The organism is Kluyvera chengduensis (genome assembly GCF_044197065.1).
GTDB lineage: Bacteria > Pseudomonadota > Gammaproteobacteria > Enterobacterales > Enterobacteriaceae > Kluyvera > Kluyvera ascorbata_C.
Genome location: NZ_JBIQOI010000005.1, coordinates 1 through 56279 on the forward strand (window position 1 = coordinate 1; position 56279 = coordinate 56279).

Here is a 56279-nt window from a genome sequence, read left to right on the forward strand (position 1 = left end):
ATCGCCGACTACTGGTTCAAATACGTGGGCCTGAACGGTGCTATCGTTGGCATGACCACCTTCGGTGAGTCTGCGCCAGCGGATCTGCTGTTCAAAGAGTTTGGCTTCACCGTAGAAAACGTGCTCGCGAAAGCGAAATCCCTGCTGTAATCTGCGTTTTCTCTGAAATGAAAGGGTCGCCTCGGCGGCCCTTTTTATTATCCACTGGAATTTCTTTGCACATTATTCCAATCAAAATGTGATGCATGTCAGATATTAGGCGTCTCTGTCTGGACAATCATTCCTTTTATTCCTGGTTTCGCTTATTCTAGCTGAAGCGTTTCAGTCGATAAATCGTTCGACATTTAACCAATCAGTCACTGTTTGTGGCGGGTGAGGTTTCCCAAAGCGTTTGGCTGCATTACTCTGTTGCCACTTTGCATCGGGACAACCTTGCAGGAGACCTATGACCGTACGCGTAGCGATTAATGGCTTCGGTCGCATTGGACGTAACGTGGTTCGTGCTTTGTATGAATCCGGACGCCGTGCGGAAATCACCGTGGTGGCAATCAACGAACTGGCAGATGCTGCGGGCATCGCGCACTTGTTGAAATATGACACCAGCCACGGGCGCTTTGCCTGGGATGTTCGCCAGGAGCGTGAACAGCTTTTCGTCGGCGATGACGCCATCCGTCTTCTGCATGAGCGCTCTATTGAGGCGCTGCCCTGGAAAGAGCTATCGGTTGATGTCGTGCTAGACTGTACCGGCGTATACGGCAGTCGTCATGACGGCGAAGCCCATATTGCCGCTGGCGCGAAGAAGGTGCTCTTTTCACATCCTGGCAGCAACGATCTCGACGCTACCGTTGTGTTTGGCGTTAACGAACATGAACTGTGCGCCGAACACCGTATCGTGTCCAACGCCTCCTGTACCACGAATTGCATAATCCCCGTCATCAAATTGTTGGATGATGCCTATGGCATTGAATCGGGCACGGTCACGACCATCCACTCCGCGATGCATGACCAGCAGGTGATTGACGCCTACCATCCTGATTTACGCCGTACGCGCGCCGCAAGCCAGTCGATTATTCCGGTAGATACTAAACTTGCGGCGGGCATTGCCCGTATTTTTCCGCAGTTTGGCGACCGTTTCGAGGCGATTGCGGTGCGAGTACCGACCATTAACGTGACGGCAATTGACCTGAGCGTGACGGTGAAAAAGCCAGTAAAAGCAAATGAAGTCAACCAGTTGCTGCAAAAATCAGCACAGGGTGCATTTCATGGTATAGTTGACTATACGGAATTACCGTTGGTCTCAACTGATTTTAACCACGATCCGCACAGCGCCATTGTCGATGGCACGCAGACGCGGGTGAGTGGAGCACATCTGATCAAAACGCTGGTCTGGTGTGATAACGAATGGGGCTTTGCTAACCGAATGCTCGACACCACGTTAGCAATGGCCGCTATTGGTTTCAGGCTCGACGCTTGAGCGTCGACAAAACTTTAAGTATCAACGAGAGGATTCACCATGTCTGTAATTAAGATGACCGATCTGGATCTGGCTGGTAAACGCGTTTTCATCCGTGCGGACCTGAACGTACCAGTTAAAGAAGGGAAAGTAACCAGCGACGCGCGTATCCGTGCTTCACTGCCAACTATCGAGCTGGCGCTGAAACAGGGTGCGAAAGTGATGGTGACTTCTCACCTGGGTCGTCCGACCGAAGGCGAGTACAACGAAGAATTCTCTCTGCTGCCGGTTGTTAATTACCTGAAAGACAAACTGTCTGCTCCGGTTCGTCTGGTTAAAGATTACCTGGACGGCGTTGAAGTTGCTGCCGGTGAGCTGGTTGTTCTGGAAAACGTTCGCTTCAACAAAGGCGAGAAGAAAGACGACGAAGCGCTGTCCAAAAAATACGCTGCGCTGTGCGACGTATTCGTGATGGACGCATTCGGTACTGCACACCGTGCACAGGCTTCCACCCACGGTATCGGCAAATTTGCTGACGTTGCGTGCGCAGGCCCACTGCTGGCAGCAGAACTGGACGCGCTGGGTAAAGCACTGAAAGAACCAGCTCGCCCAATGGTGGCTATCGTTGGTGGTTCTAAAGTTTCTACCAAACTGACCGTTCTGGACTCCCTGTCTAAAATCGCTGACCAGCTGATCGTTGGTGGTGGTATCGCGAACACCTTCGTTGCCGCTCAAGGCCACAACGTCGGTAAATCACTGTATGAAGCTGACCTGGTTGATGAAGCTAAACGTCTGCTGACCACCTGCGATATCCCAGTCCCAACTGACGTGCGCGTAGCAACCGAGTTCTCTGAAACGGCGACTGCTACCCTGAAATCTGTAAACGACATCAAAGATGAAGAGCAGATTCTGGACCTGGGCGACGTTTCTGCTGAGAAACTGGCAGGCATCCTGAAAAACGCAAAAACCATCCTGTGGAACGGCCCAGTTGGCGTGTTCGAATTCCCGAACTTCCGCAAAGGTACTGAAATTGTTGCTAACGCTATCGCAGACAGCGACGCGTTCTCCATCGCAGGCGGCGGCGACACTCTGGCAGCTATCGACCTGTTCGGTATTTCCGACAAAATTTCCTACATCTCCACTGGTGGCGGCGCATTCCTCGAATTCGTGGAAGGCAAAGTACTGCCAGCAGTAGCAATGCTCGAAGAGCGCGCTAAGAAGTAAGCCATTCAAGGGCAGGGAAACCTGCCCAATTTTCAGCGCGCTTTATAGAGCTCGCACCTTTTCTAACGGCCGAAGATACAGGACTACGTAACATGTCTAAAATTTTTGATTTCGTAAAACCAGGTGTTATCACCGGTGATGACGTACAGAAAGTTTTCCAGGTAGCAAAAGAAAACAATTTCGCTCTGCCAGCAGTTAACTGCGTTGGTACTGACTCCATCAACGCCGTTCTGGAAACCGCTGCAAAAGTTAAAGCACCGGTTATCGTTCAGTTCTCCAACGGTGGCGCTGCGTTCATCGCAGGTAAAGGCGTGAAAACTGACGTTCCTCAGGGCGCTGCAATCCTGGGTGCTATCTCTGGTGCGCATCACGTACACCAGATGGCTGAACACTACGGTGTTCCAGTCATCCTGCACACTGACCACTGCGCTAAGAAACTGCTGCCGTGGATCGACGGTCTGCTGGACGCGGGTGAAAAACACTTCGCTGCTACCGGTAAACCACTGTTCTCTTCCCACATGATCGACCTGTCCGAAGAGTCTCTGCACGAAAACATCGAAATCTGCTCCAAATATCTGGCGCGTATGTCCAAAATGGGCATGACTCTGGAAATCGAACTGGGTTGCACCGGCGGTGAAGAAGACGGCGTGGACAACAGCCACATGGACGCTTCTGCACTGTACACTCAGCCAGAAGACGTTGATTACGCGTACACCGAACTGAGCAAAATCAGCCCACGTTTCACCATCGCAGCTTCCTTCGGTAACGTACACGGCGTGTACAAACCAGGTAACGTGGTTCTGACCCCAACCATCCTGCGTGATTCTCAGGAATACGTTTCTAAGAAACACAACCTGCCGCACAACAGCCTGAACTTCGTCTTCCACGGCGGTTCCGGTTCTTCTGCTCAGGAAATCAAAGATTCCGTAAGCTACGGCGTAGTGAAAATGAACATCGATACCGACACCCAATGGGCAACCTGGGACGGTATCCTGCAGTACTACAAAACCAACGAAGCTTACCTGCAGGGCCAGCTGGGCAACCCGAAAGGCGAAGACCAGCCGAACAAGAAATACTACGATCCACGCGTATGGCTGCGTGCAGCTCAGGCGTCCATGATCGCACGTCTGGAACAGGCTTTCGCTGAACTGAACGCGAAAGACGTTCTGTAAGAAAAAACCTGATTTTGACCAAAAGCCCGCTGTATAGCGGGCTTTTTTATTGCCTTTTCAATATGATGGACCGGTATAAAACTGTGATCTATTTGGCAAAAAGCTGATTTTTTGCTTACCCTTTATATCTGCCTGTGCTTTTGCAGGCCGTTTTTAGTTTCCCATCCGGGCATCCATAAGGAATATTGAATGGAAGATTTAAACGTTGTCGATAGCATAAACGACGCTGGCTCCTGGCTGGTGCGCAACCAGGAACTCCTGCTGAGCTACGCCGTCAATATCGTGGCGGCGATTGCCATCCTCATCGTCGGGATGATTGTGGCGAGAATTGTATCGGGTACCGTCAACCGCCTGATGCTGGCGCGTAAAATTGATGCCACCGTAGCGGACTTTCTCTCCGCGCTGGTGCGTTACGCGATTATTGCCTTTACGCTGATTGCCGCACTGGGCCGCGTTGGCGTGCAGACCGCCTCGGTGATTGCCGTACTCGGTGCCGCCGGTTTAGCCGTGGGTCTGGCGTTACAGGGCTCTCTCTCCAACCTGGCAGCGGGCGTACTGCTGGTGATGTTCCGTCCGTTCCGTGCGGGCGAATACGTTGATCTCGGCGGCGTCGCCGGTACCGTGCTGAACGTGCAGATTTTCTCGACTACCATGCGTACCGTTGATGGCAAAATTATCGTTATTCCAAACGGTAAAATTATTGCGGGTAATATTATCAACTTCTCCCGCGAACCTGCGCGTCGTAATGAATTCATTATTGGCGTCTCTTACGATGCAGATATTGATAAGGTTAAGCAGATCCTGACCCGCATTCTTGAAGCGGATAACCGTATCCTCAAAGACCGCGATATGACTGTGCGTTTAAATGAACTGGCGCCGTCTTCAGTGAATTTTGTCGTGCGTGCCTGGAGTCTCAGCGGCGACCTGCAAAACGTCTACTGGGACGTGCTGGAGCAAATTAAGCGCGAGTTCGATGCTAACGGCATCAGCTTTCCTTACCCGCAGCTAGACGTGCATATGCAGCCGGGCGCTTCTGCCCAGCAGTAACCGCTTCTAAGTAGTAATAAGGCCGGGCTGATGCCCGGTTTTTTTATGGGCGACCAAGCACGGTGGGCCTGATAAGCGTAGCGCCATCAGGTTCTGACTGAGCCCAGGGATGCCGGATGGCGACGTAAACGCCTTATCCGGCCTGCACCGATGCGCGTATTGTTAATTTATAATTAGCTAAACTTATTACTGATTAAAAATATCAATTTCCGCTAATGATTTTATCGCGTTATAGTCAGCGCCATTCCTGAACTACCTGAAGAAAACTAACGTGATATCTTACTACTTTCAAGGGCTTATGCTTGGTGCGGCGATGATCCTACCGCTGGGGCCGCAAAATGCCTTCGTGATGAACCAGGGGATCCGTCGTCAATATCACCTGATGATCGCCTTACTCTGCGCGATTAGCGATCTGCTGCTGATTTGTGCGGGCATCTTTGGCGGCAGCGCTTTGTTGAATGCCTCGCCGTGGCTGCTGGCGCTGGTCACCTGGGGCGGTGTGGCGTTCCTGCTGTGGTATGGCTTTGGTGCGTTGAAAACTGCTATGGGTAGCAACATAGAACTGGCGAATGCGGAAGTGATGAAGCAGGGGCGCTGGAAAATTATTGCGACCATGCTGGCGGTGACCTGGCTTAACCCACACGTTTATCTGGATACCTTTGTGGTGCTGGGCAGTCTCGGCGGCCAGTTGGCGGATGAGCCAAAACGCTGGTTTGCGCTGGGTACCGTCAGCGCTTCCTTCCTGTGGTTCTTCGCGCTGGCGTTGCTGGCAGCCTGGCTCGCTCCTCGTTTACGAACGGCTAAAGCGCAGCGTATTATTAACCTCGTTGTTGGCGTAGTGATGTGGTTTATTGCATTTCAGCTGGCAAAAGAGGGCGTTGAACACCTGCACGCGTTGCTGAACTAGGTCTCATCTGATGGACTTTCCCCTGGCAACGGCTAAGCTTGCAGGCAAGACCCCGTTGTCGGGTGATAACCAAGGAGATACAACAGTGAAGTTTAAAGTGATGGCTCTGGCTGCAGTAGTTGGGTTTAGCGCAATGGCGGTGCAGGCAAATGAATTGCCGGATAGCCCGCATATCGTGACATCGGGTACGGCGAGCGTGGATGCGGTTCCGGATATCGCGACGCTTGCCATTGAAGTCAACATTGCCGCCAAGGATGCCGCAAGCGCGAAAAAACAGGCCGACCAGCGTGTTGCGCAATATCTCTCCTTCCTTGAGCAGAACGGCGTAGCAAAAAAAGATATCAGCTCCGCGAACCTGCGTACTCAGCCGGATTACGACTATCAGAACGGGAAAAGCGTGCTGAAAGGCTATCGCGCGGTGCGCACCGTGGAGGTGACGTTGCGCCAATTGGATAAACTGAACTCGCTGCTGGATGGCGCGCTGAAAGCCGGATTGAACGAAATCCGTTCCGTGTCGCTGGGCGTGGCGCAGCCGGATGCCTACAAAGACAAGGCGCGTAAAGCGGCGATTGAAGATGCGATTCATCAGGCGCAGTCGTTAGCGGCGGGCTTCCATAGCAAGCTGGGGCCGGTATATAGCGTGCGCTATCATGTTTCTAACTATCAGCCGAGCCCGATGGTGCGGATGATGAAGGCGGATGCGGCACCGGTTTCGGCGCAGGAAACTTACGAGCAGGCGACTATTCAGTTTGACGATCAGGTGGATGTGGTGTTCCAGCTTCAGCCTGAGCAGGCAGCAGCTCCTGCTGCTTCAGAGGCAACTCCGGCACCCGCGGCGAAATAAGCGGTTAAAGGGGGCGGCGGCGATTAGCCGCCCCTTGCTCACTCTCTGTGTTAGCACGGGTTAATCCTGACGCAACACCTTGTGCCCATAAGCCAACAACGCATCCGTCACCTTGCGCATCATCCGGCTCTCTGGCGCAAACCGGTGCCAGTACAGCATCCGGCGCTGGAACAGGCCCGGCGTCAAGTCAATCAGCTCACCGCTCGCTAACTCTTTCTCAATTTGCAGATGCGGGATCATACAGCAGGTCGTCCCCTGACGAGCCAACTGCACAAACGCCTCCGATGAGTTAACGATATGGCACGGCACGCTGCCCGGCGGTAGATCGAAGTTCTGCTGCAAAAAAGCCTGGTGCATATCGTCCAGGTGATCGAAGGCCACCGCTGGCGCTTTTAACAGCGCAGAGCGAGTGACTCCGTTAGGGAAATAGCGCTCAGCAAACGCTTTTGAGCCGACAAACAGATAGTCGAGCGCACCAAGCTGATCGACCAGGCAGCTCGGCAGCGCCTGAGGCTGAATACTCACTGCCCCAACCACTTCGCCACGACGCAGTCGCTCCTGGGTGCGAGTTTCATCTTCGACCTGCAAATTCAAACGGATAGGCGAGTTGGCCAGCACGTCGGCTAGCGCCGGCAGCAGCCAAGTTGCCAGACTGTCGGCGTTGACCGCCAGCGACAGCAGCAGCGGCGTAGAACCGGTTTGCTCATCGCCCAGCCACTCCTCTTCCAGCAGTTCAACCTGACGCAGCAGCGCCAGCAGCTTCTGTCCCTGTTCCGTTGGGCGCGGCGGCACGGTACGCACCAGCAGCGGCTGGCCGAACATGTTTTCCAGCTGTTTAATTCGCTGGGAAACGGCGGACTGAGTAATACACAGTTTCTGCGCGGCGCGTTCAAATCCACGTTCTCTGATAACGGCATCCAGCGCCTGTAGTGTTCTGTAGTCCGGACGTTTCATTGCTCTGAGGTACTCCCCTGTAGGTGTTATCTGCACTATGACATAAATTTACCGGAGATACAGACGAAAATGGTTTGCAGTTTACTGTGATGGCGCTCACGAGTTGAGTGCCTGCTTCATCGCACTCAGCCTGAGGTTTCCCGGCGGCTCGAATTATTCCAGCGTTATGTTCTATAATGCGCGGCAGTTGATGACACCACAGGCGAAACGATCATGACGCAGGATGAACTGAAAAAAGCAGTAGGCTGGGCGGCACTTCAATACGTACAGCCGGGTACGATTGTGGGTGTAGGCACGGGTTCTACCGCAGCGCACTTTATTGACGCGCTGGGCACGATGAAAGGACAAATCGAAGGGGCGGTCTCAAGCTCTGATGCCTCTACCGAGAAGCTGAAAAGCCTCGGCATCACCGTTTTCGACCTGAATGAAGTCGACCGTTTAGGCATCTACGTGGACGGCGCGGATGAAATTAACGGCCACATGCAGATGATCAAGGGCGGCGGCGCTGCGCTGACCCGCGAAAAAATCATCGCCTCCGTCGCGGATAAATTTATCTGTATCGCCGATTCGTCCAAGCAGGTTGATATTCTAGGCAACTTCCCGCTGCCGGTTGAAGTTATCCCAATGGCCCGTAGCGCTGTCGCGCGTGAGCTGGTGAAACTGGGTGGTCGTCCGGAATACCGTCAGGGCGTAGTGACCGATAACGGCAACGTTATCCTCGACGTTCATGGCCTGGAAATTCTCGACGCCATCGCGCTGGAAAACGCCATTAACGGCATTCCGGGCGTGGTGACCGTAGGGCTTTTCGCTAATCGTGGCGCGGATGTGGCGCTGATCGGTACTGCCGACGGCGTGAAAACCATCGTGAAATGATCTGACGGGGGAAATTGAAATTTCCCCCATTTTTTTTATGTGGGCTAAATTTGGTGACTTGTGTCACATTTCAACCTCACGCCTTATTAACATCCCATCTTTATCTTCTCACTCAGCATTTTATGCTGGCATTTCTCGCTGCATGACGCTTCCTCATATCCCCGACGCAAACGTTCATATTGCCGCAATAATTTTTTTTGATATGTTGCTTAGATGAACTTTCGTTCATCACAACATCAGTAAAACAAAGACAGGACGGGGAAATGGCTAAGGTATCACTGGAAAAAGAGAAAATTAAATTTCTGCTGGTTGAAGGCGTGCACCAGAAGGCGGTGGATAGTCTGCGTGCAGCAGGTTACACCAATATCGAGTTTCACAAGGGTGCGCTGGACACTGAACAGCTGAAAGAGTCGATCCGTGATGCGCATTTCATCGGCCTGCGATCCCGTACTCACCTGACGGAAGACGTTTTTGCTGCCGCGGAGAAGCTGGTGGCGGTGGGCTGTTTCTGTATCGGGACTAACCAGGTTGATCTGGTGGCGGCGGCTAAACGCGGCGTGCCGGTATTTAACGCCCCGTTCTCTAACACCCGTTCCGTCGCGGAGCTGGTGATCGGCGAGCTGCTATTGCTGCTACGCGGCATTCCGGAAGCGAACGCCAAAGCACACCGCGGCGTATGGAACAAACTGGCTGCGGGCTCTTATGAAGCGCGCGGCAAAAAGTTGGGCATCATTGGTTATGGCCACATTGGTACTCAGCTTGGCATTCTGGCGGAATCGCTGGGTATGCATGTCTTCTTCTACGATATCGAAAGCAAGCTGCCGCTCGGTAACGCCACGCAGGTACAGCATCTTTCTGACCTGCTGAACATGAGCGACGTGGTCAGCCTGCACGTGCCGGAGAACGCCTCTACCAAAAATATGATGGGTGCGGAAGAGCTGGCGCTGATGAAGCCGGGCGCGCTGTTGATTAACGCCTCACGCGGTACGGTCGTTGAAATTCCTGCGCTGTGCGATGCGCTGGCACGTAAACATCTGGCGGGGGCGGCTATTGACGTGTTCCCAACCGAGCCTGCGACCAACAGCGAGCCGTTCACCTCGCCGCTGTGCGAGTTCGACAACGTTATCCTGACCCCGCACATCGGTGGTTCTACTCAGGAAGCGCAGGAGAACATCGGCCTGGAAGTGGCGGGCAAACTGATTAAGTACTCCGACAACGGTTCTACGCTCTCTGCGGTTAACTTCCCGGAAGTGTCTCTGCCGCTGCACGGCGGCCGTCGTCTGTTGCACATCCACGAAAACCGTCCTGGCGTACTGACTGCGCTCAACCAAATCTTTGCCGAGCAGGGCGTGAACATTGCCGCGCAGTACCTGCAAACGACGCCACAGATGGGCTATGTGGTTATCGATATTGAAGCGGAAGAGGATGTCGCGGAGAAAGCGCTGCTGAGCATGAAGGCGATTCCGGGTACCGTCCGCGCGCGTCTGCTGTACTAATCTTTATCTTTTCTAGCCAAACGGGCGGGCCATTGGTCTGCCCGTTCTTCGTTTTGCTACGCGCTTACCACTGCCACACTTTCGATGGCGTGATCACGGCGGGTAGGGGGATATCCCACTCTTCAATCGGCAGGACGTCAACGCGCTGACAATCGTGCGCGTAGCCGACGGGCTGAATGCCGTACTGCTGCCAGTTCTGCAACGTGCGGTCGTAAAAGCCACCGCCCATGCCCAGCCGTTGACCCTGTTCATCAAACGCAACCAGCGGGGTTATCAGCACGTCGAGTTTCGCCAGCGGCAGAACGTCACGGACATCAAGCTTCGGTTCGCGGATTTTGAGGCGGTTCATTATCAGTTCGCTGCGCGGGTGATAATGCAGAAACAGCAGATTGCCCGGACTAAACGGATGCAGTACCGGCAGGTAAACGCGCTTACCGGCTCGCCAGAGCTGTTCAATCAAGGGTTGGGTATCGAGTTCGCCGTCAAAGGATAAAAACAGCGCGACGGTTTTTGCCATCATCACGGGGGGCCAGGCCATCATGCGGTCTGCGGCTTGTGCACCGTAGAGCGTTTGCTGTTGGGGCGTCAGCGCACGACGACGTTGCCGGATTAGCTGGCGAATGTGCTGTCGGGAGTTTGGTTGCTCAGATGGATGCGTCATAAGACCGGTAGGTAGAAGGGGAATCTCCGAGATGCCGCCGCAGGCTGTAACCCTTGAACCCTTGGTTCAAGGTGAATGCGTCGTCACAGTTTTAAGGCTTCTCGGACGGACCGAGCATGCTCACCAACCATGGAGCGCCACATTCTTGTGGTATGAAATATCGGCTCAGGGGACTGGCCCGCTTGCGAACATCTCAGAGAAATTTTGTCTTCACAGTCACTCTACCATAGTAAACTGCAAAGTGTTATTCAAACTTTGGGGCTGTTTTATCGGATATGCGACCCTGGTCAAGCAATGCCTGTTCAATGGTCTGTTGTAGCATCCGAATACGCTGTTCCATGCTGGAAGCATAGTCGCGCGTCTTTGCCCTTTCCTGAGTTAACTCATAGCTGATGTTCAACGCGGCGATGAAAACCAGCTGCTCAGTATTTGTGACTCTAGTGCGTTCTTTCAGATCTTGCAACCGCTGATTCAGATCGTCCGCTGCCTGATTCAAAGCATCTCTTTGTTCAGGCGGGCAATTCACTCGCAGTGAACGGCCAAAAATTTGGATATCGACGGGTTGTGCAGACATGCCACCTTCCTGCTGATTGACTGCGCGTCCTTCACTCTCAGGATGTGAAGGGGCGACACTATAGCTACCCTGGTATGAAGATACAAGCCCTTTTCTGGTATCTCCAGGGTCCAAAGTGGTAGCATACCATGAATTCCACCCAACAATGACGAATGCGCATGTCTATACAGAACGAAATGCCGGTTTACACCGTGATGAACCAACTGTTGAACCAACAAGGGGTAGGCCTGACGCCTGCAGAAATGCACGGTCTGCTGAGTGGTTTGCTCTGCGGCGGAAACAAGGACAGCTCCTGGCAGCCGCTGGTTCACGACCTGACCAACGAAGGTCTGGCCTTTGGTCACGAGCTTGCCGAGTCGCTGCGTTCCATGCATGCAGCAACCAGCGATGCGCTGGAAGACGACGGCTTCCTTTTTCAGCTTTATCTGCCTGAAGGCGACGACGTCAGCGTGTTCGATCGCGCCGATGCACTCTCCGGCTGGGTAAACCATTTCCTACTTGGACTGGGTATGGTTCAGCCAAAGCTGGATAAAGTGAAAGATGAAACCGGCGAAGCCATTGACGATCTTCGAAATATTGCGCAACTTGGCTATGAAGAAGATGAAGATCAGGAAGAGCTGGAAATGTCGCTGGAAGAAATTATCGAATACGTTCGCGTAGCGGCGCTGCTGTGCCACGATACTTTCACCCACCCGCAGCCGACCGCGCCTGAAGTGCAAAAGCCAACATTACACTAATCACAACGCCCGCTCCGCTTGCTGCGCAAGGCTGGCGAACGGAGCGCTAAGGGATTGAAAGGAGATGTCATGACACAGCAAGCGTTTCTCCGCCGCCGCCAGGCATTACTGGCGCAAATGAAGCCAGGCAGTGCGGCACTGATTTTTGCCGCACCAGAGGTGACGCGCAGCGCGGATTCTGAGTATCCCTATCGCCAGAACAGCGATTTCTGGTACTTCACCGGCTTTAACGAGCCTGAAGCCTTGCTGGTGCTGATTAAAAGCGATGACACTCACAATCACAGCGTGCTGTTCAACCGCGTTCGCGACCTGACGGCAGAAATCTGGTTTGGCCGCCGTCTGGGCCAGGATGCCGCGCCGGAAAAACTGGGCGTTGACCGTGCGTTGGCGTTCAGCGAAATCAATCAGCAGCTGTTCCAGTTGCTGAACGGTCTGGACGTGATTTACCACGCGCAGGGCGAATATGCCTTTGCTGATGACATCGTCTTCACCGCGCTGGATAAACTGCGTAAAGGTTCGCGTCAGAACCTGACCGCGCCGGATGCGATGATCGACTGGCGGCCGATGGTGCATGAAATGCGCCTGTTCAAAGACAGCGAAGAGATTGAAATCCTGCGTCGTGCGGGTGAAATTTCCGCGCTGGCCCATACTCGCGCGATGGAAAAATGCCAGCCGGGGATGTTTGAATACCAGTTGGAAGGGGAAATCCTCCACGAATTCTCTCGCCACGGCGCGCGCTACCCGTCCTATAACACCATCGTGGGCGGCGGCGAAAACGGCTGTATTCTGCATTACACCGAAAATGAGTCCGAGCTGCGCGATGGCGAGCTGGTGCTAATTGACGCGGGCTGTGAGTACAAAGGCTACGCGGGCGATATCACCCGTACTTTCCCGGTGAACGGCAAATTTACCCCGGCACAGCGCGCTATCTACGATATCGTGCTCGCCTCGCTGTACAAATCCCTTGAGCTGTATCGCCCTGGTACCTCCATTCAGGAAGTGACCGGCGAAGTGGTGCGCATTATGGTGACTGGCCTGCATGGTCTGGGGATCCTCAAAGGGGAAATTGATCAGTTAATTGCTGATAATGCCCATCGTCCATACTTTATGCATGGCCTGAGCCACTGGTTGGGGCTGGATGTACATGACGTTGGCGTCTACGGCGCAGACCGCTCCCGCGTACTTGAACCGGGTATGGTACTGACCGTTGAACCGGGCCTGTACATCGCGCCAGACGCGGACGTACCGGCGGAATATCGCGGTATCGGTATTCGCATTGAAGACGATATTCTCATTACCGAAGACGGTAACGAGAACCTCACCGCGAGCGTGGTGAAGGATGCGGATGCCATTGAAGCATTGATGGCAGCGGCGCGTCAGCGATGAGCGTGATTATTGTCGGCGGCGGCATGACCGGCGCCACATTGGCATTGGCTATCTCGCAGTTAACGGCGGGTCGCCTGCCAGTGCACCTGATTGAAGCGGCGGATATTCACGCCGCCGAACACCCGGGCTTTGATGGTCGTGCAATTGCGCTGGCGGCTGGTACCTGCCAGCAGTTGGCGAAGGTCAACCTCTGGCAGGCGATTGCCGACTGTGCCACGCCGATTACCACCGTTCACGTCAGCGACCGCGGTCACGCGGGTTTTGTCACCCTTGATGCACAAGATTATCGCCTGTCTGCGCTTGGCAACGTGGTTGAGCTGCACGACGTGGGCCAGCGGCTGTTCGGCCTACTGCGCCATGCGCGCGGTGTCACGCTGCATTGCCCATCACGTGTGGCTCAGGTTGAGCGCCAGGCTGATGGTGTGAGCGTGACGTTGGATAACGGCGAAACGCTGCACGGCAAACTGCTGGTTGCTGCCGATGGCTCGCGCTCCACGCTCGGCGAGCAGTGCGGTATTGCCTGGCAGCAGGAGCCGTATAATCAGGTGGCGGTGATTGCTAACGTCTCCACCGCCGTGCCGCATCAGGGACGGGCGTTTGAACGCTTTACCGAGCATGGCCCTATCGCCATGCTGCCGATGTCGCAGAATCGCTGCTCGCTGGTGTGGTGCCATCCGCTGGCGCGCCATGACGATGTACTCAATTGGTCAGACGCTGAGTTTTGCCAGGCGCTACAGAACGCGTTCGGCTGGCGTTTAGGCCGAATTACCCACGCTGGCGCGCGCAGCGTTTACCCACTGTCGCTGACCACCGCAACCCGAACGGTATCGCACCGCCTGGCGCTAGTGGGCAACGCGGCGCAGACGTTACATCCCATTGCCGGACAAGGTTTTAACCTCGGCATGCGTGACGTGATGACGCTGGCGGAACATCTGGCGAGCGCGTACGAGGCCAATCAGGATATCGGCGACTACTCGCTGCTGTGTCATTATCAGCGTCAGCGTGCACAAGACAAAGCGGCCACGATTGGCGTCACCGACGGGCTGGTGCATCTGTTCGCCAACCGCTGGGCGCCACTGGTGGCCGGGCGCAACGTGGGCCTGATGACAATGGAATTATTTACCCCTGCACGCGATGTGCTGGCGCAGCGGACGCTGGGCTGGGTCGCCCGCTAATCAGCAGTTAAGGAGTTAATGTGCAAAGTGTTGATGTTGCCATCGTAGGCGGTGGAATGGTTGGGCTGGCGGTGGCCTGCGGTTTACAGGGCAGCGGCCTGCGGGTTGCCGTGCTGGAACAGTCGCTTCCGCAGGCGCTTGCCGCCGATGCGCCGCCTGCGCTGCGCGTCTCCGCCATCAATGCGGGCAGCGAAAAGCTGCTCACCAAACTGGACGTCTGGTCGGCCATCGTGGCCCAGCGCGCCAGCTGCTATCACGGCATGGAAGTGTGGGATAAAGACAGCTTTGGCCGCATTGCGTTTGATGACCGCAGCATGGGCTACAGTCATCTCGGCCATATCGTTGAAAACGCGGTGATTCACCACGCGCTGTGGCAGAAAGCCGAGCGCAGTAGTGACATCACGCTGATGGCTCCTGCAGAACTTCAACAGGTGGTCTGGGGCGAGAACGAAGCGTTCCTGACGCTGAAAGACGGCAATATGCTGACTGCGCGTCTGGTGGTCGGCGCAGACGGCGCGAACTCCTGGCTGCGCAGTAAAGCGGATATTCCGCTGACCTTCTGGGACTATCGTCACCACGCGCTGGTGGCAACCGTTCGCACCGAAGAGCCGCACGACGCCGTTGCGCGTCAGAGCTTCCACGGCGACGGCATTCTGGCCTTCCTGCCGCTCTCCGACCCACATCTTTGTTCGATAGTCTGGTCGCTGTCGCCGCAGGAAGCAGAACGGATGCAGCAGGCCGATGACGCTGAATTTAACCAGAAGCTGAATATCGCCTTTGATAACCGCCTGGGGCTGTGCAAGGTAGAGAGCGAACGTCAGGTATACCCGTTGACCGGTCGCTATGCGCGTCAGTTTGCCGCTCACCGCCTGGCGCTGGTTGGCGATGCGGCGCACACCATCCACCCTTTGGCTGGGCAGGGCGTAAACCTGGGCTTTATGGACGCCGCCGAGCTGATTGAAGAGCTGCGTCGTCTGCATACGCAGGGCAAAGATATCGGTCAGCATTTCTATCTGCGTCGCTACGAGCGTAGCCGTAAGCACAGCGCCGCGCTGATGCTGGCGGGCATGCAGGGTTTCCGCGAGCTGTTTGCCGGCGAAAACCCGGCGAAAAAACTGCTGCGCGATCTCGGTCTTGCGCTGGCCGATACGCTACCCGGCGTGAAGCCGCAGCTGATTCGTCAGGCGATGGGGCTGAACGACCTCCCTGAGTGGCTTCGTTAAGTCGCTCACACTTTTACTCCCGGTGGTTCTACCGGGAGTCTCCTTCCTCATTTGAAAAATTCTAATTTCACGCCATTTTTCGCATTAGTTTTATTAATCCATGCGTTTTCATGTTACGGAAAATTCGCCCTGTTTTACGCATAAAATATTATCTTATGCTGAATCATTAACCGTTGTTGTTAATTAAATGTGGCGTATTTCGCTTTTTTGCAGTTGATTCCTCTGTATTATTTTTCGCGACTTTTGGTCATAAGCTAATGTGATGTCCCCTTTTTCAGGATGGTTTACCACGATGTTCGGTGGTAAGTTCAGGGAAAAGAGAACGTTTGCGTCGGTGCCCGAATGGGCGTCGGCGTTTGGTTTTGTGGTGCGATATATTCAACGAGGACATGATGGCTCAACAAACGCCTTTGTATGACCAGCACGTGTTATGTGGCGCGCGTATGGTGGATTTTCACGGCTGGATGATGCCGCTGCACTATGGCTCACAGATTGATGAGCACCACGCGGTGCGTACCGATGCCGGAATGTTTGATGTGTCGCACATGACCATCGTTGACCTGCACGGGCCGCGGACCAGAGAGTTTCTACGCTACCTGCTGGCAAATGACGTTGCCAAGCTCACCAAGCCCGGCAAGGCGCTCTACAGCGGTATGCTGAATGCATCGGGCGGCGTGATTGATGACCTCATCGTCTACTACCTCACCGAAGATTATTTCCGCCTCGTCGTAAACTCCGCCACCCGCGAAAAAGACCTCTCCTGGATTACCCAACACGCTGAACCTTATGCCATCGATATCACCGTCCGTGATGACCTGTCGCTGATTGCCGTACAGGGGCCGAACGCGCAGGCGAAAGCGGGCACGCTCTTCACCGATGAGCAGCGTCACGCCGTGGAAGGCATGAAGCCGTTCTTTGGCGTGCAGGCGGGTGACTTCTTTATTGCGACCACTGGCTATACCGGTGAAGCGGGTTATGAAATCGCCCTGCCAAAAGCGCAGGCCGCTGATTTCTGGCAGAAGCTGGTGCAGGCGGGCGTGAAGCCTTGCGGCCTGGGCGCGCGCGATACGCTGCGTCTGGAAGCCGGGATGAACCTGTACGGTCAGGAAATGGACGAAAGCGTTTCTCCGCTGGCGGCCAACATGGGCTGGACCATCGCCTGGGAACCGGCAGACCGCAACTTTATTGGTCGCGACGTGCTGGAACTGGAACGTGAAAAAGGCACCGAACAATTGGTCGGTCTGGTGATGACCGAAAAAGGCGTGCTGCGCGGTGAACTGCCGGTGCGCTTTACCGATGCACATGGCAACGCCTGCGAAGGTGTGATCACCAGCGGGACTTTCTCGCCAACCTTAGGCCATAGTATTGCGCTGGCTCGCGTCCCGGCTGGGATTGGCGAGACGGCGATCGTGCAGATCCGCAACCGCGAAATGCCGGTCAAAGTCACGAAACCTATTTTTGTGCGTAACGGCAAGGCCGTCGCGTAAGCCTTTTTTATTCTGGAGATTTTTTGATGAGCAACGTACCAGCAGAACTGAAATACAGTAAAGAACACGAATGGCTGCGCAAAGAAGCTGACGGCAGTTACGCCGTTGGCATCACCGAACACGCACAGGAATTACTGGGCGATATGGTCTTCGTTGACCTGCCGGAAGTCGGCGCGACCGTTAGCGCGGGCGACGACTGCGCCGTGGCGGAATCCGTTAAAGCGGCATCCGATATCTATGCACCAATCAGCGGTGAGATCGTTGCCGTAAACGAAGAGCTGGGTGACTCGCCGGAGCTGGTGAACAGCGAACCGTACGCGGGTGGCTGGATCTTCAAGATCAAAGCCAGCGACGAAGCGGAAGTTGCCGCGCTGCTGGATGCGACCGCATACGAAGCATTATTAGAAGACGAGTAAGGTTGTGCCGGATGGCACGGCGTTTATCCGGCCTACATCCCGTAGGCCCGGTAAGCGAAGCGCCACCGGGCAGGTCAGTTAGACAATCACGATTCACCGCACGTTTCAGGAACCATCGCTCATGACACAGACTTTAAGCCAGCTTGAAAACCGTGGCGCGTTTATTGAACGTCACATCGGGCCGGATGCCCAGCAGCAGCAAGAGATGCTCAAAACAGTTGGCGCGGATTCATTAAACGCACTGATTGCGCAGATCGTGCCGAAAGATATCCAGCTTGCTACGCCGCCGCAGGTAGGTGAGGCCACCACAGAATTCGCCGCACTGGCGGAGCTGAAGGCCATTGCCGGTCGCAACAAGCGCTTTAAGTCATACATTGGCATGGGCTACACCCCGGTACAGTTACCGCCGGTTATCCAGCGCAACATGCTGGAAAACCCGGGCTGGTACACCGCGTACACTCCGTATCAGCCAGAAGTCTCTCAGGGTCGCCTGGAAGCGCTGCTCAACTTCCAGCAGGTCACGCTGGATCTGACCGGCCTCGATATGGCTTCCGCTTCTCTGCTGGACGAAGCCACCGCGGCGGCTGAAGCAATGGCGATGGCGAAGCGCGTGAGCAAACTGAAGAACGCCAACCGCTTCTTCGTGGCAGCCGACGTGCATCCGCAGACTCTGGACGTGGTCCGTACCCGTGCGGAAACCTTCGGCTTTGACGTGATTGTCGACGACGCTGACAAAGCGCTGGAGCATCAGGACGTCTTCGGCGTGCTGCTCCAGCAGGTTGGGACCACCGGTGAAGTTCACGACTACAGCACGCTGATTGCTGAGCTGAAATCCCGCAAAGTGGTGGTTAGCGTTGCCGGTGATTTCATGGCGCTGGTGTTGTTAACCGCACCGGGCAAACAGGGCGCGGACATTGTCTTCGGCTCTGCGCAGCGTTTCGGCGTACCGATGGGCTACGGCGGCCCGCACGCGGCATTCTTTGCTGCTAAAGATGAATTCAAACGCGCCATGCCTGGCCGTATTATCGGCGTATCGAAAGATGCCGCTGGTAATACCGCGCTGCGCATGGCGATGCAGACCCGCGAGCAGCACATTCGCCGCGAGAAAGCGAACTCCAACATTTGTACCTCGCAGGTACTGCTGGCTAACATCGCCAGCCTGTACGCGGTCTTCCATGGCCCGGTTGGCCTGAAGCGTATCGCGAACCGCATTCACCGTCTGACCGATATTCTGGCAGCCGGTTTGCAGCAGAAAGGGCAGAAGCTGCGCCATGCGCACTACTTCGACACCCTGTGCGTGGAAGTGGCGGATAAAGCCGCCGTACTGGCGCGCGCTCAGGCTGCGGAAATCAACCTGCGCAGCGATATCCTCAACGCCGTCGGCGTGACCCTGAACGAAACCACCACCCGTGAAGACGTGCTGGCGCTGTTTAGCGTGATTCTGGGTGATAACCACGGTCTGGACATCGACGCGCTGGATAAAGACGTGGCGCTCGACAGCCGCGCTATCCCACAGGCAATGCTGCGCGACGACGCGATCCTGAGCCATCCGGTGTTTAACCGCTACCACAGCGAAACCGAGATGATGCGCTACATGCACTCGCTGGAGCGTAAAGATCTGGCGCTGAATCAGGCGATGATCCCGCTGGGCTCCTGCACCATGAAGCTCAATGCCGCGGCAGAGATGATCCCTATCACCTGGCCGGAATTTGCTGAACTGCACCCGTTCTGCCCGGTTGACCAGGCGGAAGGCTACCATCAGATGATCGGTCAGCTCTCCGAATGGCTGGTGAAACTGACCGGCTATGACGCGCTCTGTATGCAGCCGAACTCTGGCGCACAGGGTGAATACGCGGGCCTGCTGGCGATTCGTCACTACCACGAAAGCCGCAACGACGGTCATCGTGATATCTGTCTGATCCCAAGCTCTGCGCACGGTACCAACCCGGCTTCCGCACAGATGGCGGGGATGCAAGTGGTTGTGGTGGCCTGCGATAAGAACGGTAACATCGATCTGGCGGATCTGCGCGCGAAAGCGGAGCAGCATGCGGATAACCTGTCCTGCATCATGGTGACTTACCCATCCACCCACGGCGTGTACGAAGAGACCATCCGTGAAGTGTGCGAAATCGTCCACCAGTTTGGCGGCCAGGTTTACCTCGACGGCGCGAACATGAACGCTCAGGTCGGCATTACTTCCCCAGGCTTTATCGGCGCGGATGTGTCGCACCTCAACCTGCATAAAACCTTCTGCATTCCACACGGCGGCGGCGGCCCAGGCATGGGGCCTATCGGCGTGAAATCACACCTGGCACCGTTTGTTCCGGGCCATAGCGTGGTGCACATTGAAGGCATGCTGACCCGTCAGGGCGCGGTTTCCGCAGCACCGTTCGGCAGCGCTTCTATTCTGCCAATCAGCTGGATGTACATCCGCATGATGGGTGCAGAAGGCCTGAAGCAGGCAAGCCAGGTGGCGATCCTCAACGCTAACTACATTGCGACTCGCCTGAAAGATGCCTATCCGGTGCTCTACACCGGCCGTGACGGTCACGTGGCGCACGAATGTATTCTGGATATTCGTCCGCTGAAAGAAGAGACCGGCATCAGCGAGCTGGATATTGCTAAGCGCCTGATTGACTACGGTTTCCACGCGCCAACCATGTCCTTCCCGGTAGCAGGTACGCTGATGGTTGAGCCAACAGAATCCGAAGGTAAAGCCGAACTGGACCGCTTTATTGACGCGATGCTGGCAATCCGCAGCGAAATCGACCGCGTGAAAGCGGGCGAATGGACGCTCGAAGATAACCCGCTGGTTAACTCCCCGCACACTCAGAACGAGCTGGTGGCGGAATGGAACCACGGTTATACCCGCGAAATTGCCGTCTTCCCGGCAGGCATGGCGAACAAGTACTGGCCGACGGTGAAACGCCTCGACGACGTTTACGGCGACCGCAACCTGTTCTGCTCCTGCGTACCGATGAGCGAATATCAGTAATCATCTGATTAGGCTATCTTTTAAAGGCGCTTCGGCGCCTTTATTTTTTGGGAGACGCGAATGGCAATAGCATTAGTGACCGGCGCAAGTCGGGGAATTGGTCGGGCGACGGCGTTACAGCTGGCGCAGGAAGGCTATACGGTGGCGGTGAACTATCATCGAAACGAAGCCGCTGCCAACGAGGTGGTAAACGCAATTATCGCAAAGGGCGGCAAGGCCTTTGCCGTTCAGGCAGATATTGGTGATGAAGCGCAGGTGGAAGGGATGTTTACCCGTCTCGACCAGCAGGGCGAACCGCTAACGGCGCTGGTCAACAACGCAGGCGTGCTGTTTACCCAAAGCCGTGTAGAGGCGTTAACCGCCGAGCGCATCAACCGGGTGCTGACCACTAATGTGACCGGATATTTTCTCTGCTGCCGGGAAGCCGTAAAGCGGATGGCAATACCGCACGGCGGGCAGGGCGGGGCGATTGTTAACGTCTCCTCGGCGGCGGCGCGGCTGGGCTCGTCGGGTGAATACGTGGACTATGCGGCTTCGAAAGGGGCGATAGATACGCTGACCACTGGGTTGTCGCTGGAAGTGGCAGCGCAGGGCATTCGGGTGAATGGCGTGAGGCCTGGGTTTATCTATACCGAGATGCATGCTGATGGTGGGGAGCCGGAGCGAGTCGACCGGGTGAAGTCCGTGCTACCGATGCAGCGTGGTGGCCAGCCGGAAGAGGTAGCGCAGGCGATTGTCTGGCTGCTGAGCGAGAAGGCGTCGTATGTGACGGGGAGTTTTATTGAGTTGGCGGGTGGAAAGTAGCGTTTTGATTGCCGGATGGCGGCGTAAACGCCTTATCCGGCCTACAGGTTAAGTTCCCGTAGGCCGGATAAGCGCAGCGCCATCCGGCAAAAAATTACAGGTTCTCGCCGTTGCTAGCAATCACCGCTTTATACCACTCAAAACTCTTCTTCCGTGAACGCGACATATCGCCCGTACCATCGTCGTGCTTGTTTACATAGATAAAGCCATAGCGTTTGCTGTACTGCCCGGTGGTGAACGACACGCAGTCGATGCAGCCCCACGGCGTATAGCCCATCAGGTCCACGCCGTCATAGGTGACCGCTTTCATCATCTCTTCGACGTGCGCGCGCAGATAATCAATGCGGTAGTCGTCGTTGATGCTGCCGTCGGCTTCGACTTTGTCGTACGCGCCAAAGCCGTTTTCCACGATAAACAGCGGTTTCTGGTAGCGTTCATACAGTTCGCACAGCGAATAGCGCAGGCCAACCGGGTCAATCTGCCAGCCCCAGTCGGACGCTTTCACGTGCGGGTTCGGGACGCTGCCTTCAAAACCGGAGATCGCGTCGCCGCTGCCGCCTTCCGCCTTCACGGCGTTGGTCATGTAGTAGCTAAAGCCGAGGTAATCGCAGGTGCCTTCGCGCAGAATCGCCTCGTCGCCCGCTTCCATCTTGATGTTAAAGCCACGGCGTTCCCACTCGTTCAGCACGTAGCTTGGGTAGTAGCCGCGTAGCTGTACGTCGGTAAAGACGTAGCGTTCACGCATCGATTCCTGAGCAAACATCACGTCTTCTGGTTTACAGGAGAACGGATAGAGCGCCACCATCGCCAGCATGCAGCCGACTTTCATTTCTGGGTTGATACGACGAGCCGCTTTCACCGCCAGGGCGCTGGCCACAAACTGGTGGTGCAGCACCTGGTACATGGTCTCTTCCGGGTTTTCATGCTCGGTGTAAACCACGCCGGAGCAGCAGTAGCCGAACAGCGGCGCACGCCAGTTACGCTGGTTGTTGATTTCGTTGAAGGTCATCCAGTATTTGACCTTGTTCTTGTAGCGTTCAAACACCACTTCGGAGAAGTGAACGAAGAAATCAACGACTTTGCGGTTGGTCCAGCCGCCATACTGCTGCACCAGGTGCAGCGGCATTTCGAAGTGGGAGAGGGTAATGACCGGCTCGATGTTGTACTTCAGCAGTTCATCGAACATGTCATCATAGAATTTCAGCCCTTCTTCATTTGGCTGCGTTTCGTCACCGTTCGGGAAAATGCGCGTCCAGGCGATGGAGGTGCGGAAGCATTTGAAGCCCATCTCGGCGAACAGCTTGATGTCTTCTTTGTAGTGGCCGTGGAAGTCGATGGCTTCGTGGTTCGGGTAGTATTTCCCCGGCTCGACCTGCTGGGTAATTTCGCGCGGAACGCCGTGGGCGCCGCCGGTTAGCACGTCACAGATGCTGGGGCCTTTGCCGCCTTTATTCCAGCCGCCTTCAACCTGGTGCGCAGCAACCGCGCCACCCCATAAAAAGTCTTTCGGTAAGGTCAGTTTTTTCATCTTTGCTATGCTCAGTTATTGGGCTTAATAAATCTGAGTCTAACAAAGAGGCAATAAATGTCACGATATAACAAATTCCACCACAGGGAATATGTTACATCGAAAAAACACCCTGTATTTTTATGCTAATTTCTTCGCCAGCTTACGGCCTAATGATTCCAGAATATAGATAACCGGGATCTGCGTTGTAATATCGTATACCCCGCCGATGCGCGTTTGCGGTACATGCCAGGAGAGGTTGAAGTCGGCAAGCTTTGCCAGCCGTGAGTGTTCATGGCTAGTGATGGACATCACTTTGCAGCGATGCAGGCTGAACTGTCCGGCAAAACGCAGGATCTCTTCGGTTTCGCCTGAGACCGAAAGCACGATCGCCAGCGCATTTTTCGCCATATCGTTGGTGACGGGAAAATAAGGATCGTCGATATGGTTGCTGAATTTTCCTATATTTGAGAAAAAGCGTGCGCCATATTTTGCCAGCGAGCCAGACGTGCCTGCACCGACAAATATAATACGTTCTGATGCGAGAATAATATCAACCGCATCATTCAGTAACTTATCAAATTCGTCATTATTAACGCCTTTGAAAAAGCTGATGATTTCGCTAGCGCCAAAATTAGCCTGTTGCGGTTCATCCTGCTCTAAATACAATTTGAAGCGTACCCGAAACTCCGAGTAACCTTCGCAGTTGAGCTTTTTACAAAAGCGCATCACCGTAGTGGTAGAGACGCCCGCTGCGTCAGCCAGTTCACGGATGGTCATGTACATCACCGTGTCACGATTTTTAATGACGTAGTGATAGACCATCATCTCTAGATTATTGAGGCTGGCAACGGCGGCGTGGGAGAACATGCTCACGGTGATGGATACTCGTAAAAATAGATGACCTGAGGGAATGATAACATGCAGCCAAACGACATTACTTTTTTTCAGCGCTTTCAGGACGACATTCTCGCCGGGCGTAAAACCATTACGCTGCGCGACGCGGCTGAGTCGCACTTTAAGGTTGGGGATGTGTTGCGCGTCGGGCGCTATGAAGATGATGGCTATTTCTGCACGATTCGTGTGGTGGCGACCTCAACCGTTACGATGGATACGGTGAGCGAACGCCATGCGGAGCAGGAAAATATGAGCCTGCCGGAGCTGAAAAAAGTGATTGCCGATATCTATCCGGGTGAGAATCTATTCTATGTGATTGAATTTGAACGCGTTGAGTGAAAGTGCGTACATGTGTTAGCTGAATGGTTTTGTTAACTTGTTGATTATTATGAGTTTACAAATATTCATCTTTTTATTTTAGCTTACATGTGTTCACTGGAACTATTCTCAGTTACGCTAGGGTGTTTGCTTTATTTGTCGTTCGCCCGGAGCGCGTAATGGATAAGAAACCACTCATTAAGCAGGGATATTCTCTGGCAGAGGAAATTGCCAATAGCATCAGCCACGGCGTTGGCTTTGTCCTGGGAATTGTCGGGCTGGTTTTGCTGCTGGTTCAGGCGGTTGACGCCAATGCCAGCGCGACGGCTATCACCAGCTATAGCCTGTACGGCGGCAGTATGATCCTGCTGTTTTTGGCCTCCACGCTGTATCACGCGATCCCTTCGCAGCGCGCCAAGGTATGGCTGAAAAAATTCGACCACTGCGCTATCTATCTGCTGATCGCCGGAACCTATACGCCGTTCCTGCTGGTGGGGCTGGACTCACCGCTGGCGAAAGGGCTGATGATGGTTATCTGGAGCCTGGCGCTGCTGGGGATCCTGTTTAAGCTGACCATTGCGCATCGCTTTAAAATCTTGTCGCTGGTGACTTATCTCACGATGGGCTGGCTGTCGCTGATTGTGGTCTATCAGTTGGCGGTGAAGCTCGACATCGGCGGCGTCACGCTGCTGGCGGTGGGCGGGATAGTGTATTCGCTGGGGGTAATTTTCTACGTCTGCAAGCGCATTCCTTACAACCATGCTATCTGGCATGCGTTTGTGCTGGGCGGTAGCGCCTGTCATTTTCTGGCGATTTATCTGTACGTGGGACAACACGCATAGATTCGCTGTAACCCCGGGGTCGGCGTAAACGCCTCGCCCGAGCTACGTTTTGTAGGCCGGATAAGGCAACGCCGCCATCCGGCAGCCTGCACCGAACTGCCTGATGGCGCCACGCTTATCAGGCCTACAAATTACTCTTCGTCTAACGAATACGGCAGCGGCTTGATGCTCAACGTGTTGGCATCGTCGCGCACGCGGAACACGCTGTCGGCTTCCATATCGTTGTTCATCACCACCTGCACCAGTACCTGACCATCTTCCAGCTGTACGGCGGCCAGCACGGTGCCGGTACGTCGCCAGTTGTCACCCATCTTGAGTTCAAGGTCTTCACCGGCTTCCGGTACGCGAGCGGCTTTGCCTGCCAGCGTCCACAGTGCGCGTTTGTTAGCCCCGCGGAACTTCGCGCGAGCCACCATCTCCTGCCCGGTATAGCACCCTTTTTTGAAGCTGATGCCGCCCAGCGCCTGCAGGTTGGTGGCCTGCGGAATAAACTGCGCGCTGTTCGCTTCATCAATCACCGGCAGACCAGCTTCGATATCCAGCGCCAGCCACTGCTGGCTGTTGTTGAGCTGTGCTTCCCCGCGCAGCGCTTCGGTAACGCGTTCTGCGGTCGCGGTATCGGTCACCAGCAGGAAACGTTCTTCCGGATGGGCAAACCATAGCAGGGAAGTTTCACCTTCTTGCAGGCAAGGTTTCTCGGCGTTTGGCAGCGCAGAGAACAGGTTGGCCAGCGCAGCGCGAGCCTGGAAACCAGCGACGCCGAGCAGGACAACATCATCGTTTGGCGCAATCACCACCTTCGAGAAGACCGCGTATTTTTTCAGCTGGGTCAGCTGCGCTTCGCGCACGCTGCGACGTTCAATAAAAGCGAAACCGTCCTGACGGTGGAACAAACGCAGGTTGCTCCACATTTTGCCTTTGGCATCGCAGTGGGCGACCAGCAGATGCTGATCTTCGCTCAGCTGCGCCACATCTGCCGTGACCTGGCCCTGCAGGTATTTCTCACTGTCGGCACCGGTAACGGTCGCCAGCGCCCAATCATCAAGCGTCATCAGCGTCAGCGGCAAACGGGCTGCAACGCCGGGCTGACGTGGAGGAAACGGAGTAAAAGCCATATTGATGTCCTGAATAGAGTTGCGAACGCACTTATTCACTCATGGTAAAAGAGATGCTTACCATTGCAAGCGGTTTTGCAGGGCGTTTTGTGCCCTCTGTGCGTTCTGCGAAGCGGATCGAAAGAAAAATAATCCCATTCATTTTTAAGGGGTTTTATCGGAATTTGACGCGCATAATGTGATATTCCGGTAAGGTAACGGCAAAAAACACGTTAAACTAGACACAACGTAATGCTGGAAGGAAATTATGGACATCAATAATAAAGCCCGTATCCACTGGGCATGCCGCCGCGGTATGCGCGAACTCGATATCTCCATCATGCCGTTCTTTGAGCACGAGTACGACACACTCAGCGATGAAGACAAAGCCATTTTTATTCGTCTGCTTGAATGCGACGATCCTGACCTTTTCAACTGGCTGATGAACCACGGTAAACCTGCCGACGCTAACCTTGAGCGCATGGTACAACTTATTCAAACACGGAATCGGGAACGTGGTCCTGTGGCAATCTGATTTACGCGTCTCCTGGCGCTCACAGTGGCTTTCATTGTTGCTCCACGGTCTGGTGGCGGCTTTCGTGCTGCTGATGCCCTGGCCGTTGAGCTACACTCCGCTCTGGTTGCTTTTGCTCTCGCTGGTGGTCTTTGACTGCGTTCGCAGCCAGCGACGCATTCATTCGCACCAGGGGGAAATTAAGCTGCTGATGGACTCAAGGCTGCGCTGGCGCAATCAGGATTACGAACTGCTTGGCGCGCCGTGGATGCTGAATTCGGGGATGATGCTACGGATTCGTCGCCTGGAAGGAGGCCGTCGTCAGCACCTGTGGCTGGCGGCAGATAGCATGAATCCTGAAGAGTGGCGTGACCTGCGGCGGTTACTCCTGCAGCAGCCCACGCCAACTAAGCACTAGGAGAACTGCTCGGCCATCTCGCCGAGGATCTGTTCACACCAGTTCTGAATGCGTTCATCGCTAAGATCGTACTGGTTGGTTTCATCCAGCGCGAGACCGACAAAAAGCTGACCATCAGCAATAACCGGTTTCGGGCTGGTGAACTCGTAGCCTTCGGTCGGCCAGTAGCCGACAAACTTCACGCCTTTGGTCGCCAGCTTATCGTGCAGCATGCCAAGCGCATCCAGGAACCACTCGCCGTAGCCGAGCTGGTCGCCCATGCCGTACAGCGCGATGATTTTACCTTCCAGATTGAGCGTATCGAGCAGTTCCCATACCGCTTCCCAATCTTCCTGAATCTCACCGAAATCCCAGGTCGGAATACCCAGAATGAGCACATCGTATTGCTCCATCAGGGTGGGGGAGTCATCTTTCAGGTTATGTAATGTGATCAGTTCCGGGCCGATAATGTCGCGAATTTTTTCCGCTGCCATCTCGGTGTAGCAGGTGCTGGAACCGTAAAAAAGGCCGATATTCATGACGTACTGCTCTCGATTCTTGCGATGATGATGCACCCAGTGTACCAGAAAGGGGGCTAATTCAGGCATAATGGTGCTGATTTAACACGCAGAGGGGCCGAGGTGGATAAGGATCTTGCACGAATCGAACAGTTTCTCGATGCGCTGTGGCTGGAGCGCAATCTGGCTGAAAATACCCTCAGCGCGTACCGCCGTGACTTGACCATGGTGGTCGAGTGGCTGGCGCATCGCGAGCTCTCGCTGGAAACGGCTCAGAGCGACGACCTGCAAAATTTGCTCGCCGAGCGTCAGCAGGGGGGCTATAAAGCAACCAGCACAGCACGGCTGCTGAGCGCCATGCGCCGCTTCTTCCAGCATTTGTACCGCGAAAAATTCCGCCCGGACGATCCCAGCGCGCAGCTGGCGTCACCGAAGCTGCCCCAACGGTTGCCAAAAGATCTTAGCGAAGCGCAGGTCGAACGACTGCTGCAGGCACCGCTGACCGATCAGCCGCTGGAGCTGCGGGATAAGGCTATGCTTGAAGTGCTGTATGCTACCGGCCTGCGCGTTTCCGAACTGGTGGGGTTGACGATGAGCGATATCAGCCTGCGTCAGGGCGTGGTTCGGGTGATTGGTAAAGGGAATAAAGAGCGTCTGGTGCCGCTTGGCGAAGAGGCCGTTTATTGGGTGGAAAACTGGCTCGAACATGGCCGTCCGTGGATGCTTAACGGCGTGGCGATTGATGTGCTGTTTCCCAGCCAGCGCGCCCAGCAGATGACTCGCCAGACCTTCTGGCACCGCATTAAGCACTATGCCCAACTGGCGGGCATCGACAGCGAAAAGTTGTCACCACACGTGTTACGCCACGCCTTCGCAACGCATTTATTGAACCACGGCGCGGACCTGCGTGTCGTACAAATGCTGCTGGGCCATAGCGATTTGTCGACCACACAAATTTATACGCACGTCGCGACAGAGCGGCTGCGACAACTTCATCAACAGCACCATCCACGAGCATGATGCTGATTTAAAAGGACAGTTTATGAAACAAGGCTTAATGATGTTCACCCTGCTGGCGACGGCATTTTCCGGCCTGGCGCACGCTGACGATGCGGCTATCAAGCAGTCACTGGCGAAACTGGGCGTGCAGAGCACCGATATTCAGCCGGCACCGGTAGCCGGGATGAAGACCGTCCTGACCAACAGCGGCGTGCTGTACGTCACCGATGACGGTAAACACATTATTCAGGGGCCAATGTATGACGTGAGCGGCGCACAGCCGGTGAACGTCACTAACGCGCTGCTGGTGACCCACCTGAACGCGCTGGAAAAAGAGATGATTGTCTACAAAGCGCCGCAGGAAAAACACGTCATCACCGTTTTCACCGACATCACCTGCGGCTATTGCCACAAGCTGCATGAAGAGATGAAAGACTACAACGCGCTGGGCATTACCGTGCGTTATCTGGCCTTCCCGCGTCAGGGTATTCAGAGCCAGGCTGAGCAGGATATGAAATCTATCTGGTGCGCCAAAGACCGCAACAAAGCATTTGACGATGCGATGAACGGCAAAGGCGTGCAGGCAGCAACTTGTGATATCGACATTGCTAACCACTACGCGCTTGGCGTGCAGTTTGGTGTGAACGGTACACCGGCTATCGTGCTCAACGACGGCTACGTGGTACCGGGTTATCAGGGGCCGAAAGAGATGAAAGCTTTCCTCGACGAACACCAGAAACAGACCAGCGGTAAATAATTCGCGTGAAACCACAGACTCAACTTCGCCGCCGTGAGGTGGATGACTCAATCGCGCTGCCTGATGAACTGTCGCCGCTGCTGCGACGTCTGTACGCCAGCCGCGGCGTGAAAACACCGGATGATCTGGAGCGTGGCCTGAAAGGCATGCTGCATTGGCGTTTGCTGACGGGCGTGGAAAAAGCCGTCGAGATGCTGCATGACGCGTTTGAAAAAGAGCTGCGCATCATGGTGGTGGGTGATTTTGATGCCGACGGCGCCACCAGTACCGCGCTGAGCGTGCTCTCCCTGCGGGCGATGGGCTGTCATAACGTCGAATATCTGGTGCCGAACCGTTTTGAAGACGGCTACGGGTTAAGCCCGGAAGTGGTCGATCAGGCGCACGCTCGCGGCGCGCAGATGATCATGACGGTGGACAACGGGATCTCTTCCCATACCGGGGTCGATCATGCGCATGACCTCGGGATCAGCGTACTGGTGACGGATCACCACCTGCCGGGCGAAACGCTGCCCAATGCGGATGCGATGGTGAACCCGAACCTCGTCGACTGTCCGTTCCCATCGAAATCGCTGGCGGGTGTTGGCGTGGCCTTTTATCTGATGCTGGTGCTGTGTAACCATCTCAAAGAGAAAGGCTGGTTCGAAAAACGTGGGATCCCTGCGCCGAAGATCGTCGAGTTTCTCGATCTGGTGGCGCTAGGCACGGTTGCCGACGTGGTGCCGCTGGATGCCAACAACCGCATCCTCACCTGGCAGGGGCTGAGCCGCATCCGCGCCGGTTACTGCCGCCCGGGAATTAAAGCGCTGTTGGAGATTGCCAACCGCGACGCGGCGAAGCTTGTGGCAAGCGATCTTGGCTTTGCGCTGGGCCCACGCCTGAATGCCGCCGGCCGTCTGGACGATATGTCGGTCGGCGTGGCGCTGCTGCTGTGCGACAACCTCGGTGAAGCCCGCGTGCTGGCAAACGAGCTGGATGCGTTAAACCAGACGCGTAAAGAAATTGAACAAGGGATGCAGGCCGAAGCGCTGACCCTGTGCGAACAGCTTGAGCGCAGCCGCGCTGAACTGCCCGGCGGGCTGGCGATGTATCACCCCGAGTGGCATCAGGGTGTGGTCGGCATTCTGGCCTCTCGCATTAAAGAGCGCTTCCATCGCCCGGTGATCGCCTTTGCGCCTGCGGGTAACGGTCAATTGAAAGGCTCGGGTCGCTCTATTCAGGGGCTGCATATGCGCGATGCGCTGGAGCGTCTGGATACGCTGCACCCCGGCTTGATGCTGAAGTTCGGTGGTCACGCGATGGCGGCGGGGCTCTCTTTGGAAGAAGAGCGCTTTGAAGAGTTCCAACGTTGCTTTGGCGAACTGGTCACCGAATGGCTGGACCCCGCGCTGTTGCAGGGGGAAATTCTTTCCGACGGCGAACTGAGCCCGCAGGAGATGACGCTGGAGATGGCGCAGATGCTGCGCGAAGCCGGGCCGTGGGGGCAGATGTTCCCGGAGCCGCTGTTTGACGGGCGTTTTCGCCTGTTGCAGCAGCGTCTGGTGGGCGAGCGTCACCTGAAGGTGATGGTGGAACCGGTCGGCGGTGGCCCGCTGCTGGACGGCATTGCGTTTAACGTCGATACCGCCGTCTGGCCGGATAACGGCGTGCGTGAAGTGACGCTGGCTTACCGCCTGGATATCAATGAATACCGTGGCAACCGAAGTTTGCAGCTTATCATCGATCATCTCTGGCCGATTTAGCATCTCTTATACTGTAATTAAGGGCGGGAATCCGCTAAGATTCCGCTCTTATAACCGCATTTTTCTCGTCCATTAAAAGAAAATAGACCATGTTTGAAATAAACCCGGTAAATAATCGCATTCAGGACCTCACGGAGCGCTCCGACGTTCTTAGGGGGTATCTTTGACTATGACGCCAAGAAAGAGCGTCTGGAAGAAGTAAACGCCGAGCTGGAACAGCCGGATGTCTGGAACGAACCCGAACGCGCGCAGGCGCTGGGCAAAGAGCGTTCCTCGCTTGAAGCGATTGTCGACACCCTCGATCAAATGTCTCAGGGTCTGGAAGATGTTTCCGGCCTGTTGGAACTGGCTGTAGAAGCCGAAGACGAAGAGACCTTCAACGAAGCCGTTGCAGAACTCAATACCCTGGAAGAGAAGCTGGCACAGCTGGAATTCCGTCGTATGTTCTCCGGCGAGTATGACAGCGCCGATTGCTATCTCGATATCCAGGCAGGTTCTGGCGGTACTGAAGCGCAGGACTGGGCAAGCATGCTCGAACGTATGTATCTGCGTTGGGCAGAAGCGCGTGGCTTTAAAACTGAAATTATTGAAGAGTCCGAAGGGGACGTGGCAGGGATTAAATCCGTGACCATTAAAATCTCCGGCGATTACGCGTACGGCTGGCTGCGTACGGAAACCGGCGTTCACCGTCTGGTCCGTAAGAGCCCGTTCGACTCCGGCGGCCGTCGCCATACCTCGTTCAGCTCTGCATTCGTTTACCCAGAAGTTGACGACGATATCGATATCGAAATCAACCCAGCGGATCTGCGTATTGACGTATACCGCGCTTCCGGTGCGGGCGGTCAGCACGTTAACCGTACGGAATCGGCGGTGCGTATCACCCACATCCCAACCGGGATTGTGACGCAGTGCCAGAACGACCGTTCACAGCACAAGAACAAAGACCAGGCCATGAAGCAGATGAAAGCGAAGCTTTATGAACTGGAAATGCAGAAAAAGAATGCCGAAAAACAGGCGATGGAAGACACCAAGTCTGATATCGGCTGGGGTAGCCAGATTCGTTCCTATGTCCTGGACGATTCCCGCATTAAAGACCTGCGCACCGGGGTTGAAACCCGCAATACGCAGGCGGTACTGGACGGAAGTCTGGATCAATTTATCGAAGCAAGTCTGAAAGCAGGGTTATGAGGAACCAACATGTCTGAACAAAACGCACAAGGCGCTGACGAGGTAGTCGATCTTAATAACGAAATGAAGGCACGCCGCGAGAAGCTGGCTGCACTGCGTGAGCAGGGCATCCCGTTCCCGAACGATTTCCGTCGTGACCGTACCTCTGATCAACTGCACGCTGAATTCGATAGCAAGGACAGTGAAGAGCTGGAAGCGCTGAATATCGAAGTTTCCGTTGCCGGTCGTATGATGACTCGCCGTATTATGGGTAAAGCCTCTTTCGTGACTTTACAGGATGTTGGCGGCCGTATTCAGCTGTACGTCGCGCGTGACGATCTGCCGGAAGGCGTTTACAACGAGCAGTTCAAGAAATGGGACCTCGGCGACATCCTGGGCGCGAAGGGTAAACTGTTCAAAACCAAAACCGGTGAACTGTCTATCCATTGCACCGAGCTGCGTCTGCTGACCAAAGCACTGCGCCCGCTGCCGGACAAATTCCACGGCCTGCAGGATCAGGAAGCGCGCTATCGTCAGCGTTACCTCGACCTGATCTCCAACGATACTTCCCGCAATACTTTCAAAGTGCGTTCTCAGATCCTGGCGGGTATTCGTCAGTTCATGGTTGGCCGCAACTTTATGGAAGTGGAAACCCCAATGATGCAGGTGATCCCTGGCGGCGCGTCTGCCCGTCCGTTCATCACCCATCATAATGCGCTGGATATGGACATGTACCTGCGTATCGCGCCGGAACTGTACCTGAAGCGTCTGGTGGTTGGCGGCTTCGAACGCGTGTTCGAAATCAACCGTAACTTCCGTAACGAAGGTATCTCCGTTCGCCATAACCCAGAGTTCACCATGATGGAACTCTATATGGCGTACGCGGACTACAAAGATCTGATCGAGCTGACCGAATCTCTGTTCCGTACACTGGCGCAGGATATTCTGGGCAACACCGAAGTGCCTTACGGCGACCAGACTTTCGATTTCGGTAAGCCGTTCGAAAAACTGACCATGCGTGAAGCTATCAAGAAATATCGTCCGGAAACTGACATGGCGGATCTGGATAACTTCGACTCTGCGAAAGCCATTGCTGAAAGCATCGGCGTTCACGTTGAGAAGAGCTGGGGTCTGGGCCGCATCGTGACTGAGATCTTCGAAGAAGTGGCTGAAGCGCACCTGATTCAGCCAACCTTCATCACCGAATATCCGGCAGAAGTTTCTCCGCTGGCTCGTCGTAATGACGTGAACCCGGAAATCACTGACCGCTTTGAATTCTTCATCGGCGGCCGCGAAATCGGTAACGGTTTCAGCGAGCTGAACGACGCAGAAGACCAGGCGCAGCGCTTCCAGGATCAGGTTAACGCCAAAGAAGCGGGCGATGACGAAGCGATGTTCTACGACGAAGACTACGTTACCGCGCTGGAACATGGCCTGCCACCGACCGCGGGTCTGGGTATCGGTATCGACCGTATGGTGATGCTGTTTACCAACAGCCACACCATCCGTGACGTGATTCTGTTCCCGGCAATGCGCCCGGTGAAATAATCGCGACAGCGAGATGCAAAAAACCCGGCGATGCCGGGTTTTTTTATGCCTGATGGCGGCTGCGCCTTATCAGGTCTCCGCGAATGAGTGTAGCCCGGCCGAGCGCAGCGACGCCGGGAAGCTTCAGCGACGGGCGAAGGCAATAAACGCCTGACGCGCCTCTTCGTCGGCCGCTTCCATCACCATCCACGGGCTAAACGCCCACGGCGTTAACGTCAGCGCCTGTAAAATATCGTCAAGCTCGCACCACTGATACTCAATCACCTCATCGTGGTTGGCCTTCACGTCGCTGGTTACGCGCGCGGCATAGACCGGGCAAACCTCGTTTTCCACAATGCCGTTTGGCGCCACGGCGCGGTAGCGAAATTCGGTGGCGATCGGGGTGATATCGGCAATCTCAACGCCAAGCTCAAAGCGGCAGCGGCGGATAATCGCTTGTTCGAAGGTTTCGCCCTGCTGCGGGTGACCGCACACCGAGTTGGTCCACACGCCGGGCCAGGCTACCTTGCTTAAGGAGCGGCGCGTCGCCAGAAACTGGCCGCGTTCGTTGAATAACCAGCAAGAGAAAGCGAGATGCAGAGGGGTGGAGAGGGTGTGAGCGGCGTACTTCTCCAGAATACCTGAAGGTTTATCGTGCTCATCGAGCAAAATGACGTGTTCGCCTGCCATGACAACTCCTGAAAATGAATGATGACCCGGCATAAACCCGCCGGGTCATATACTCAGGCAACCAGCGTAGCCCATAAATGGGAAAAAGGCATTACCAAAACAAGCCCCGGCAACATGTTGGCAACCGGGAAAAGTTTAATGTTACAGATACGCAACCCGGTCGCGACCATCAGCAGCCCGCCGGCGCATGAGAAATCGGCCATCATGGATGGGCTGATCATCGGCATCAGGAATACCGCCAGCATCGCCAGCGCCAGCTGAATCACCAGTTGCGGAATGGCGATAGTCATCACAGCAAAGCCCAGCAGAGTGGCGAAAATCCCGGCAGTGAACAGGTCGAGAATCGTTTTGATGTACAGAATTGATGGGTCGCCGCTCATCCCTTCGGTCATCGCCCCAAATACGCCCGTACCGCTGGCGCAGAACAGCACCAGGATCGCCACAAACTTCTCGGTGAACTCTTCGTGGCTTAGCCCCTGTACCGGTGGGAAGACCTTGTTGATAAGGCCACGGGTAGAGCCTGCCGCTTTACCAATACCCCTTTCCAGATGCAGCAGTTCGCCAATCAGCGCGCCGACGATCATCGCCAGCACCACCGCAGGCATATATTTCACCTTCAGCACCAGCGTAATACCCAGACCTACCGAGCACAGCCCAAAGGTCATCGGCAGCGCCGTTTTCACGCGGTCAGGGAGTTTTCCCCCGGCAATCGCGCCGACCAGCCCGCCGATAATCACGGCGGACCCGTTTACATAAGGACCGATCAACATAAAGTGTTTCCTTTATCGCACTAGTCGTCGTGGCGCAGTGACCCTTCGCCCCAGCGTGGAATGTTGTCCACGTTGATGTCGAACAGATCCAGCGCGCGATTGACGCTGTGCGTAATAATGTCATCCGCGGTTTGCGGACGCTGATAGAGAGCCGGAACCGGCGGGAAGATAATCCCGCCCATTTCCGTCACGGCGGCCATATTGCGAATATGGCCGAGGTTGAGCGGCGTTTCACGCGCCAGCAGCACCAGACGGCGGCGCTCTTTGAGCACCACGTCTGCCGCTCGGGTGAGCAGGTTATCGGTAAGACAATGTGCAATCGCGCCCAGCGTTCTCATCGAGCAAGGGGCAACCAGCATCCCCAGCGTTTTAAACGAACCGCTGGAGATGGCGGCACCCAGATTGCCAATCGGGTGGACAACGTCGGCCATCGCCATCACCTCATCCAGACGGAAATCCGTTTCCAGTTCACAGGTTTTTTCTGCGCCTTTTGAGACGACCAGATGAACCTCTAGCGGAAGAGGCTGCAGGAGTTCCAGCGCCTTAACGCCATACTGAAAGCCGGATGCGCCACTGATGCCGATGATGATGCGTGGTTTCATTGTCTATTCCTCTTACTCGAAGTCCGGCAGGAAGCGTTTCACGTCCACTTCTTTGAATTTAGAACGCTCAAAGTGGTGTTTCAGGTGGAACGGTACGGTGCAGTCAAAGATGGTTTTGCACGACATACCCTGCTGCAGAATGCTTGGGCTGTACTCCGGCACCTGAGACGGGTCCAGCGGATGGCAGCGCACGCCGGGGATGGTGATGGTATCCACGTCGCCCTGGTAGCGGGTCTGCATTGCCCACAGCACGTCATCGCTATCGAAGATATCCACGTCTTCATCCACCAGAATCACATGCTTCAGTTCCGGGAAGGCGGAGAACGCCAGCAGCGCCGCCTGACGTTGGCGACCTTCGTCCGCCGGAGAGAATTTTTTGAACTGCATGACCGCCAGCAGCTTACCGCCGCCCGCGGAGTGCGCGAAGACGTTCAACAGTTTGCCCGGCATCGCGCGGCCAACCATATCCAGAATGCTCGCCTCAGTCGGGATACCCGCCATGTTGACGTGTTCCTCGCCTGGCCCTACGGTGGTGCGCCAGATTGGGTTATGGCGGTGGGTCACGGCTTTCACTTTAATCACCGGCAGCGCATCTTTGGATTCGCCGGTATAGCCAGGGAACTCCGGCATCGCACGGCCGGTATTGGTGTTCTGGTCTTCACGAACGCGCACGTTTGGCAGCAGCTCACCTTCGATGATGATCTCTGCGTGGGCAATCGCTTTTTCGTTGATGGTCAGGCATTTCACCATTTCCACGGCTTGGCCGCGCAGAGAACCGGCGATGCTCAGTTCATCAAAACCGAGCGGAGTAGTCGGTGGCTCGAAGCAGGCGGCAATTTCAATCGCCGGGTCAACGCCAATACTGATAGAAATGGGCAGCGGCTGGCCAAGCTCTTCCGCCTTCATGCGGAAAGCATCAATGTGACGGCCTGGGGTCAGCCACATTGAGAGCTCATCGCGGCTCTGTACGCACAGGCGATGAATGGTGATATCAGATTCGTGGGTTTCCGGGTCGGAGGCGTAGCACAGCCCCATAGTGATGTACGGGCCCGCATCTTCTTCGGTATTGGTTGGTGCTGGCAGCAGTTTGCGCAAGTCAAAATCGGCGTCGGTGGCCAGATGAACCACTTCCTGAGCGACGGCTTTCTCAGTGGTCAGAACCGGTGGAATCGGGCTTTGTACGGAGTCTTTCAGCAGGTGCCCCAGTTTTTCTGGCGGGCAATCGAGGAAGTGGCTGACGCGTTTGCGGGAACCGTTGATGCCGATAGCCACGCTGATGTCGTTAAAGCCTTTAATCTTGTTGAACATCATCACCGGGCCGTTTTTACGCGTTGGGCGCTGGCAGGTGCCGCCAGCGCCGACGTAACGGTATACGCCGGACAGCTCCGCATGCGGGTCCACTTCGGTATCGGTTTCAACGTATTCACCCGGCAGCGTTTTCAGCAACGCTAACGCAGAGCGCAGGTCGCGAACGGTTGTTGTATTTTTCACGGTTTGTTCCTGTTGATAATCGGAAAGAATGTCTGCGCTAACCCTATTCCTTACACAATTAAGGGGCAAATACCGTTTAGCTTGGTCAGGGAAGATCAAAAAGATGTGGCTACAACAACAAAGGCTTCGTGCGTAAACTATAGCAAAGCGGATAGGGAGCAGAGACGGCATGGATTTAAAACGATTACGGTATTTCTGTCGGGTGGTTGAGCAGGGCTCGATAAGTCAGGCAGCAAAGGTGCTGAACATGGCGCAGCCGCCGCTGAGTAAGCGGATCCAGGAGCTGGAAGACGAGCTCAAAACACCGCTGTTTTTGCGTCACGGGAACCGTATTGAGCCAACCGAAGCCGGGTTTTTCCTTTACCGTAAAGCCTGCGAAATTCTGCGCCAGGTGGAAGATACCGCGCGCGAAACGATGGAAATCGCCCAAAAAGACCGGCTGCAGTTCCGTTTTGGGATGAGCCATCTGTTCCAGTCTTACTTTAAGCCATTGCTGTTGGCGCTCTACCAGCGCTATCCAGAAATTGAAGTGAATATCTCGGTAACGGATTCCAGCCACCTGGAGATGCTGCTTAATGAAGGCGCTATCGACCTCGCTTTTATCCAGCGGCCTTATCGCAGCGAAGGGTTCGACTATGTGTCGTTCGATCCGGTGAAGCTGGTGGCGGTTATCAACAAAAAATGCCTGCCACAGCCGCCTGCTAACCCGTTTGATTACAACGCGCTGGGCGCACTGCCGCTGGTGTTGCTTCACCGCGCGAAAGATTCCGGCACCTACGAGATGCTTATCGATCTGTTCCGTAAAGCGGGCGTAAACCCAAAGGTGATTATGCACATCACTCAGCCGGGGGTGATTATCGACTGGCTGGAGTCGGGGCTTGCCGCCGCGACGTTGCTGCCATCGTCTGAGGTCTGCGCCGAAAAGCTTAAGGAGTGCTATGTCGTGGATGTCTTCCCTTCTCCGCAGATTTTCTACCCGGCAATGGTGAAAATACCGGCGGTAAACTGGTGCTCGCAGGTGATGGAGCTGGTGGCTGAAGGCTACCCGTTTCCAGGCAACTCGCCGCGTTGATGGTTTGGTATCCCGCGTGAGCCTGCTATCATAGTTCAACCGAACGTTTATGACCTGAGGATTCGTTTTGCGAGCAGGACGCCAAATCTCTTCCCCACTACGCCTGTTAATGTGCCTGATTATCGGACTTATGCTGTCTGGCTGTGCTGGAAATTCATCCAAATCAGAAGGCAGCTATAGCGGCTCGGTCTATACCGTGAAGCGGGGCGATACGCTTTCGCGCATCTCGCGGATGACGGGCACAAGCGTGGGGGAACTGGCGCGCCTTAACGGCATCTCGCCGCCGTATAACATCAACGTCGGCCAGAAGCTGCGGGTGAATGGTTCGGCGAAATCCTCCGGCAGTAAGAAATCCAGCGCAACGCAAACCGCGAAGGTCACGCCGTCCTCCGCTGTTCCGCAGTCCTCATGGCCGCCAGTCGGTCAACGCTGCTGGCGCTGGCCAGCCACCGGCAAGGTGGTGATGCGTTACTCCACATCGGAAGGCGGCAATAAGGGCATTGATATCGCGGGCAGCCGTGGTCAGCCGGTCTATGCGGCGGCGGCGGGGAAAGTGGTCTACGTGGGTAACCAGCTGCGCGGCTACGGCAACCTGGTCATGATTAAGCATAATGAAGATTACATTACCGCCTATGCGCATAACGATAAGCTGATGGTGAATAACGGGCAAAACGTGAAGATTGGCCAGCAGATTGCCACCATGGGCAACTCGGATGCGGACTCGGTAAGGCTGCACTTCCAGATTCGCTATCGCGCCACGGCCATCGACCCGCTGCGCTATTTGCCGCCACAGGGCAGCAAACCGAAGTGCTAAGCGGTTATTTTATCGTCACTTAGCGGCCTAAAGACTTGCCAGGCGAGGCGTAACGTTTATAATGCTCCTCGCACACCTTAGCGGGCGTAGTTCAATGGTAGAACGAGAGCTTCCCAAGCTCTATACGAGGGTTCGATTCCCTTCGCCCGCTCCAAAATCTCATTCCTCAAAATTTTCTAATTCTTACGTGATGGCGTAAGGCGTCCATGTCGCCATAGTGACTATTGCTACAGTCTTGCCCAAGGTGAGCTAAATGATCACATGTTTTTCCGGCAAATTATGAATTACAAAGTGTCTCGTTTTTAGTACTGGTTAATTCGTTCTCCAGCACTTTGTCACCGGAAATTGCGTGTTGTGCCCAAGCTGAATTAAAAACAGTTTCTGTGTCGCAATCAGCAAAGCTATCATCGGGGTTAGCGTATGTATTCGTTTTGATGAGTAGCCCGGTAAGGCCGTTTTGTAGCCTTGTTTCAGTGGCGTTTCACTTCAGCAAAGGAGAGCGAATTTGAAAAATAATCATTTAATATCAGATGGTTTACTAACCTCACTGAGCGTTCTTGAATTACTGACGCTCCATTCCGGAATTTTAACTGAATTGCGTTCAAGAGGTGTTATACGAACCAAAAATAATCCTGTAGGTGACTATGCTGAATGGTTGGTTTCTAAAGCGCTAGGTATGACTCTTCTGAGCAATTCGTCGGCGGGCGCTGATGCCATCGATACTGATGGTATGAAAGTGCAGATCAAAGCGAGGATAGTTACACCAGATAATCCTTCCCGCCAGCTTAGTGCCTTACGTAACTATGATTCTGCCGACTTTGATTATTTAATCGCGGTTATTTTCGATGAAACTTACAACGTTCTTGATGGTTACAAAATTCCACATGAAGTCATACGGGGTTATACGCGGCATAATGATCACGTTAACGCACGAATCATTAACCTCAAGGGCGCGATTCTTGCTGATCCTCAGGTCACTTCCATCAAAGAAAGCTTGACTGTCTGCAACCCAGTTTCAATAAACGGAGTATCTATCCAAACCGCTCAGTTTGAAGCTGTGGGGAAAGCTTTGGAGCAGCAAGAGAGGATAACAGGCCACGCTGCGCTGGTTGAGCACCTCAATGCTATCGGAATGGCGTGTTTCGTAAACCACTACCATCATTTTGCCGATTCAAATTTATCAAGCGCTGACATCATTGAGCAAATGCACTTATACGAGGGATATACAGAGAAGAGCTGTCGGACCCGTCTCAGTAAAGCGCGAAAAGTGATCAGGGATGGTTTAAGTATTGAAGCGCTCACGTTGATCGCTGACTCAGGGCGAATACAAGATGCTGTCAAAAAAAACGCACTTAAACTTATCAGCGATCTCAAGTAATACGTGTTGTTGTTTTTCTTACATCATAAATATTTTTTAATAAAATCATGTTGTTATTAGGTTTTAAGGGGTGAAGTGATTTCCCTTCGCTCACTCCATGTTTATATTTTCTCTGTTATTATTGTCTAAGAGCTTATCCTGAATACTGGTTTACCCAACGTCCTTACGCCACAGGTGTAACCCAATATTAACTCGCTGTTTCTGTGAAATTCCTCGATCCTCCTCCTGATGATAAACCCGCAGTCACCATGCACGATTTTTAAGGTTTACCACCTTTTTCAGTCAAATTACACGTTTTATGAGGTTTTATCATTAATGATTTGCATGATTTTTCTTGTTTGTGCATGATTTTGCATGTTAGGTTGTCTGCCATCACTCACTATTAAAAACAACAACCCATCTGGAGCACTGACATGAAAAGTATGATCGTACTGATCGCCGGCCCCGTTCGTAGTGGAACCAACGGTGATGAACGGCTGATGCATGAAAACCTGGCGAGAATGGAAAAAGCGGCGCTGGCGGTGTATCAGAAAGGGCATATCCCGGTGATTGGGGAGTGGCTGGCCTTCCCACTGGCGACGGCTGCGGGTTCGCAAAAAGTCGGTGACCCCATCAGCGAAGCGTATCTCTACCCGGTAGCCCATCGACTGCTGACGCGATGCGATGCGGTATTACGTCTGGAGGGCGAGTCGAAGGGGGCTGATAATGATGTTCGCATTGCTAATGAACTGGGGCTCGCGGTTTATCAACGCCTGGATGACATGCCAATAATCGCCTGATGAAAAAAGCGCTCGGTGTCATATCGCGAGCGCTTTAGCCAGATTCAGCTGCTTTCTGTATGGATACCCATGCCTGAACATCAGGCGTTGCAACCGGCCATCACGCCACCGTCAACTTTTCAGTACTAATTTTGCGGTTTCAAAGCCCATACCGTTCGTACCGCCAACCACTAACAACTTTTTCCGGTAAACAATGCGCTCATTGCGGACCTCATCTGTCGTGTACGTTTCAACGGCTTCGTGTCGTTTGCGATGGGTGATGGCAGTGAGTACCCGGGGAGACGAACCAGAAGATTTAGCTAAGCGATAAAGAAAAACTATCTCGTGATACGCGAATGATGGTGTCTGGTGGGGTAAGGGCGACGTAAGATATTACCTGATAGGGAATACTGTCTTAGTGGCTATGAGTAAAGAGGGAAAAATTAGCTACTAAAAATGGTTGTTTTTATATTTCAAATCATTAATGGGCAGGCTTGATTTCTGCTTTTTCTCTAGGCTAATTCTTTATGATCATATTATTCGGCATTGTAATTATTAATGGTAAATAAGTAACCGTCGAAACTAAATTTATTTAAGCAATTGATTTGTATTGATAAATATCATTTATAAAGATATGTAAGTTTAGTGTAAATTAACCTTTTGTGTGATCTGGAGCGTTATTTTCGATAAGTCAATCGTGCATTTCTTGAACTCTATCACGTCTCTTAACCCCACGTGTTCATGAAATAAATCTTTACGATCTCGATCACTAAAATATCTTTCTTAAAAAAATAAAATGCAATTCCATAAAAATGAAACATAATTCCAATTGAGGGTTATTGCATGTTTAAGAAATCTATGGTCATGATTGCTTTATGTGGCGCATCCTTCGCAGCATCCGCAGTGACAGTCGATCTCCGTCATGAATTTATTGATGGTGGCAAGACAGATAAAACTAACGCAGACCGTGTTTCAGTTTCTCACCGCTTCGCGAATGGGTTTGGCTTCTCGGTAGAAGCCAAATGGAAATCAGGTGGGGATAATACCGATCAACCGTTCTCCGACTTTATCGGTAATGGTCATGAAGAATCGATTAGCTACCAATATAAGTTCAATAAAAACTTCTCTATTCAGCCTGGCTTTAATATCGAAAGTAATGACAGCCGTTCTATTTATAAGCCGAATCTGCGCGTACAATACAGCTTCGACAGCGGCTTCTACGTCGCTGCACGTTACCGCTATGACTACACCCGCTACCCGTCAAATGCTAACAAAGACGATGATAAGGTGAACCGTGGCGACGCATGGGCCGGTTATGTGTTCGGTGACTGGCGTACCGAGCTGAACTACGTTTATGCACGTAGCACAGAAGGTAATGCACGTAACAATAACAAACCGTACTCCCAGGAATATAACGTCAAAGTGGCGTACAAAATCGATAAAAATTGGGCGCCATATGGCGAAGTGGGCAACGTGGGCGTAAACGACCGTGATGACCGCCAGACTCGTTTCCGTGTCGGTGTGGCATACTCTTTCTAATATATCCCGCTTTAGCGATAGCCCCGGCATAATTGTCGGGGCTGCACCCTTTACTTTTCCATGTTGGCAGATATGAAAATACGTATTCTCTATTATTTTACTGCCACTACCGCTATTTTTAATTCTGTGACATCGTATTAATACCCGTAATCCTCCACGTATAAAACCTTTCTCGCTGTGGTTTTTCGCGATAGGTGATGATTCTTCCCCCTAGACAGGTCTATGCTTAGTCTCGAACCTATATAAAAAAATAGAGGCAATGTCATGGATAAGGAACTACTGGACGCAGGTTATCGTGTCTATACCGGGGAGAAGATTGACGTCTACTTCAATACGGCGATTTGCCAGCACTCAGGGAACTGCGTGCGCGGAAGCAGCAAGCTGTTCAACCTGAAGCGCAAACCGTGGATCATCCCGGATGAAGTCGACGCGCAAACGGTAGTACGCGTTATCGACACCTGCCCAAGTGGGGCGCTGAAATACCGTCATCATGATTAAGTGAGAGAAACATGGAAATTCTGGAAGGGCATAACAAGTTTTACGTTAACGACGGCGACGGTAACCAGGTGGCGGAAATCGTCTTTGTTCCCACCGGTGAGCACCTGAGCATTATTGAACATACCGACGTTGATGAGAGCCTGAAGGGGCAGGGCGTGGGTAAACAACTGGTGGCGAAAGTGGTTGAGAAAATGCGTCAGGAACAGCGCAAAATTATTCCACTGTGCCCGTTTGCCAAGCATGAGTTTGATAACACCCGTGAGTATGACGACATTCGCGCCTGAAACGTGGCGCCAGCTTAGGCTGGCGCACCTTTATTAGCGAAGCTGTTCAACTAATAGCGCAACCGCGATAAGCACCATCAACCCGCCTGAAATACGGCTGACAACCCGCGCCGCCTGGGGACGACTTGCCAGCAGCGCGCGTGAACCATAACCCACCAGTAAATAGATAATCGTGCAGGTAATGAGGTGCATTATCCCTAACGCCGACATCTGCATGGCTACCGACCATTGCCCATGCGGGTCGGTAAACTGCGGCAGCAGCGCCAGGAACAGTAAAAACACTTTTGGGTTCAGGCCGCTGATGCACAGACCCTTTAGCGCCCACTGGTTCCAGCCGCCGCGCTGCTGTGAAGCACTGGCGACCGTAGCCGGATGGCGCAGCAGCGATATGCCGAGCCACAGCAGATAGCACGCGCCTAAAAGCGTAATGGCCGACAGCGCCAGCGGATGTCCGGCAATCAGTACGCCTACGCCCGCCACCACAATAACGGTTGCCAGCAAATGTCCGGACATCAGCCCTGCCACAGCCGGAACGATGCTGCGCCCGTGGATCCCGGCGCTGATGGTGTAGGCCCAATCGGCCCCCGGCGTCATGATGAGCAAAAACGAAACCAGCCAGAACCCCGCAACCAAACTCATCTCCATGCCCGACACACTCCGTTCTTACCCATGACGTTAGCCCTTAAATACCGTACTGAATGTCAGGAAAGAATATCGTTATTGCCGCGCAATGAGCTTTCAATGTTATGCTGAAAACCCGGTTGGAATGAGAGAATCTTCTAAATGGATAGCATAGATCGAAAAATTCTTGCTGAACTACAGGCCGATGGCCGTTTATCTATCACCGAGCTCGCAGAACGGGTGAATCTGAGTTTATCGCCGTGCCACCGACGTCTGCGGGTGCTGGAGCAGGAAGGGGTGATTACCGGCTATCGCGCTAACCTCGATCCTGGAAAAATGGGCTTTAACTTTGTAGCGCTGGTATTTGCGACGCTGAAAGAGGGGGATAGAAAGGCGGTCAGCGCGTTTGAAGAGGCGGTGGAAGAGATCCCGCAGATCGTGATGGCCCAGCGGCTGTTTGGCGATCCGGACTATCTGATGCAGGTGGTGACGCGCGATCTCTCTTCGTTTCAGAAGCTCTACGATCAAAAGCTATCAGCGATGCCGGGCGTGCAGCACCTGCGCTCAACGCTGGTGATGAAAACGGTGGTGCAGGACCGGCCTTTCCCGCTGGAGACGCTGAAATAACGCAGCCACAAAGTATTTGGCTGAAACGATTCGTGTGCTAATATTTATTCATAGGGGATGGCATTCCCCCTTGAACCGCCGTGTGGCTGATGATGCCTGTTTGTATTCCTGGACCGGGAATGAACAGGCACACCTCTATCGCGTCCAGGATGATTAATTCATCTGAGGATGCGTCAATGCTCTCTGAACACTTCGCTCGTAAAAATTCGCTTTTCTTCTTAATACAGTGGCTCTTGCTGGCTATCGTTATCGCCGTGCTCGTCGGCTCGGCGTCCGCTTTATTCCTCTTCTCGCTTGATTGGGCGACGGCCACGCGCCTTCAGCATCACTGGCTTATCCTGCTGCTGCCGTTTGCTGGTTTTGCGGTGGGCTGGATGTATCTGCGCCTTGGCCGCTCCGTAGAGGCGGGTAACAATCTGATTCTGGAAGAGGTGCATAGCCCGGCTAACACCATTCCACTGCGGATGGCGCCGCTGGTGTTTATTGGCACGGTCGTTTCTCATCTGTTCGGCGCGTCGGTCGGCCGTGAAGGGACGGCGGTACAAATGGGCGCCTCGATTGCCGATCGGTTTACGCCGCTGCTCGGGCTTGATAACGATGCGCGCCGCATGGTGCTGATGGCGGGCGTCAGCGCAGGCTTTTCCTCCGTATTCGGTACCCCGCTCGCCGGGGCGATTTTTGGCCTTGAGGTCATGGCGCTTGGCCGCATGCACTACACCGCTATCTTTCCCTGCCTGGTAGCCGCGGTGGTGGCAGACCAGGTCGGCCTGATGTGGGGCGTGCACCATACGCACTACATGATGTCATCTATCCCCGCGGTATCAGCCTGGACACTGGCGGCGGTGATTGTTGCTGGCTGCTGCTTTGGTCTGGCTGCGCGCGTTTTTGCCGACGCGACTCATCTGGTCGGGGGCATGATGAAAAAATGGATTGCCTACGCACCGCTGCGCCCGTTTATCGGCGGGGTCGTGGTTGCGGCGGCGGTCTACTCGCTGCACGCCGATCGTTACATTGGTCTGGGCATACCCGTGATTGTTGATGCTTTTCAGCATCCGCTGGCACCGTGGGACTTTCTCGGTAAGCTTATCTTCACCGTGGCCTCGCTTGGCAGCGGATTTAAAGGCGGGGAGGTGACGCCGCTCTTTTATGTGGGCGCGACGCTGGGTAACGCGCTCGCCCCGCTGCTGCATCTGCCGTTTGCGTTCCTGGCCGGACTGGGGTTTGTCGCGGTCTTTGCCGGGGCGGCGAATACGCCTATCGCCTCGACGCTGATGGCGATTGAGCTGTTTGGTGCGGATATCGGCGTTTACGCGGCGATGGCCTGCGTGGTGGCCTATCTGGTTTCGGGTTACACCAGTATTTATCGCTCGCAGCGGGTGGCCTGCCTGAAGCACAGCATTGTACCGGAAGGGATAAAGCTGGCGGAGCTTCCTGCCTGGCAGCGTGAAAATCACTGCGCGGAAACTGTCGTTGCTGAAGTTAAAGAGGATAACTGACGCGTAGGCCGGATAAGCGCAGCGCCATCCGGCACTCTGCCAACCGCTGCGCTTATCCGGCCTACAGGCCTTCACTGGCTTTATTGCAAAAATGTAAATAACTAACTCAATATTTGTTATTTCAGAATGGCTGCGCATTCTGGCTATCTTGGTTTCAGCCCACTTTCGGCATCGAATCAGGAGAAAGCAGAATGAGCAGACAGATCAAATTAGGGGCTTTCCTGCCCGGCGGCGGTCAGCATATTGCGGCGTGGCGTCACCCCGACTCCCCGGCTGATGGCGCAACCAGCTTCGAATTTCATAAACAGCTTGCCCAGACCGCTGAACGTGGCCTGTTTGATGCCTACTTCCTGGCCGATGGCCTGGCAATCCCCGCTTCCGGCGTTACCGACGGCGGCACCGCTAAAGTCGCAGGTTTTGAGCCCGTCACCCTGTTTTCCGCGCTAGCGCCGCTGACGCAGAACATTGGTTTTATTGCCACCGCCTCCACCACCTATGAAGAGCCCTACAACCTGGCGCGCAAGTTTGCTTCGCTGGACCTGATTTCGGGCGGCCGTGTGGGTTGGAACGTGGTGACCACCGCCACCGAAGCCGCGGCGCACAACTTTAATCTGGACACCCAACACCCGCATGAATACCGCTACCAGCGGGCGAAAGAGCACGTTGAGGTGGTGAAAAAGCTGTGGGACAGCTTTGAGGACGACGCGTTTTTGCGCGATAAAGCTTCGGGCCAGTTCTTCGACCGCAGTAAGGTGCACAACACCGATCACGTCGGCAAATTCTTTAAGGTGCGCGGGCCGCTGAACGTGCCGCGCTCGGCTCAGGGCCAGCCGGTTATCGTACAGGCGGGGCAGTCTGAAAGCGGCCGTGCGTTGGCTGCCGCCACCGCCGAAGTTATCTTTACGTCTCACCAACATCTCAATACGTCGCAGGACTTCTACCGCGATATTAAATCGCGCGCTCGCGCCGTGGGTCGCAACCCGAACCACGTACTGATTATGCCAGGCGTTGCGCCGTTTGTTGGCCGCACCGAGGAAGAAGCGAAAGAGAAGTACCACAAGCTGACTTCGCTGATTGTTGAAGCTGACGGCATCGCGCTGCTGAATGGGCTGGCCGGCGGCGGTATCGATCTTGGTAAATTCGACCCTGACGGCCCGCTGCCGCCGCTGCCGGTCACTGAGGGCATGAAATCGCGTCCCGAGCTGATTCGCCAGATTGCCGATGAAAACAACTTCACCATTCGCCAGCTCTACCAGTGGGTGGCGACCGCGCGCGGTCACTTCACCGTGGTGGGCAGCGCCGAGCAGGTAGCGGATACGCTGCAGGAGTGGTTTGAAAACGAAGCTGCGGATGGCTTCAACGTACTACCGCCGTGGCTTCCGGGCGGACTGGACGACTTTATTGAGCTGGTGGTGCCGATTTTACAAAAACGCGGGCTGTTCCGTACTCAGTACGAGGGCAAAACGCTGCGTGAAAATCTGGGGCTGCCGTTTGCCAGCAATCGCTATAGCGCCGTGCGCGACAGCAAAGTGGCTTAAGGAGGCGCTATGTTCTACTCCACGACCCGCATTCGTCTGAAGGCGCGCGTACAGGCTAAGCCTGCGTATCTGCTGTGGTACCAGCGTAGCCTATCGCTGATTGCGCGCTACGGCCTGCTGGTGCTGTTCTTTGCCGGTTGGCAAATCGCCAGCACCGCTGGCTGGCTGAACGCGGCGATTATCCCGCCGCTGGATAAAATCTTTGTTGCGCTGTGGAACGGCATAACGCAAGGCGCATTGCTGGGTGATATCACTATCAGCCTCCAGCGCGCCGGGCTGGCTTTCGCTGCCGCCATTGTCGTGGGCATCCCACTGGGGCTGTTTATGGGCCAGATTCGCCCGCTGGAGCAGGCGTTGGATCCTATCTTGCAGTTGTTCCGCCAAACCTCGGCGCTGGCGCTGTATCCGATCTTTATTCTGCTGCTCGGGCTCGGAGAAACGTCCAAGGTATTCGTGATTTTCTGGGCGGCGCTGTTCCCGATTCTGCTGTCGACTATCAGCGGCGTCAAAGAGGTGGATACCAAACTGCTGGAAATGGCGCGTACCTTTGGTGCCGGGCGCTTGACGCTGTTCTACCGGGTGATTGTTCCCGCCTCGGTTCCTTCCATTTTTATCGGCCTGCGCCTGTCGGCTACCACGGCGTTACTGCTGTTGATTGCCGCCGAAATGATCGGTGCGAACCAGGGGATCGGTTTTAGGGTGATGAATGCGCAATATAACTTCCAAATACCCATGATGTTTGCCGCGATATTTCTGCTGGCGTTTGCCGGGTTATTAGCTAACGCGATTCTGGTTGTACTGCAACGTCGCTTGTGTCGATGGAATATCCGTAGCCGTTAATTTTGCACGTTATTTTGCGTTTTTACTTATCGCCATAAAGGAATTTTTATAATGAAAAAACAGTTCTATTCTGCGTGGGTTGGGGTGCTTTTCTTATTAGGTGTTAGTGCATCGGTTCGCGCTCAGGATGAGGTGACGATGCGTTATATGGCGAGCTACGGCGGTATTTCCGCTCATGAACTAGCGGAAGCGCTGGGATATTTTAAAGGCACCGGCGTGTCGATTAAAAACGCCGGTTATGCCAGCGGTGGCCCGGAGTCTTTATTTGCGCTGGCTTCCGGCAGCATTGATATCGGCTCGGCGGCCACGCCAGCGGTCATCAACGCTATCGCCAACGGTAACGACTTTGTGGCGGCTTATCCAACCAACGGTATCAACGAGACCACCAAATCCATCTTCTACGTGAAGGAGGATAGCCCGATTAAGTCCATCAAAGATTTAGTCGGAAAAAGCGTAGCGGTAAATACCCTGGGCGCGCATCTGGACTACACCCTGCGTGAAGCGCTGCACCAGGCGAATTTGCCAGAAAACGCCGCCAGACCGGTAGCGGTTCCGGGCCCGCAGCTTGAACAAACCCTACGTTCAGGGCAGGTTGACGCTGCGGCCTTTGGCTACTGGCAGACAACGTTTGAAGGCGTGGCGCGCAGCCACGGCGGCCTGCGTCCAATCTTCAACGACGCCGACGTGCTGGGGCCGATAGCTGGTGGCTTTACGGTGCTGCGTTCAGACTTCGTGAAGCAGCATCCGGATGCGGCGCGTATCTTCGTTGTGGAGTCGGCGCGCGCGCTGGACTATGCGCGTGAGAACCCGGCGCAGGTGCGTGAGATCATGGCGAAGATCCTCAAAGAACGCGGTGAAAACCCGGACGTGGCGCAGTACTTTACCGGCTACGGCGTGCGTAAAGGCGGGCTCTCAGAGCCTCATGACGTGCAGTTCTGGCTGGATATTCTTGAGCGCGACGGCGTGCTGAAAAAAGGCCAGCTCAAAGCGTCAAATATTTTGCTGAAAACGGAAGGTGCATAATGACATCAACCACGCAGACCGCCCGCGGCGATATCTCGATTCGCCGCTTACGCAAGACCTTCTCCCTTGAAGGGAAACCGTTTGATGTCTTCCGCGACCTCAATTTACAGATTGAAAGCGGGCAGAGTATTGCCATCGTCGGGCCCAGCGGCTGTGGGAAAACCACGCTGCTGCGAATTCTCGCGGGGCTTGAAACGCCGGACGCGGGCGACGTGGTGATTGACGGCCAGGAGGTGCATGGAATGAGCCGCGAGCGGGCGGTGATTTTCCAGGAGCCGCGCCTGCTGCCGTGGCTGACGGTGCTGGAAAACGTCAGCTTCAGCCTGGATGTCCAGGGCGTACCGCGCAAGCAGGCCAGGGCGCGGGCGAAAGAGGCGATTGAACTGGTGGGGCTCAGCCACTGCGAACAGGCGCTGCCCAACCAGCTTTCCGGCGGCATGGCCCAGCGTGTCGGCATTGCCAGAGCGCTGACCATTCAGCCGGAGATCCTGCTGCTGGATGAGCCGTTGGGGGCGCTGGATGCGATGACCAAAATCACCATGCAGGAAGAGCTGGCACGCATTCGCGATGTGGAAAAGATGACGATGGTGCTGGTCACGCACGATCTGGAAGAGGCGATTTATCTTGCCGATCGGGTGATCATTTTACCGAAAATTAAGGGCGATCCGATTCGTATCATTGAGGTGACGTTACCGCAGCCGCGGGAACGTAGCAGCACGGATTTTGTCCTGCTACGCCAGCAGCTTATGGCGGAATTCGGTCTGCATTAATAACTGGAATTAAACTGAAATTATTTAAATTTTATTTCCACGCAAACAATACGGATGCTTTTTTTAATTTAAAAAAGCAATGGTGGTAATTTGTTAATAACTCTAAGTGGAAAGTGAGTGGTATTTTAAAATAATGTAAAAGTGCGCTATTATTGGCGCACACATTACATTTAGCTATGCGAATATCATCATTATGCCTGCTATTAATAAAAAACTATTTTCTCTGGCGACCATCGCGCTGCTGGTCAATTCAGCGGCTTACGCAAATACCGATACCACCGAAAAAACCGACGTTCTGCTGATTGGTGGCGGAATTATGAGTGCCTCTCTGGGCACCTGGCTGCAGGAATTGCAGCCTGACTGGAAACAGGTGATGGTGGAGAAGCTCGACAATGTCGCGCTGGAATCCTCTAACGGCTGGAATAACGCCGGTACCGGTCACTCCGCCAATATGGAACTGAACTACACGCCGGAGCGCCCGGACGGCACCATCGACGTGACCAAGGCGCTGGAAATTAACGAACAGTTTATGATTTCCCGTCAGTTCTGGTCCTCACAGGTCAAACGCGGCATTCTGAATAACCCGCATAGCTTTATTAACTCCACGCCGCACATGAGCTTCGTCTGGGGCGACAAAAACGTTGATTACCTCGGTAAACGTTACGATGCGTTGCAGAAAACCACCCTGTTCCAGGGCATGAAATTCTCCACCGATCATCAGCAAATTGCCCAGTGGGCGCCGCTGGTGATGGCCGGTCGTGATCCGCAACAAAAAGTGGCTGCCACCTGGACACCTGTGGGCACCGACGTTAACTACGGCGAAATTACCCGTCAGCTGATCGGCAGCCTGAAAAAGAACAACCACTTCACGCTGCAAACCTCTTCTGAAGTGACCGAGTTTAAACGCAACGGCGATAACTCCTGGCATGTGACCATTGAAGACGTGAACAGCGGCAAGCAGCACGCCATTGACGCGAAATACGTCTTTATCGGGGCGGGTGGCGGTGCGCTCAAACTGCTGCAAAAAACCGGTATTCCAGAAGCGGATAACTACGCAGGCTTCCCGGTGGGCGGCTCCTTCCTGATGACGGAAAACCCAGACGTCACGCGTCAGCATATGGAAAAAGTGTACGGTCAGGCTTCCGTAGGGGCGCCACCGATGTCCGTACCGCATATCGATGCGCGCTTTATTGATGGGAAACGCGTGGTGCTGTTCGGGCCGTTCGCGACCTTCTCCACCAAGTTCCTCAAACAAGGTTCGTTCTTCGACCTGTTGAGCACCACCACGACCAGCAACGTGATGCCGATGACCCACGTGGGTCTGGATAACTTTGACCTGGTGAAATACCTGGTGAGCCAGGTGATGCTGAGCGACGATGACCGCTTTGCTGCGCTGAAAGAGTACTACCCAGAAGCGCGTAAAGAAGACTGGAAACTGATCCAGGCCGGCCAGCGCGTGCAGATTATCAAGAAAGATGCCGACAAAGGCGGCGTGCTGAAGCTGGGTACCGAAGTGGTGGTTGACCAACAACGCACCATCTCCGCGCTGCTGGGGGCATCTCCAGGCGCTTCTACCGCTGCGCCAATCACCCTGAACGTGATTAAGAAGCTGTTCCCGGAGCAGTTCAACTCACCGGAATGGCAGAGCAAAATTCGCGGTATCGTACCGAGCTTTGGCCAGAACCTGAACGGCAACGTCGTGCTGACTCAACAGGTTTGGGATGACACCGCTGCTACGCTGGAGCTGACCAAACCGCCGGTTATTCAGATGCCAGCCGCGCCGGTTGCTCAGGCAAAACCGGCAGAGCAGCCAGCGAGCGCGTCACCGCAGCACGACATGGCGCTGTAATCGCATCGTGATTGCCGGATGGCGGCTTCGCCTTATCCGGCCTACAAAAAAGCCTGCCAGGGTAACCTGGCAGGCTTTTTTACATCCGTAATAATTAAACCGTAGCCCGTTCAGGCGAAGCGCCGCCGGGAACAGCCATTGCCTTACCCGAAGAACATCACCGACACGCACAGCAGACCAACAATCAGCGTAATCAGGCTACCAATGGAGCGGTAAGGCTTGAGCGACGGAATCAGGTAGGTCGACAGCGTCGGCATGATAAACAGAATCATGGCAATCAACGGACCGCTGATGGCGTAGATCATCGAGATGGCGTTCGGGTTAATGCAGCACACAATAAAGGTCACCGCCGACACCAGCAGGATAGAGAGCCCGCGGTTAAAGGAACGGCTCTTACGCACGCCCACCAGGTTCAGCGACGATTTTACCAAATCGCTCGCCCCTTCAATCACCCCAAAATAGGTGCCGAGGAACGATTTCGACATCGCCACTACCGCGACCACAATCCCGGAAATCGACAGCCAGCTCGGAGAGTTTGGCATCATCGACAGCGCGGAAAGAATGGTTACGCCTTCCGCTTTCGCGGTATTGATATAGGACGGCGGAATCGACATCAGGCAACTGAACACGAAGAACAGCACGCTCAGGCAGATGATGAGATACGCCACCTTCATGATTTTTTTGCATTTACCCATGGCTTGCTCGCCATATTTCTCCCGCCGGTCGATAGCGAAGGTGGAGATAATCGGCGTATGGCTAAAAGCGAAAACCATCACGGGAATGGATAACCACACCTGGTGCAACGTATGCGTGCTGACTTCCATCTGCGTGGTCAGCAGCGATGGCTGCCAGCTTCCGATCAGGTAGATAGACAAGAACAGGAAGTAGGCAATCAGCGGGAAGACCAGCATGCCCATCACTTTGATGGTCGTCTGACGACCCGTCAGGAAGATCAGGTTCAGCAACAGTACGACGCCAAGACTGACCAACGCTCGCGTGGTGAGATCAACCGGCATATGGTGGCCAATTTGCTCGGTGAGTGAGTTGGTAATGGCGACGGCGTAAATCAATACCACCACGAAGAAGGCAACAAAGTAGAGCGTGGTAATCAGGTTGCCGATCTTCTTGCCGTAATAGTGGCTGACGGCGCCGGTAATACCAACGCTTGCCGGGGTGTTAGCAGACAGGATGAACTGACATAAGGCGCGATGCGGCCAGTAGGTCAGGGGCCAGGCGACGAGGGCGGTAATAAACAGCACCACGGCACCGGCGGCGCCAAGCTGGATGGGCAGGAAAAGGGTCCCCGCGCCGACGGCTGTGCCATACAGGGCAAAGCTCCATAGCGTCTCTTCTTTAGACCAAATTTTAGACATTATCTGAATATATCAACCATAAAACCAAAAAAATGGCGGATAATTTACCATAATTAGCTTTTCGTGTGGCTGAACATTTTCAGACCGATTGTTATCGGCCTGAAAAGCAGATTAATTTTGCGCGTAAAGGTTCTGTTGGCGGCGCTTGATAATGCGCTCGCGCAGCATGTCGTACACCCAGTTGTAGAGCATGGTGTAGGGCAGGAAGAACAGGAAGAAACCAATCTCCAGCGTGAGGGCCTGCAGCAGCGTCACGCCCAGCACCAACGACACGATACTCACCCCGATAACGATAAACCCGCACTCAAAGCCAAGCGCGTGCAGCGCACGAACCTTAGCGGTACGGATAACGCGGGTCACCGGCCAGAAGCGGTCGAATCCGGCGTTATAGATGATGTTCCAGATCATCGCGGTGGTGGCAAGAATCACCGTTAGCCCGCCCATTTCAAGCACGGAGCGCTGCATCAGGTAAGCCGCTGTAGGGGCGAGGATCGCGGTGGCGATCCCCTCGAAGCACACGGCATGGAAGATACGCTCCGGGAGTTTTCTGCGATGTAATGAATCGTTTTGCATGTTGTGACCTTTGATTTTTGGCAGGCAATAGTGCGCATTTTATGGATAAATGTGATAAGTAAAAGATAGAAACCATCGATAAAGTAGATACATCATGCGCTATTCTCCCGAAGCACTGACGGCGTTTGTCGAAACCGTCTCCTGTGGTTCTTTCTCTGCGGCGGCGCGTCGTCTGCGAAAGAGTCAGTCGACCGTCAGCACAGCCATTGCGCATCTGGAGGCGGATCTCGGCGTGACGCTGTTTGATCGCTCCACGCGCCAGCCGCTGCTCACCGCCGAAGGCCAGCGGGTGCTGAGCTACGTGCAGGCCATTCTCAGCGCCAGTGAACGGCTGGACGAGCTGGCGGTGTCGCTGAGCGGCGAGACCGAGGCGCGGCTCACCTTCGTGCTCTCCGATACGCTGCATCCAGATGTGCTGGAAGATCTGCTGGCCCAGTTTGACCGCCGCTTCCCGCACACGGAGTTTGAGTGCCTGGTCGGGGAAGACGACGACGTTGTCGACCTCCTGCAAAAAGGGCGTGCGCAGGTGGGGCTGATTGAAGCGCGGGATAGCTATCCTACCGATATCGGCCATACCCGCTTGCCGATGCAGACGCGTATGGCGATTTACGTCTCGCCGACCCATCCGTTGGCTGCGGAGCGAGGGCTGGAGTGGGAACAGTTGAGCACCTGGCGCGAGCTGCGCCTGAATACCTATCTGGAAAATCACACCACCCCCGCGCGCGGGCCGGTATGGTCTGCGCCAAACTATCTGATGCTGCTGAGCATGGCGGCGCAGGGGCTAGGCTGGTGCGCGTTGCCCTGTGCGCTGGTGGATGAATTTGCGCGCTCGGCAGAGCTGACTATGCTGGATATTGTGGGCTGGCCCATTTCGGTTTCAACCGATCTCCTTTGGCATAAAGCCTCACCGTTGGGTGCGGCGGGAAGCTGGCTACGGCAGTATCTACAGCAGGTTTCCGCCTAGCGAATTTGATATGAATTTCCTTTGTGATAAAACTCACTTTTTTTAAACAATTACGAAAATAGTTGATAACAATCATCTACTATACGCGGATAATTTTGCGCTGAGGTCGAGATGAAAGACGTCGTTATCGTAGGTGCAGTGCGCACGCCCATAGGCTGTTTTCAAGGGGCGCTTGCCCGTCATTCTGCCGTGGAGTTGGGAAGCCTGGTGATTAATGCTCTGGTCGAGCGTAGCGGCATTTCTGCCGCGGCCATTGACGAGGTGATCATTGGTCAGGTGCTGACCGCGGGAACCGGACAAAACCCGGCGCGACAATCTGCGATTAAAGGTGGTCTACCGAATACCGTTTCGGCTATCACCATCAATGACGTTTGCGGCTCCGGATTGAAGGCGTTGCACCTGGCGACACAGGCGATTCAGTGCGGTGAAGCCGACGTGGTGATTGCTGGCGGGCAAGAAAACATGAGCCGTGCGCCGCACGTGCTGACCGACAGCCGCACCGGCGCGCAGCTTGGCAACAGCCAGCTTATCGACAGCCTGGTGCACGACGGCCTGTGGGATGCTTTCAACGACTACCATATGGGCGTTACGGCGGAGAATCTGGCGCGGGAGTACGGCATCAGCCGCGAACAGCAGGATGCCTGGGCGCTCAGCTCCCAGCATAAAGCCCGCAGGGCTATCGACTCCGGACGTTTCCGCGATGAAATTGTTCCGGTGGTGAATCCGCAGCCGGGTGGCCCGCGAATTGTCGACACTGACGAGCAGCCGCAAACCGATGCCAGCGCCGAAGCGTTGGCCCGCCTGGTTCCCTCTTTTGATCATGCGGGTTCCGTCACCGCGGGCAATGCATCGTCGATTAATGACGGCGCGGCGGCGGTGCTGATGATGAGTGAAAGCAAAGCGCTGGAGCTTGGGCTGCCGATCCTGGCGCGGATCCGCGCGTTTGCCAGCGTCGGTGTCGATCCTGCATTGATGGGGATTGCCCCGGTTTATGCCACTCGCCGC

General features: G+C 54.6%; 56 protein-coding genes, 1 tRNA gene, 1 other RNA gene, 1 pseudogene and 1 riboswitch (1 of these 60 running past the window's edge). Of the genes and pseudogenes, 43 read left to right on the forward strand and 16 right to left on the reverse strand.

Going from position 1 to position 56279, the window contains the following annotated elements:
• From ACH1XZ_RS14140 to ACH1XZ_RS14170, 7 genes are all read left to right on the forward strand, one after another.
• Positions 1-150, forward strand: a 150-nt coding sequence (locus ACH1XZ_RS14140; protein ID WP_394372742.1) for a transketolase-like TK C-terminal-containing protein, incomplete at its 5' end; no start/stop codon positions are given.
• Positions 151-445: 295 nt separating this feature from the next.
• Positions 446-1474 carry an erythrose-4-phosphate dehydrogenase gene (gene epd / locus ACH1XZ_RS14145; RefSeq protein ID WP_395596061.1) on the forward strand — a complete coding sequence of 343 codons (1029 nt, stop codon included), beginning with the start codon at positions 446-448 and terminating at the stop codon, positions 1472-1474.
• 39 nt (positions 1475-1513) lie between these two features.
• A complete protein-coding gene (gene pgk / locus ACH1XZ_RS14150; protein WP_395596062.1) occupies positions 1514-2677 on the forward strand; it encodes a phosphoglycerate kinase in 1164 nt (387 codons plus the stop codon).
• A gap of 92 nt (positions 2678-2769) precedes the next feature.
• On the forward strand, positions 2770-3849 hold the full coding sequence (gene fbaA / locus ACH1XZ_RS14155) for a class II fructose-bisphosphate aldolase (RefSeq protein WP_395596063.1): 1080 nt from the start codon (positions 2770-2772) through the stop codon (positions 3847-3849).
• A 189-nt stretch (positions 3850-4038) separates the two neighbouring features.
• Complete coding sequence (locus ACH1XZ_RS14160; protein ID WP_395596064.1) at positions 4039-4896, forward strand: small-conductance mechanosensitive channel MscS; 858 nt, start codon at positions 4039-4041, stop codon at positions 4894-4896.
• A 271-nt stretch (positions 4897-5167) separates the two neighbouring features.
• Complete coding sequence (argO, locus tag ACH1XZ_RS14165; protein WP_395596065.1) at positions 5168-5803, forward strand: arginine exporter ArgO; 636 nt, start codon at positions 5168-5170, stop codon at positions 5801-5803.
• Positions 5804-5888: 85 nt separating this feature from the next.
• Positions 5889-6647 carry an oxidative stress defense protein gene (locus ACH1XZ_RS14170; protein WP_395596066.1) on the forward strand — a complete coding sequence of 253 codons (759 nt, stop codon included), beginning with the start codon at positions 5889-5891 and terminating at the stop codon, positions 6645-6647.
• Positions 6648-6707: 60 nt separating this feature from the next.
• On the opposite strand, the gene argP is transcribed toward ACH1XZ_RS14170, so the two are convergent.
• Positions 6708-7601 carry a DNA-binding transcriptional regulator ArgP gene (argP, locus tag ACH1XZ_RS14175; RefSeq protein WP_035896251.1) on the reverse strand — a complete coding sequence of 298 codons (894 nt, stop codon included), beginning with the start codon at positions 7599-7601 and terminating at the stop codon, positions 6708-6710.
• Between the two features lie 213 nt (positions 7602-7814).
• Here argP and rpiA point away from each other — a divergent pair, with 213 nt between their 5' ends.
• Both rpiA and serA read left to right on the forward strand, forming a co-directional pair.
• Positions 7815-8474: a ribose-5-phosphate isomerase RpiA gene (gene rpiA, locus ACH1XZ_RS14180; protein WP_123650684.1), complete on the forward strand. Its 660-nt coding sequence runs from the start codon at positions 7815-7817 to the stop codon at positions 8472-8474.
• A 263-nt stretch (positions 8475-8737) separates the two neighbouring features.
• Positions 8738-9970, forward strand: a complete 1233-nt coding sequence (serA, locus tag ACH1XZ_RS14185; protein ID WP_035896249.1) for a phosphoglycerate dehydrogenase — start codon at positions 8738-8740, stop codon at positions 9968-9970.
• Positions 9971-10034: 64 nt separating this feature from the next.
• On the opposite strand, the gene ACH1XZ_RS14190 is transcribed toward serA, so the two are convergent.
• From ACH1XZ_RS14190 to zapA, 3 genes are all read right to left on the reverse strand, one after another.
• Entirely contained in the window at positions 10035-10631 is a 597-nt protein-coding gene (locus tag ACH1XZ_RS14190) for a 5-formyltetrahydrofolate cyclo-ligase (protein ID WP_395596067.1), read from the reverse strand.
• A gap of 19 nt (positions 10632-10650) precedes the next feature.
• A non-coding RNA gene (gene ssrS, locus ACH1XZ_RS14195) (6S RNA) lies at positions 10651-10834 on the reverse strand.
• Positions 10835-10875: 41 nt separating this feature from the next.
• The gene (gene zapA / locus ACH1XZ_RS14200) at positions 10876-11205 is read right to left on the reverse strand and encodes a cell division protein ZapA (RefSeq protein ID WP_035896247.1); all 330 of its coding nucleotides are present in this window, start codon (positions 11203-11205) and stop codon (positions 10876-10878) included.
• Positions 11206-11363: 158 nt separating this feature from the next.
• Between zapA and ACH1XZ_RS14205 the strand changes: the two genes are divergently transcribed.
• The 8 genes from ACH1XZ_RS14205 to ACH1XZ_RS14240 all read left to right on the forward strand — a co-directional run bounded on the left by ACH1XZ_RS14205 (position 11364) and on the right by ACH1XZ_RS14240 (position 21428).
• Positions 11364-11942 (forward strand): YecA/YgfB family protein, encoded by a 579-nt coding sequence (locus tag ACH1XZ_RS14205; protein ID WP_395596068.1) that lies wholly within the window; start codon positions 11364-11366, stop codon positions 11940-11942.
• Positions 11943-12011: 69 nt separating this feature from the next.
• A complete protein-coding gene (gene pepP / locus ACH1XZ_RS14210; protein WP_395596069.1) occupies positions 12012-13328 on the forward strand; it encodes a Xaa-Pro aminopeptidase in 1317 nt (438 codons plus the stop codon).
• Positions 13325-14503 (forward strand): 2-octaprenyl-6-methoxyphenyl hydroxylase, encoded by a 1179-nt coding sequence (gene ubiH, locus ACH1XZ_RS14215; protein ID WP_395596070.1) that lies wholly within the window; start codon positions 13325-13327, stop codon positions 14501-14503. Before pepP ends, ubiH begins: the two co-directional genes overlap by 4 nt.
• Before the next feature lie 20 nt (positions 14504-14523).
• Positions 14524-15726 (forward strand): FAD-dependent 2-octaprenylphenol hydroxylase, encoded by a 1203-nt coding sequence (gene ubiI, locus ACH1XZ_RS14220; RefSeq protein WP_395596071.1) that lies wholly within the window; start codon positions 14524-14526, stop codon positions 15724-15726.
• Positions 15727-16118: 392 nt separating this feature from the next.
• Positions 16119-17213 (forward strand): glycine cleavage system aminomethyltransferase GcvT, encoded by a 1095-nt coding sequence (gene gcvT, locus ACH1XZ_RS14225; RefSeq protein WP_395596281.1) that lies wholly within the window; start codon positions 16119-16121, stop codon positions 17211-17213.
• 26 nt (positions 17214-17239) lie between these two features.
• Positions 17240-17629 (forward strand): glycine cleavage system protein GcvH, encoded by a 390-nt coding sequence (gcvH, locus tag ACH1XZ_RS14230; RefSeq protein ID WP_395596072.1) that lies wholly within the window; start codon positions 17240-17242, stop codon positions 17627-17629.
• A 121-nt stretch (positions 17630-17750) separates the two neighbouring features.
• Positions 17751-20624 (forward strand): aminomethyl-transferring glycine dehydrogenase, encoded by a 2874-nt coding sequence (gene gcvP / locus ACH1XZ_RS14235; RefSeq protein ID WP_395596073.1) that lies wholly within the window; start codon positions 17751-17753, stop codon positions 20622-20624.
• Between the two features lie 60 nt (positions 20625-20684).
• A complete protein-coding gene (locus ACH1XZ_RS14240; RefSeq protein ID WP_395596074.1) occupies positions 20685-21428 on the forward strand; it encodes an SDR family oxidoreductase in 744 nt (247 codons plus the stop codon).
• A gap of 94 nt (positions 21429-21522) precedes the next feature.
• Here ACH1XZ_RS14240 and ACH1XZ_RS14245 read toward each other — a convergent pair whose 3' ends face one another.
• Both ACH1XZ_RS14245 and ACH1XZ_RS14250 read right to left on the reverse strand, forming a co-directional pair.
• Positions 21523-22956 (reverse strand): 6-phospho-beta-glucosidase, encoded by a 1434-nt coding sequence (locus ACH1XZ_RS14245; RefSeq protein WP_395596075.1) that lies wholly within the window; start codon positions 22954-22956, stop codon positions 21523-21525.
• Positions 22957-23076: 120 nt separating this feature from the next.
• Positions 23077-23805 (reverse strand): MurR/RpiR family transcriptional regulator, encoded by a 729-nt coding sequence (locus ACH1XZ_RS14250; RefSeq protein WP_395596282.1) that lies wholly within the window; start codon positions 23803-23805, stop codon positions 23077-23079.
• 51 nt (positions 23806-23856) lie between these two features.
• On the opposite strand from ACH1XZ_RS14250, the gene yqfB reads away from it, so the two are divergent.
• Together yqfB and trhA are read left to right on the forward strand one after the other, a co-directional pair.
• Positions 23857-24171: a N(4)-acetylcytidine aminohydrolase gene (gene yqfB / locus ACH1XZ_RS14255; RefSeq protein WP_395596076.1), complete on the forward strand. Its 315-nt coding sequence runs from the start codon at positions 23857-23859 to the stop codon at positions 24169-24171.
• A gap of 158 nt (positions 24172-24329) precedes the next feature.
• Positions 24330-24992, forward strand: coding sequence for a PAQR family membrane homeostasis protein TrhA (gene trhA, locus ACH1XZ_RS14260; RefSeq protein WP_395596077.1), 663 nt, complete (start codon positions 24330-24332; stop codon positions 24990-24992).
• Positions 24993-25123: 131 nt separating this feature from the next.
• Here the strand turns inward: trhA and ygfZ are convergent, their stop codons facing one another.
• Positions 25124-26107, reverse strand: coding sequence for a tRNA-modifying protein YgfZ (gene ygfZ, locus ACH1XZ_RS14265; protein WP_395596078.1), 984 nt, complete (start codon positions 26105-26107; stop codon positions 25124-25126).
• A gap of 247 nt (positions 26108-26354) precedes the next feature.
• On the opposite strand from ygfZ, the gene sdhE reads away from it, so the two are divergent.
• On the forward strand, positions 26355-26621 hold the full coding sequence (gene sdhE / locus ACH1XZ_RS14270) for an FAD assembly factor SdhE (RefSeq protein WP_035895552.1): 267 nt from the start codon (positions 26355-26357) through the stop codon (positions 26619-26621).
• A complete protein-coding gene (locus tag ACH1XZ_RS14275) occupies positions 26602-27018 on the forward strand; it encodes a protein YgfX (protein WP_395596079.1) in 417 nt (138 codons plus the stop codon). Before sdhE ends, ACH1XZ_RS14275 begins: the two co-directional genes overlap by 20 nt.
• On the opposite strand, the gene fldB is transcribed toward ACH1XZ_RS14275, so the two are convergent.
• Complete coding sequence (gene fldB, locus ACH1XZ_RS14280) at positions 27015-27536, reverse strand: flavodoxin FldB (protein ID WP_395596080.1); 522 nt, start codon at positions 27534-27536, stop codon at positions 27015-27017. The two genes, ACH1XZ_RS14275 and fldB, sit on opposite strands and share 4 nt — an antisense overlap.
• A gap of 102 nt (positions 27537-27638) precedes the next feature.
• Between fldB and xerD the strand changes: the two genes are divergently transcribed.
• The 5 genes from xerD (at position 27639) to lysS (ending at position 33725) form a co-directional block, all read left to right on the forward strand.
• Complete coding sequence (gene xerD / locus ACH1XZ_RS14285; protein WP_395596081.1) at positions 27639-28535, forward strand: site-specific tyrosine recombinase XerD; 897 nt, start codon at positions 27639-27641, stop codon at positions 28533-28535.
• Positions 28536-28557: 22 nt separating this feature from the next.
• The gene (dsbC, locus tag ACH1XZ_RS14290; RefSeq protein ID WP_395596082.1) at positions 28558-29271 is read left to right on the forward strand and encodes a bifunctional protein-disulfide isomerase/oxidoreductase DsbC; all 714 of its coding nucleotides are present in this window, start codon (positions 28558-28560) and stop codon (positions 29269-29271) included.
• Between the two features lie 5 nt (positions 29272-29276).
• On the forward strand, positions 29277-31010 hold the full coding sequence (gene recJ / locus ACH1XZ_RS14295; RefSeq protein ID WP_395596083.1) for a single-stranded-DNA-specific exonuclease RecJ: 1734 nt from the start codon (positions 29277-29279) through the stop codon (positions 31008-31010).
• A gap of 89 nt (positions 31011-31099) precedes the next feature.
• Positions 31100-32198 (forward strand): peptide chain release factor 2 gene (gene prfB, locus ACH1XZ_RS14300; RefSeq protein WP_115073720.1). Its coding sequence is split into 2 segments (ribosomal slippage): positions 31100-31174 and positions 31176-32198, totalling 1098 coding nucleotides; the frame shifts between segments, so codons are not numbered across the junction.
• Positions 32199-32207: 9 nt separating this feature from the next.
• Entirely contained in the window at positions 32208-33725 is a 1518-nt protein-coding gene (lysS, locus tag ACH1XZ_RS14305) for a lysine--tRNA ligase (protein WP_123650673.1), read from the forward strand.
• 123 nt (positions 33726-33848) lie between these two features.
• On the opposite strand, the gene idi is transcribed toward lysS, so the two are convergent.
• From idi to ACH1XZ_RS14325, 4 genes are read right to left on the reverse strand one after another with little or no spacing between them, the layout of a single operon-like run.
• Positions 33849-34394: an isopentenyl-diphosphate Delta-isomerase gene (gene idi / locus ACH1XZ_RS14310; protein WP_395596084.1), complete on the reverse strand. Its 546-nt coding sequence runs from the start codon at positions 34392-34394 to the stop codon at positions 33849-33851.
• Between the two features lie 53 nt (positions 34395-34447).
• On the reverse strand, positions 34448-35164 hold the full coding sequence (locus ACH1XZ_RS14315) for a DUF554 domain-containing protein (RefSeq protein ID WP_395596085.1): 717 nt from the start codon (positions 35162-35164) through the stop codon (positions 34448-34450).
• 20 nt (positions 35165-35184) lie between these two features.
• Positions 35185-35766: a UbiX family flavin prenyltransferase gene (locus ACH1XZ_RS14320; protein WP_395596086.1), complete on the reverse strand. Its 582-nt coding sequence runs from the start codon at positions 35764-35766 to the stop codon at positions 35185-35187.
• Between the two features lie 12 nt (positions 35767-35778).
• Positions 35779-37257 (reverse strand): UbiD family decarboxylase, encoded by a 1479-nt coding sequence (locus ACH1XZ_RS14325; protein ID WP_123650670.1) that lies wholly within the window; start codon positions 37255-37257, stop codon positions 35779-35781.
• A gap of 169 nt (positions 37258-37426) precedes the next feature.
• Between ACH1XZ_RS14325 and ACH1XZ_RS14330 the strand changes: the two genes are divergently transcribed.
• The 3 genes from ACH1XZ_RS14330 to ACH1XZ_RS14340 all read left to right on the forward strand — a co-directional run bounded on the left by ACH1XZ_RS14330 (position 37427) and on the right by ACH1XZ_RS14340 (position 39297).
• Complete coding sequence (locus ACH1XZ_RS14330; protein WP_395596087.1) at positions 37427-38329, forward strand: LysR family transcriptional regulator; 903 nt, start codon at positions 37427-37429, stop codon at positions 38327-38329.
• Positions 38330-38438: 109 nt separating this feature from the next.
• Positions 38439-39143 carry an amidase activator ActS gene (actS, locus tag ACH1XZ_RS14335; RefSeq protein ID WP_395596283.1) on the forward strand — a complete coding sequence of 235 codons (705 nt, stop codon included), beginning with the start codon at positions 38439-38441 and terminating at the stop codon, positions 39141-39143.
• 80 nt (positions 39144-39223) lie between these two features.
• A tRNA-Gly gene (locus tag ACH1XZ_RS14340) sits at positions 39224-39297 on the forward strand.
• 147 nt (positions 39298-39444) lie between these two features.
• Here ACH1XZ_RS14340 and ACH1XZ_RS14345 read toward each other — a convergent pair.
• Positions 39445-39603: pseudogene (locus ACH1XZ_RS14345) on the reverse strand (hypothetical protein); the annotation flags it as partial.
• Positions 39604-39648: 45 nt separating this feature from the next.
• Between ACH1XZ_RS14345 and ACH1XZ_RS14350 the strand changes: the two are divergent.
• From ACH1XZ_RS14350 to ACH1XZ_RS14370, 5 genes are all read left to right on the forward strand, one after another.
• Positions 39649-40521: a DUF6998 domain-containing protein gene (locus ACH1XZ_RS14350; RefSeq protein WP_395596088.1), complete on the forward strand. Its 873-nt coding sequence runs from the start codon at positions 39649-39651 to the stop codon at positions 40519-40521.
• A 413-nt stretch (positions 40522-40934) separates the two neighbouring features.
• Positions 40935-41300 carry an NUDIX hydrolase gene (locus ACH1XZ_RS14355; protein WP_395596089.1) on the forward strand — a complete coding sequence of 122 codons (366 nt, stop codon included), beginning with the start codon at positions 40935-40937 and terminating at the stop codon, positions 41298-41300.
• 822 nt (positions 41301-42122) lie between these two features.
• The gene (locus ACH1XZ_RS14360) at positions 42123-42818 is read left to right on the forward strand and encodes an oligogalacturonate-specific porin KdgM family protein (protein ID WP_395596090.1); all 696 of its coding nucleotides are present in this window, start codon (positions 42123-42125) and stop codon (positions 42816-42818) included.
• Positions 42819-43082: 264 nt separating this feature from the next.
• Entirely contained in the window at positions 43083-43316 is a 234-nt protein-coding gene (gene yjdI / locus ACH1XZ_RS14365; protein ID WP_035896502.1) for a 4Fe-4S mono-cluster protein YjdI, read from the forward strand.
• Positions 43317-43327: 11 nt separating this feature from the next.
• Positions 43328-43600 (forward strand): GNAT family N-acetyltransferase, encoded by a 273-nt coding sequence (locus tag ACH1XZ_RS14370; protein ID WP_395596091.1) that lies wholly within the window; start codon positions 43328-43330, stop codon positions 43598-43600.
• 33 nt (positions 43601-43633) lie between these two features.
• On the opposite strand, the gene ACH1XZ_RS14375 is transcribed toward ACH1XZ_RS14370, so the two are convergent.
• Entirely contained in the window at positions 43634-44245 is a 612-nt protein-coding gene (locus ACH1XZ_RS14375) for a LysE family translocator (RefSeq protein WP_395596092.1), read from the reverse strand.
• Between the two features lie 138 nt (positions 44246-44383).
• Between ACH1XZ_RS14375 and ACH1XZ_RS14380 the strand changes: the two genes are divergently transcribed.
• The 7 genes from ACH1XZ_RS14380 (at position 44384) to mqo (ending at position 52364) form a co-directional block, all read left to right on the forward strand.
• Complete coding sequence (locus ACH1XZ_RS14380) at positions 44384-44848, forward strand: Lrp/AsnC family transcriptional regulator (RefSeq protein WP_035896505.1); 465 nt, start codon at positions 44384-44386, stop codon at positions 44846-44848.
• A gap of 44 nt (positions 44849-44892) precedes the next feature.
• A riboswitch (Fluoride riboswitch) is annotated at positions 44893-44954 on the forward strand.
• Between the two features lie 70 nt (positions 44955-45024).
• On the forward strand, positions 45025-46344 hold the full coding sequence (locus ACH1XZ_RS14385; RefSeq protein WP_395596093.1) for a voltage-gated chloride channel family protein: 1320 nt from the start codon (positions 45025-45027) through the stop codon (positions 46342-46344).
• A gap of 191 nt (positions 46345-46535) precedes the next feature.
• Positions 46536-47882 carry an LLM class flavin-dependent oxidoreductase gene (locus ACH1XZ_RS14390; RefSeq protein WP_395596094.1) on the forward strand — a complete coding sequence of 449 codons (1347 nt, stop codon included), beginning with the start codon at positions 46536-46538 and terminating at the stop codon, positions 47880-47882.
• Between the two features lie 9 nt (positions 47883-47891).
• The gene (locus tag ACH1XZ_RS14395) at positions 47892-48722 is read left to right on the forward strand and encodes an ABC transporter permease (RefSeq protein WP_395596095.1); all 831 of its coding nucleotides are present in this window, start codon (positions 47892-47894) and stop codon (positions 48720-48722) included.
• A 51-nt stretch (positions 48723-48773) separates the two neighbouring features.
• The gene (locus ACH1XZ_RS14400) at positions 48774-49745 is read left to right on the forward strand and encodes an ABC transporter substrate-binding protein (protein WP_395596096.1); all 972 of its coding nucleotides are present in this window, start codon (positions 48774-48776) and stop codon (positions 49743-49745) included.
• Complete coding sequence (locus ACH1XZ_RS14405; protein WP_395596097.1) at positions 49745-50515, forward strand: ABC transporter ATP-binding protein; 771 nt, start codon at positions 49745-49747, stop codon at positions 50513-50515. The genes ACH1XZ_RS14400 and ACH1XZ_RS14405 overlap by 1 nt, the downstream gene beginning before the upstream one ends.
• 193 nt (positions 50516-50708) lie before the next feature.
• Positions 50709-52364 (forward strand): malate dehydrogenase (quinone), encoded by a 1656-nt coding sequence (mqo, locus tag ACH1XZ_RS14410; protein WP_395596098.1) that lies wholly within the window; start codon positions 50709-50711, stop codon positions 52362-52364.
• A 143-nt stretch (positions 52365-52507) separates the two neighbouring features.
• On the opposite strand, the gene ACH1XZ_RS14415 is transcribed toward mqo, so the two are convergent.
• Together ACH1XZ_RS14415 and ACH1XZ_RS14420 are read right to left on the reverse strand one after the other, a co-directional pair.
• Positions 52508-53737, reverse strand: coding sequence for an amino acid permease (locus ACH1XZ_RS14415; RefSeq protein ID WP_395596099.1), 1230 nt, complete (start codon positions 53735-53737; stop codon positions 52508-52510).
• 111 nt (positions 53738-53848) lie between these two features.
• On the reverse strand, positions 53849-54310 hold the full coding sequence (locus ACH1XZ_RS14420; protein WP_395596100.1) for a multidrug/biocide efflux PACE transporter: 462 nt from the start codon (positions 54308-54310) through the stop codon (positions 53849-53851).
• Between the two features lie 94 nt (positions 54311-54404).
• Here ACH1XZ_RS14420 and ACH1XZ_RS14425 point away from each other — a divergent pair, with 94 nt between their 5' ends.
• Together ACH1XZ_RS14425 and ACH1XZ_RS14430 are read left to right on the forward strand one after the other, a co-directional pair.
• Entirely contained in the window at positions 54405-55274 is an 870-nt protein-coding gene (locus ACH1XZ_RS14425; RefSeq protein WP_395596101.1) for a LysR family transcriptional regulator, read from the forward strand.
• 111 nt (positions 55275-55385) lie between these two features.
• On the forward strand, positions 55386-56279 hold the 5' portion of the coding sequence (locus ACH1XZ_RS14430) for an acetyl-CoA C-acetyltransferase (protein ID WP_123650663.1). It continues 291 nt past the right edge of the window; only the first 894 of its 1185 coding nucleotides appear in the window; the start codon lies at positions 55386-55388; the stop codon falls past the right edge of the window.

What these genes read in the sequence shown, in the direction of transcription:
- ubiH (WP_395596070.1), top strand. Translation starts at nt 13,325, where the DNA reads ATGAGCGTGATTATTGTCGGCGGCGGCATGACCGGCGCCACATTGGCA.
- pepP (WP_395596069.1), top strand. Translation starts at nt 12,012, where the DNA reads ATGACACAGCAAGCGTTTCTCCGCCGCCGCCAGGCATTACTGGCGCAA.
- gcvP (WP_395596073.1), top strand. Translation starts at nt 17,751, where the DNA reads ATGACACAGACTTTAAGCCAGCTTGAAAACCGTGGCGCGTTTATTGAA.
- ygfZ (WP_395596078.1), bottom strand. Translation starts at nt 26,107, where the DNA reads ATGGCTTTTACTCCGTTTCCTCCACGTCAGCCCGGCGTTGCAGCCCGT.
- gcvT (WP_395596281.1), top strand. Translation starts at nt 16,119, where the DNA reads ATGGCTCAACAAACGCCTTTGTATGACCAGCACGTGTTATGTGGCGCG.
- ACH1XZ_RS14375 (WP_395596092.1), bottom strand. Translation starts at nt 44,245, where the DNA reads ATGGAGATGAGTTTGGTTGCGGGGTTCTGGCTGGTTTCGTTTTTGCTC.
- serA (WP_035896249.1), top strand. Translation starts at nt 8,738, where the DNA reads ATGGCTAAGGTATCACTGGAAAAAGAGAAAATTAAATTTCTGCTGGTT.
- ACH1XZ_RS14385 (WP_395596093.1), top strand. Translation starts at nt 45,025, where the DNA reads ATGCTCTCTGAACACTTCGCTCGTAAAAATTCGCTTTTCTTCTTAATA.
- ACH1XZ_RS14420 (WP_395596100.1), bottom strand. Translation starts at nt 54,310, where the DNA reads ATGCAAAACGATTCATTACATCGCAGAAAACTCCCGGAGCGTATCTTC.
- ACH1XZ_RS14315 (WP_395596085.1), bottom strand. Translation starts at nt 35,164, where the DNA reads ATGTTGATCGGTCCTTATGTAAACGGGTCCGCCGTGATTATCGGCGGG.
- sdhE (WP_035895552.1), top strand. Translation starts at nt 26,355, where the DNA reads ATGGACATCAATAATAAAGCCCGTATCCACTGGGCATGCCGCCGCGGT.
- yjdI (WP_035896502.1), top strand. Translation starts at nt 43,083, where the DNA reads ATGGATAAGGAACTACTGGACGCAGGTTATCGTGTCTATACCGGGGAG.
- ACH1XZ_RS14355 (WP_395596089.1), top strand. Translation starts at nt 40,935, where the DNA reads ATGAAAAGTATGATCGTACTGATCGCCGGCCCCGTTCGTAGTGGAACC.
- epd (WP_395596061.1), top strand. Translation starts at nt 446, where the DNA reads ATGACCGTACGCGTAGCGATTAATGGCTTCGGTCGCATTGGACGTAAC.
- ACH1XZ_RS14205 (WP_395596068.1), top strand. Translation starts at nt 11,364, where the DNA reads ATGTCTATACAGAACGAAATGCCGGTTTACACCGTGATGAACCAACTG.
- ACH1XZ_RS14160 (WP_395596064.1), top strand. Translation starts at nt 4,039, where the DNA reads ATGGAAGATTTAAACGTTGTCGATAGCATAAACGACGCTGGCTCCTGG.
- ACH1XZ_RS14400 (WP_395596096.1), top strand. Translation starts at nt 48,774, where the DNA reads ATGAAAAAACAGTTCTATTCTGCGTGGGTTGGGGTGCTTTTCTTATTA.
- gcvH (WP_395596072.1), top strand. Translation starts at nt 17,240, where the DNA reads ATGAGCAACGTACCAGCAGAACTGAAATACAGTAAAGAACACGAATGG.
- actS (WP_395596283.1), top strand. Translation starts at nt 38,439, where the DNA reads ATGTGCCTGATTATCGGACTTATGCTGTCTGGCTGTGCTGGAAATTCA.
- ACH1XZ_RS14390 (WP_395596094.1), top strand. Translation starts at nt 46,536, where the DNA reads ATGAGCAGACAGATCAAATTAGGGGCTTTCCTGCCCGGCGGCGGTCAG.
- ACH1XZ_RS14330 (WP_395596087.1), top strand. Translation starts at nt 37,427, where the DNA reads ATGGATTTAAAACGATTACGGTATTTCTGTCGGGTGGTTGAGCAGGGC.
- ACH1XZ_RS14250 (WP_395596282.1), bottom strand. Translation starts at nt 23,805, where the DNA reads ATGTTCTCCCACGCCGCCGTTGCCAGCCTCAATAATCTAGAGATGATG.
- idi (WP_395596084.1), bottom strand. Translation starts at nt 34,394, where the DNA reads ATGGCAGGCGAACACGTCATTTTGCTCGATGAGCACGATAAACCTTCA.
- ACH1XZ_RS14240 (WP_395596074.1), top strand. Translation starts at nt 20,685, where the DNA reads ATGGCAATAGCATTAGTGACCGGCGCAAGTCGGGGAATTGGTCGGGCG.
- ACH1XZ_RS14245 (WP_395596075.1), bottom strand. Translation starts at nt 22,956, where the DNA reads ATGAAAAAACTGACCTTACCGAAAGACTTTTTATGGGGTGGCGCGGTT.
- argP (WP_035896251.1), bottom strand. Translation starts at nt 7,601, where the DNA reads ATGAAACGTCCGGACTACAGAACACTACAGGCGCTGGATGCCGTTATC.
- pgk (WP_395596062.1), top strand. Translation starts at nt 1,514, where the DNA reads ATGTCTGTAATTAAGATGACCGATCTGGATCTGGCTGGTAAACGCGTT.
- rpiA (WP_123650684.1), top strand. Translation starts at nt 7,815, where the DNA reads ATGACGCAGGATGAACTGAAAAAAGCAGTAGGCTGGGCGGCACTTCAA.
- ACH1XZ_RS14190 (WP_395596067.1), bottom strand. Translation starts at nt 10,631, where the DNA reads ATGACGCATCCATCTGAGCAACCAAACTCCCGACAGCACATTCGCCAG.
- ACH1XZ_RS14380 (WP_035896505.1), top strand. Translation starts at nt 44,384, where the DNA reads ATGGATAGCATAGATCGAAAAATTCTTGCTGAACTACAGGCCGATGGC.
- yqfB (WP_395596076.1), top strand. Translation starts at nt 23,857, where the DNA reads ATGCAGCCAAACGACATTACTTTTTTTCAGCGCTTTCAGGACGACATT.
- dsbC (WP_395596082.1), top strand. Translation starts at nt 28,558, where the DNA reads ATGAAACAAGGCTTAATGATGTTCACCCTGCTGGCGACGGCATTTTCC.
- ACH1XZ_RS14395 (WP_395596095.1), top strand. Translation starts at nt 47,892, where the DNA reads ATGTTCTACTCCACGACCCGCATTCGTCTGAAGGCGCGCGTACAGGCT.
- ACH1XZ_RS14415 (WP_395596099.1), bottom strand. Translation starts at nt 53,737, where the DNA reads ATGTCTAAAATTTGGTCTAAAGAAGAGACGCTATGGAGCTTTGCCCTG.
- lysS (WP_123650673.1), top strand. Translation starts at nt 32,208, where the DNA reads ATGTCTGAACAAAACGCACAAGGCGCTGACGAGGTAGTCGATCTTAAT.
- ACH1XZ_RS14425 (WP_395596101.1), top strand. Translation starts at nt 54,405, where the DNA reads ATGCGCTATTCTCCCGAAGCACTGACGGCGTTTGTCGAAACCGTCTCC.
- ACH1XZ_RS14320 (WP_395596086.1), bottom strand. Translation starts at nt 35,766, where the DNA reads ATGAAACCACGCATCATCATCGGCATCAGTGGCGCATCCGGCTTTCAG.
- fldB (WP_395596080.1), bottom strand. Translation starts at nt 27,536, where the DNA reads ATGAATATCGGCCTTTTTTACGGTTCCAGCACCTGCTACACCGAGATG.
- mqo (WP_395596098.1), top strand. Translation starts at nt 50,709, where the DNA reads ATGCCTGCTATTAATAAAAAACTATTTTCTCTGGCGACCATCGCGCTG.
- trhA (WP_395596077.1), top strand. Translation starts at nt 24,330, where the DNA reads ATGGATAAGAAACCACTCATTAAGCAGGGATATTCTCTGGCAGAGGAA.
- ACH1XZ_RS14405 (WP_395596097.1), top strand. Translation starts at nt 49,745, where the DNA reads ATGACATCAACCACGCAGACCGCCCGCGGCGATATCTCGATTCGCCGC.
- ACH1XZ_RS14370 (WP_395596091.1), top strand. Translation starts at nt 43,328, where the DNA reads ATGGAAATTCTGGAAGGGCATAACAAGTTTTACGTTAACGACGGCGAC.
- zapA (WP_035896247.1), bottom strand. Translation starts at nt 11,205, where the DNA reads ATGTCTGCACAACCCGTCGATATCCAAATTTTTGGCCGTTCACTGCGA.
- ACH1XZ_RS14360 (WP_395596090.1), top strand. Translation starts at nt 42,123, where the DNA reads ATGTTTAAGAAATCTATGGTCATGATTGCTTTATGTGGCGCATCCTTC.
- fbaA (WP_395596063.1), top strand. Translation starts at nt 2,770, where the DNA reads ATGTCTAAAATTTTTGATTTCGTAAAACCAGGTGTTATCACCGGTGAT.